The sequence below is a fragment of the Streptomyces sp. NPDC051636 genome (assembly GCF_044453765.1).
Lineage (GTDB): Bacteria > Actinomycetota > Actinomycetes > Streptomycetales > Streptomycetaceae > Streptomyces.
Genome location: NZ_JBITDA010000003.1, coordinates 113,169 through 168,160 on the forward strand (window position 1 = coordinate 113,169; position 54,992 = coordinate 168,160).

At 71.5% G+C, this 54,992-nt stretch carries 54 protein-coding genes and 2 pseudogenes (2 of these 56 cut by a window edge); 24 read left to right on the top strand and 32 right to left on the bottom strand.

Annotated elements, in window-relative coordinates; all coding sequences use genetic code 11:
* A protein-coding gene (locus ACIBBH_RS07500; RefSeq protein ID WP_399402935.1) for an MFS transporter crosses the window boundary here: on the bottom strand, positions 1-299 show its 5' portion. The gene continues 982 nt to the left of window position 1, outside the view; the window shows 299 of its 1,281 coding nt (coding positions 1-299); the start codon lies at positions 297-299; the stop codon falls past the left edge of the window.
* 63 nt (positions 300-362) lie between these two features.
* Between ACIBBH_RS07500 and ACIBBH_RS07505 the strand changes: the two genes are divergently transcribed.
* From ACIBBH_RS07505 to ACIBBH_RS07515, 3 genes and pseudogenes are all read left to right on the top strand, one after another.
* Positions 363-1,316: a LysR substrate-binding domain-containing protein gene (locus tag ACIBBH_RS07505; RefSeq protein ID WP_399402937.1), complete on the top strand. Its 954-nt coding sequence runs from the start codon at positions 363-365 to the stop codon at positions 1,314-1,316.
* Positions 1,317-1,578: 262 nt separating this feature from the next.
* Positions 1,579-2,430, top strand: coding sequence for a putative RNA methyltransferase (locus tag ACIBBH_RS07510; protein ID WP_399402939.1), 852 nt, complete (start codon positions 1,579-1,581; stop codon positions 2,428-2,430).
* A 14-nt stretch (positions 2,431-2,444) separates the two neighbouring features.
* A pseudogene (locus tag ACIBBH_RS07515) lies at positions 2,445-3,037 on the top strand (IS5 family transposase).
* Between the two features lie 27 nt (positions 3,038-3,064).
* Here ACIBBH_RS07515 and ACIBBH_RS07520 read toward each other — a convergent pair.
* Positions 3,065-3,826, bottom strand: coding sequence for an alpha/beta hydrolase (locus tag ACIBBH_RS07520; protein WP_399402941.1), 762 nt, complete (start codon positions 3,824-3,826; stop codon positions 3,065-3,067).
* 113 nt (positions 3,827-3,939) lie between these two features.
* On the opposite strand from ACIBBH_RS07520, the gene ACIBBH_RS07525 reads away from it, so the two are divergent.
* On the top strand, positions 3,940-5,118 hold the full coding sequence (locus ACIBBH_RS07525) for an adenosine deaminase (protein WP_399402943.1): 1,179 nt from the start codon (positions 3,940-3,942) through the stop codon (positions 5,116-5,118).
* A gap of 43 nt (positions 5,119-5,161) precedes the next feature.
* Here ACIBBH_RS07525 and ACIBBH_RS07530 read toward each other — a convergent pair whose 3' ends face one another.
* From ACIBBH_RS07530 to afsQ1, 5 genes are all read right to left on the bottom strand, one after another.
* Positions 5,162-5,362, bottom strand: coding sequence for a PspC domain-containing protein (locus tag ACIBBH_RS07530; RefSeq protein WP_399402945.1), 201 nt, complete (start codon positions 5,360-5,362; stop codon positions 5,162-5,164).
* Positions 5,363-5,455: 93 nt separating this feature from the next.
* Positions 5,456-6,007, bottom strand: coding sequence for a VanZ family protein (locus ACIBBH_RS07535; protein ID WP_399402947.1), 552 nt, complete (start codon positions 6,005-6,007; stop codon positions 5,456-5,458).
* 93 nt (positions 6,008-6,100) lie between these two features.
* Positions 6,101-6,703, bottom strand: a complete 603-nt coding sequence (locus ACIBBH_RS07540) for a hypothetical protein (protein ID WP_399402949.1) — start codon at positions 6,701-6,703, stop codon at positions 6,101-6,103.
* Positions 6,700-8,277, bottom strand: a complete 1,578-nt coding sequence (locus tag ACIBBH_RS07545; protein WP_399402951.1) for an ATP-binding protein — start codon at positions 8,275-8,277, stop codon at positions 6,700-6,702. Before ACIBBH_RS07545 ends, ACIBBH_RS07540 begins: the two co-directional genes overlap by 4 nt.
* Positions 8,274-8,951: a two-component system response regulator AfsQ1 gene (afsQ1, locus tag ACIBBH_RS07550; RefSeq protein ID WP_263211969.1), complete on the bottom strand. Its 678-nt coding sequence runs from the start codon at positions 8,949-8,951 to the stop codon at positions 8,274-8,276. The genes ACIBBH_RS07545 and afsQ1 overlap by 4 nt, the downstream gene beginning before the upstream one ends.
* A 241-nt stretch (positions 8,952-9,192) precedes the next feature.
* Between afsQ1 and ACIBBH_RS07555 the strand changes: the two genes are divergently transcribed.
* Positions 9,193-9,969 carry a SigE family RNA polymerase sigma factor gene (locus ACIBBH_RS07555; protein ID WP_399402953.1) on the top strand — a complete coding sequence of 259 codons (777 nt, stop codon included), beginning with the start codon at positions 9,193-9,195 and terminating at the stop codon, positions 9,967-9,969.
* A gap of 145 nt (positions 9,970-10,114) precedes the next feature.
* Here ACIBBH_RS07555 and ACIBBH_RS07560 read toward each other — a convergent pair whose 3' ends face one another.
* The 4 genes from ACIBBH_RS07560 to deoC all read right to left on the bottom strand — a co-directional run bounded on the left by ACIBBH_RS07560 (position 10,115) and on the right by deoC (position 14,235).
* Complete coding sequence (locus tag ACIBBH_RS07560; protein WP_399403635.1) at positions 10,115-10,717, bottom strand: uridine kinase; 603 nt, start codon at positions 10,715-10,717, stop codon at positions 10,115-10,117.
* Between the two features lie 215 nt (positions 10,718-10,932).
* Complete coding sequence (locus ACIBBH_RS07565) at positions 10,933-11,838, bottom strand: aldehyde dehydrogenase family protein (RefSeq protein WP_399402955.1); 906 nt, start codon at positions 11,836-11,838, stop codon at positions 10,933-10,935.
* On the bottom strand, positions 11,828-13,267 hold the full coding sequence (locus ACIBBH_RS07570; RefSeq protein WP_399402957.1) for an aldehyde dehydrogenase family protein: 1,440 nt from the start codon (positions 13,265-13,267) through the stop codon (positions 11,828-11,830). Before ACIBBH_RS07570 ends, ACIBBH_RS07565 begins: the two co-directional genes overlap by 11 nt.
* Before the next feature lie 5 nt (positions 13,268-13,272).
* The gene (gene deoC / locus ACIBBH_RS07575) at positions 13,273-14,235 is read right to left on the bottom strand and encodes a deoxyribose-phosphate aldolase (protein WP_399402959.1); all 963 of its coding nucleotides are present in this window, start codon (positions 14,233-14,235) and stop codon (positions 13,273-13,275) included.
* A gap of 201 nt (positions 14,236-14,436) precedes the next feature.
* On the opposite strand from deoC, the gene ACIBBH_RS07580 reads away from it, so the two are divergent.
* A complete protein-coding gene (locus tag ACIBBH_RS07580; protein WP_399402961.1) occupies positions 14,437-15,132 on the top strand; it encodes a PH domain-containing protein in 696 nt (231 codons plus the stop codon).
* A 248-nt stretch (positions 15,133-15,380) separates the two neighbouring features.
* Here the strand turns inward: ACIBBH_RS07580 and ACIBBH_RS07585 are convergent, their stop codons facing one another.
* The 3 genes from ACIBBH_RS07585 to ACIBBH_RS07595 all read right to left on the bottom strand — a co-directional run bounded on the left by ACIBBH_RS07585 (position 15,381) and on the right by ACIBBH_RS07595 (position 18,736).
* Positions 15,381-17,012, bottom strand: a complete 1,632-nt coding sequence (locus tag ACIBBH_RS07585; RefSeq protein ID WP_399402963.1) for a phospho-sugar mutase — start codon at positions 17,010-17,012, stop codon at positions 15,381-15,383.
* Positions 17,013-17,378: 366 nt separating this feature from the next.
* Positions 17,379-18,203 (bottom strand): purine-nucleoside phosphorylase, encoded by an 825-nt coding sequence (locus ACIBBH_RS07590; protein ID WP_399402965.1) that lies wholly within the window; start codon positions 18,201-18,203, stop codon positions 17,379-17,381.
* A 92-nt stretch (positions 18,204-18,295) separates the two neighbouring features.
* Positions 18,296-18,736, bottom strand: coding sequence for a gamma-glutamylcyclotransferase (locus tag ACIBBH_RS07595; protein ID WP_399402967.1), 441 nt, complete (start codon positions 18,734-18,736; stop codon positions 18,296-18,298).
* Between the two features lie 105 nt (positions 18,737-18,841).
* Between ACIBBH_RS07595 and ACIBBH_RS07600 the strand changes: the two genes are divergently transcribed.
* Together ACIBBH_RS07600 and ACIBBH_RS07605 are read left to right on the top strand one after the other, a co-directional pair.
* Positions 18,842-20,290 (top strand): NAD(P)H-quinone dehydrogenase, encoded by a 1,449-nt coding sequence (locus tag ACIBBH_RS07600; RefSeq protein WP_399402968.1) that lies wholly within the window; start codon positions 18,842-18,844, stop codon positions 20,288-20,290.
* A 202-nt stretch (positions 20,291-20,492) separates the two neighbouring features.
* A complete protein-coding gene (locus ACIBBH_RS07605; protein ID WP_399403637.1) occupies positions 20,493-21,413 on the top strand; it encodes a DeoR/GlpR family DNA-binding transcription regulator in 921 nt (306 codons plus the stop codon).
* A gap of 497 nt (positions 21,414-21,910) precedes the next feature.
* Here the strand turns inward: ACIBBH_RS07605 and ACIBBH_RS07610 are convergent, their stop codons facing one another.
* Both ACIBBH_RS07610 and ACIBBH_RS07615 read right to left on the bottom strand, forming a co-directional pair.
* Positions 21,911-22,456 (bottom strand): TetR/AcrR family transcriptional regulator, encoded by a 546-nt coding sequence (locus ACIBBH_RS07610; RefSeq protein WP_399403639.1) that lies wholly within the window; start codon positions 22,454-22,456, stop codon positions 21,911-21,913.
* A gap of 218 nt (positions 22,457-22,674) precedes the next feature.
* Positions 22,675-24,447: an acetyl/propionyl/methylcrotonyl-CoA carboxylase subunit alpha gene (locus tag ACIBBH_RS07615; protein WP_399402970.1), complete on the bottom strand. Its 1,773-nt coding sequence runs from the start codon at positions 24,445-24,447 to the stop codon at positions 22,675-22,677.
* Between the two features lie 366 nt (positions 24,448-24,813).
* Between ACIBBH_RS07615 and ACIBBH_RS07620 the strand changes: the two genes are divergently transcribed.
* Positions 24,814-25,368 (top strand): hypothetical protein, encoded by a 555-nt coding sequence (locus ACIBBH_RS07620; RefSeq protein ID WP_399402972.1) that lies wholly within the window; start codon positions 24,814-24,816, stop codon positions 25,366-25,368.
* Here ACIBBH_RS07620 and ACIBBH_RS07625 read toward each other — a convergent pair.
* The 4 genes from ACIBBH_RS07625 to ACIBBH_RS07640 form a co-directional block, all read right to left on the bottom strand.
* On the bottom strand, positions 25,340-25,957 hold the full coding sequence (locus ACIBBH_RS07625) for a Maf family protein (protein WP_399402974.1): 618 nt from the start codon (positions 25,955-25,957) through the stop codon (positions 25,340-25,342). The genes ACIBBH_RS07620 and ACIBBH_RS07625 overlap by 29 nt on opposite strands.
* A 32-nt stretch (positions 25,958-25,989) precedes the next feature.
* Positions 25,990-26,118 (bottom strand): morphogenic membrane protein MmpB, encoded by a 129-nt coding sequence (gene mmpB, locus ACIBBH_RS07630; protein WP_399402976.1) that lies wholly within the window; start codon positions 26,116-26,118, stop codon positions 25,990-25,992.
* A 102-nt stretch (positions 26,119-26,220) separates the two neighbouring features.
* Entirely contained in the window at positions 26,221-26,430 is a 210-nt protein-coding gene (locus ACIBBH_RS07635) for an acyl-CoA carboxylase epsilon subunit (protein ID WP_399402978.1), read from the bottom strand.
* Positions 26,431-26,454: 24 nt separating this feature from the next.
* Complete coding sequence (locus tag ACIBBH_RS07640; protein WP_399402980.1) at positions 26,455-28,047, bottom strand: acyl-CoA carboxylase subunit beta; 1,593 nt, start codon at positions 28,045-28,047, stop codon at positions 26,455-26,457.
* A 110-nt stretch (positions 28,048-28,157) separates the two neighbouring features.
* On the opposite strand from ACIBBH_RS07640, the gene ACIBBH_RS07645 reads away from it, so the two are divergent.
* Both ACIBBH_RS07645 and ACIBBH_RS07650 read left to right on the top strand, forming a co-directional pair.
* Positions 28,158-29,018 (top strand): biotin--[acetyl-CoA-carboxylase] ligase, encoded by an 861-nt coding sequence (locus ACIBBH_RS07645; protein WP_399402982.1) that lies wholly within the window; start codon positions 28,158-28,160, stop codon positions 29,016-29,018.
* Positions 29,019-29,391: 373 nt separating this feature from the next.
* Entirely contained in the window at positions 29,392-30,519 is a 1,128-nt protein-coding gene (locus ACIBBH_RS07650; RefSeq protein ID WP_399402984.1) for an adenylate/guanylate cyclase domain-containing protein, read from the top strand.
* Here the strand turns inward: ACIBBH_RS07650 and ACIBBH_RS07655 are convergent.
* The gene (locus ACIBBH_RS07655) at positions 30,516-31,100 is read right to left on the bottom strand and encodes a hypothetical protein (protein ID WP_399402986.1); all 585 of its coding nucleotides are present in this window, start codon (positions 31,098-31,100) and stop codon (positions 30,516-30,518) included. The genes ACIBBH_RS07650 and ACIBBH_RS07655 overlap by 4 nt on opposite strands.
* A gap of 188 nt (positions 31,101-31,288) precedes the next feature.
* Between ACIBBH_RS07655 and ACIBBH_RS07660 the strand changes: the two genes are divergently transcribed.
* The 3 genes from ACIBBH_RS07660 (at position 31,289) to hutH (ending at position 34,942) form a co-directional block, all read left to right on the top strand.
* Positions 31,289-32,083, top strand: coding sequence for an enoyl-CoA hydratase/isomerase family protein (locus ACIBBH_RS07660; RefSeq protein ID WP_399402988.1), 795 nt, complete (start codon positions 31,289-31,291; stop codon positions 32,081-32,083).
* An 89-nt stretch (positions 32,084-32,172) separates the two neighbouring features.
* Positions 32,173-33,315, top strand: a complete 1,143-nt coding sequence (locus ACIBBH_RS07665) for a diguanylate cyclase domain-containing protein (protein WP_399402990.1) — start codon at positions 32,173-32,175, stop codon at positions 33,313-33,315.
* Between the two features lie 88 nt (positions 33,316-33,403).
* Complete coding sequence (hutH, locus tag ACIBBH_RS07670; protein WP_399403641.1) at positions 33,404-34,942, top strand: histidine ammonia-lyase; 1,539 nt, start codon at positions 33,404-33,406, stop codon at positions 34,940-34,942.
* Positions 34,943-34,995: 53 nt separating this feature from the next.
* Here the strand turns inward: hutH and ACIBBH_RS07675 are convergent, their stop codons facing one another.
* Together ACIBBH_RS07675 and ACIBBH_RS07680 are read right to left on the bottom strand one after the other, a co-directional pair.
* Positions 34,996-35,787, bottom strand: a complete 792-nt coding sequence (locus tag ACIBBH_RS07675; protein ID WP_399402992.1) for a hypothetical protein — start codon at positions 35,785-35,787, stop codon at positions 34,996-34,998.
* 41 nt (positions 35,788-35,828) lie between these two features.
* Positions 35,829-36,146, bottom strand: coding sequence for a hypothetical protein (locus tag ACIBBH_RS07680; protein WP_399402994.1), 318 nt, complete (start codon positions 36,144-36,146; stop codon positions 35,829-35,831).
* Between the two features lie 109 nt (positions 36,147-36,255).
* Here ACIBBH_RS07680 and ACIBBH_RS07685 point away from each other — a divergent pair, with 109 nt between their 5' ends.
* From ACIBBH_RS07685 to ACIBBH_RS07705, 5 genes and pseudogenes are all read left to right on the top strand, one after another.
* Positions 36,256-36,618 carry a hypothetical protein gene (locus ACIBBH_RS07685; RefSeq protein ID WP_399402996.1) on the top strand — a complete coding sequence of 121 codons (363 nt, stop codon included), beginning with the start codon at positions 36,256-36,258 and terminating at the stop codon, positions 36,616-36,618.
* Positions 36,619-36,826: 208 nt separating this feature from the next.
* On the top strand, positions 36,827-38,086 hold the full coding sequence (locus tag ACIBBH_RS07690) for an Ig-like domain-containing protein (RefSeq protein WP_399402998.1): 1,260 nt from the start codon (positions 36,827-36,829) through the stop codon (positions 38,084-38,086).
* A 79-nt stretch (positions 38,087-38,165) separates the two neighbouring features.
* Positions 38,166-38,309 (top strand): annotated as a pseudogene (locus tag ACIBBH_RS07695) (ATP-binding cassette domain-containing protein); the annotation flags it as partial.
* A gap of 305 nt (positions 38,310-38,614) precedes the next feature.
* The gene (locus ACIBBH_RS07700) at positions 38,615-41,860 is read left to right on the top strand and encodes a S8 family peptidase (RefSeq protein ID WP_399403643.1); all 3,246 of its coding nucleotides are present in this window, start codon (positions 38,615-38,617) and stop codon (positions 41,858-41,860) included.
* Between the two features lie 228 nt (positions 41,861-42,088).
* Positions 42,089-42,859 (top strand): group II truncated hemoglobin, encoded by a 771-nt coding sequence (locus tag ACIBBH_RS07705; RefSeq protein ID WP_399403000.1) that lies wholly within the window; start codon positions 42,089-42,091, stop codon positions 42,857-42,859.
* Positions 42,860-42,879: 20 nt separating this feature from the next.
* Here the strand turns inward: ACIBBH_RS07705 and ACIBBH_RS07710 are convergent, their stop codons facing one another.
* Entirely contained in the window at positions 42,880-43,773 is an 894-nt protein-coding gene (locus ACIBBH_RS07710) for a helix-turn-helix domain-containing protein (RefSeq protein ID WP_399403002.1), read from the bottom strand.
* A gap of 171 nt (positions 43,774-43,944) precedes the next feature.
* On the opposite strand from ACIBBH_RS07710, the gene ACIBBH_RS07715 reads away from it, so the two are divergent.
* Positions 43,945-44,985, top strand: coding sequence for an NAD(P)-dependent alcohol dehydrogenase (locus ACIBBH_RS07715; protein WP_399403004.1), 1,041 nt, complete (start codon positions 43,945-43,947; stop codon positions 44,983-44,985).
* 102 nt (positions 44,986-45,087) lie between these two features.
* Here the strand turns inward: ACIBBH_RS07715 and ACIBBH_RS07720 are convergent, their stop codons facing one another.
* Positions 45,088-45,822 (bottom strand): hypothetical protein, encoded by a 735-nt coding sequence (locus tag ACIBBH_RS07720; protein ID WP_399403006.1) that lies wholly within the window; start codon positions 45,820-45,822, stop codon positions 45,088-45,090.
* 120 nt (positions 45,823-45,942) lie between these two features.
* On the bottom strand, positions 45,943-46,728 hold the full coding sequence (locus tag ACIBBH_RS07725) for an amidohydrolase family protein (protein WP_399403008.1): 786 nt from the start codon (positions 46,726-46,728) through the stop codon (positions 45,943-45,945).
* 96 nt (positions 46,729-46,824) lie between these two features.
* Here ACIBBH_RS07725 and ACIBBH_RS07730 point away from each other — a divergent pair, with 96 nt between their 5' ends.
* Positions 46,825-47,214 carry a MerR family transcriptional regulator gene (locus tag ACIBBH_RS07730; RefSeq protein WP_399403010.1) on the top strand — a complete coding sequence of 130 codons (390 nt, stop codon included), beginning with the start codon at positions 46,825-46,827 and terminating at the stop codon, positions 47,212-47,214.
* A 74-nt stretch (positions 47,215-47,288) separates the two neighbouring features.
* Positions 47,289-47,711, top strand: coding sequence for a hypothetical protein (locus ACIBBH_RS07735; protein WP_399403012.1), 423 nt, complete (start codon positions 47,289-47,291; stop codon positions 47,709-47,711).
* Between the two features lie 11 nt (positions 47,712-47,722).
* Here ACIBBH_RS07735 and ACIBBH_RS07740 read toward each other — a convergent pair whose 3' ends face one another.
* The 3 genes from ACIBBH_RS07740 to ACIBBH_RS07750 form a co-directional block, all read right to left on the bottom strand.
* Positions 47,723-49,585, bottom strand: a complete 1,863-nt coding sequence (locus tag ACIBBH_RS07740; RefSeq protein WP_399403014.1) for an NACHT domain-containing protein — start codon at positions 49,583-49,585, stop codon at positions 47,723-47,725.
* 73 nt (positions 49,586-49,658) lie between these two features.
* On the bottom strand, positions 49,659-50,324 hold the full coding sequence (gene msrA / locus ACIBBH_RS07745) for a peptide-methionine (S)-S-oxide reductase MsrA (RefSeq protein WP_399403016.1): 666 nt from the start codon (positions 50,322-50,324) through the stop codon (positions 49,659-49,661).
* A gap of 160 nt (positions 50,325-50,484) precedes the next feature.
* Positions 50,485-51,603, bottom strand: coding sequence for a hypothetical protein (locus tag ACIBBH_RS07750; protein ID WP_399403018.1), 1,119 nt, complete (start codon positions 51,601-51,603; stop codon positions 50,485-50,487).
* Between the two features lie 152 nt (positions 51,604-51,755).
* Between ACIBBH_RS07750 and ACIBBH_RS07755 the strand changes: the two genes are divergently transcribed.
* Positions 51,756-52,910, top strand: coding sequence for a cystathionine gamma-synthase (locus ACIBBH_RS07755; protein ID WP_399403019.1), 1,155 nt, complete (start codon positions 51,756-51,758; stop codon positions 52,908-52,910).
* Between the two features lie 69 nt (positions 52,911-52,979).
* On the opposite strand, the gene ACIBBH_RS07760 is transcribed toward ACIBBH_RS07755, so the two are convergent.
* From ACIBBH_RS07760 to ACIBBH_RS07770, 3 genes are all read right to left on the bottom strand, one after another.
* Positions 52,980-53,183, bottom strand: a complete 204-nt coding sequence (locus ACIBBH_RS07760; RefSeq protein WP_399403021.1) for a hypothetical protein — start codon at positions 53,181-53,183, stop codon at positions 52,980-52,982.
* 34 nt (positions 53,184-53,217) lie between these two features.
* Positions 53,218-53,721: a sigma factor-like helix-turn-helix DNA-binding protein gene (locus tag ACIBBH_RS07765; protein ID WP_399403023.1), complete on the bottom strand. Its 504-nt coding sequence runs from the start codon at positions 53,719-53,721 to the stop codon at positions 53,218-53,220.
* A gap of 162 nt (positions 53,722-53,883) precedes the next feature.
* The gene (locus tag ACIBBH_RS07770; RefSeq protein ID WP_399403025.1) at positions 53,884-54,390 is read right to left on the bottom strand and encodes a MarR family winged helix-turn-helix transcriptional regulator; all 507 of its coding nucleotides are present in this window, start codon (positions 54,388-54,390) and stop codon (positions 53,884-53,886) included.
* Positions 54,391-54,554: 164 nt separating this feature from the next.
* On the opposite strand from ACIBBH_RS07770, the gene ilvA reads away from it, so the two are divergent.
* Positions 54,555-54,992 carry the 5' end (the start) of a threonine ammonia-lyase gene (gene ilvA, locus ACIBBH_RS07775; RefSeq protein ID WP_399403027.1) on the top strand. It continues 792 nt past the right edge of the window, so only the first 438 of its 1,230 coding nucleotides appear in the window; the start codon lies at positions 54,555-54,557; its stop codon lies off the right edge, out of view.

Below are 54,992 nucleotides of genomic sequence, written 5' to 3' on the forward strand. Positions count from 1 at the left end.
CGGCGGCCGAAGCGCTCCGAGAGCGCGCTCATCGGCAGCACGAACAGCGCGAGACCGCCGGTCGCCGCCGCCACCGTCCAGCTCGCCTCGCTCGCCGCCACCCCGAACTCGCCCGAGATCAGCGGCAGCAGGGCCTGCGTGGAGTACAGCAGCGCGAAGGTCGCGACACCGGCGAGGAAAAGGGCGAGGCTCATCCGGCGGTAGCCGGGCCCGCCCGGGGACATACGGGAGTCGGCGGAAGGGGGAGGGGACGTTGCGGCGCCCACGACGGTGGACGCCCCGGTATCGGCGGGAGACATGCTTCGAACCTACGGACGAGCCCGCTCATCCGTCCAATGCATGGAATCGCCATAATCGTTCCCATGGTGCATCAGCCGAGGTCACAAGAGCGTCTGTCACAGCACAGTGACTCAGAAGACATCGTCACAGTGCTCGCCCCACGCCTGGCGTACTTCGCCGGCGTGGCCCGCACCGAGCACGTCACACGGGCCGCCCAGGAGATGAACGTCCCGCAGTCCACACTCTCCCGCGCCATGGTCCGCCTGGAGCAGGACCTCGGCGTCGACCTCTTCGCCCGCCGGGGCCGCACCGTCGCCCTCACTCCCGCCGGGCGCACCTTCCTCACCTCCGTCGAACGCGCCCTCGCCGAGATCGGGCGGGCCGCCGACGAGGTGCGCGCCGACGCCGACCCGACGACCGGCAAGGTCGCCTTCGGCTTCCTGCACACCATGGGCGCCGAGACCGTCCCCGGCCTGATCCAGGCGTTCCGCGCCGACCACCCCCGGGTCCGCTTCAGCCTCGTCCAGAACTACGGCGAGGCGATGCTGGAGCGTCTGCGCGCCGGCGAACTGGACCTCTGCCTGACCTCCCCGGTCCCCGACGCCCCCGACCTGGTCGCCCGCCGCCTCGACGAACAGAAGCTCCGCCTCGTCGTCCCCGCCGACCACCCCCTGGCCACCCGCAGGCGCATCCGCCTGGCCGAGGCCGCCGACGAGGCCTTCGTCACCCTGGAGCCCGGCTACGGCCTCCGCCGCATCACCGACGACCTCTGCAAGGAGGCGGGCTTCAAACCGCGCGTCGCCTTCGAGGGCGAGGAGGCCGAAACCCTGCGGGGCCTGGTGGCGGCGGGCCTGGGCGTGGCCCTCCTGCCCCCGCCGGTCTTTCCCCGCCCGGGAGTCGTGGAACTGACGGTCACCGCCCCGCGGGCGGCCCGGGAAATCGGCGTGGCCTGGCTGGACGGCCACCCGGACACACCGCCGGTGGCAGCATTCAAGAGGTTCCTGCTGTCGAGGCGCGGCAGCCTGCTCCCCTCCTAGAGGCCGTGTCTCCCAACTTCGGCGCGCATGAAGGGCTTCGCCGATGCTCGTAGACTCATGGTGTGACATTCATGAGCACCCCGCACTGCTGCTTCCTGTGACCGGAAGACGTTGAGGGCGATGCCGGACGGCATCGCCCTCCTTGGTGTGCCTGTTGCGTGAACCACGTTTCCACACGCTGCCCGTTCCTTCCTGAGGCAGTGACGTTCTGAGCGCGCATGCAGGCACGGTTTCTTCCCGTCACCCTTGCCAGGAGTGTCTCGTGCCTGTGTCGCTTCCCCCTGCCCTCGAACTGTTCCTCGACCTGCTGCGCTGTCCAACGTGCCACACGCGCCGCCTGCACCCCGACCGCGGCGCACTGCACTGCCCGGCGGGCCACACCTTCGACATCGCCCGCCACGGCTATGCCAGCCTGCTGACGGGCACCCGCGCCACCAGCGGCGATGACGCGGCCATGGCCCAGGCTCGGGCCCGGTTCCTGTCGACCGACACGTACGCGCCCATCCGCAAAGTCGTGGCCAGCCTGGCGGCCGACGCCGTGTCTGAGCAGACCACGGTTGTGGACGTGGGGTGCGGCACGGGCGACTACCTGGCCAGCGTGCTGGACCAGTTGCCCTGCGCCCGTGGTCTGGGGCTGGACACATCGGTGCGCGCGCTGCGCTCAGCGGCCCGGGCCCATGAACGAGCCGCCGCGGCGGCCTGGGACGTTTTCCGCCCCTTTCCGCTGGCCAGCGGAGTGGCCGATGTCGTGCTGGACGTGTTCGCCCCGCGCAACCCGGCCGAGTTCCACCGGGTGCTGCGCCCGACCGGCCGGTTGATCGTCGTCCGTCCCACCGGGCGGCACCTGGCCGAGCTGCGCGGCCGGGTGCCTGCGATGGTCACGATCGACCCGGCCAAGGAACAGCGACTGCACCGAGTGCTGGATCCCTACTTCGAGGCTGCCGTTACCGAACAGGTCGAGTACACCATGTCTGCGACCAGGCAGGAGGTGCTCGACCTGGTTGGAATGACGCCGAGCGCACGTCACTTAAGTCCTGCAGACCTGACCGATGACGCCCTCCTGCCCGACCGAATCACCGTCTCCGTGCTGGCCACCGCTTACCAGCCTCGGTGACCACGAGCGGGCGCATGCGCCTGCTGACCGACGAGCAGTGGGCGCGCCTGGCGCCCTGCCTTCCCTGCAATACGGGTAAGGCTGGGCGTCCGTTCGCCGACCACCGTCGCATCATCGAAGGGATCATCTACCGGTACCGCACCGGAATCCCGTGGAGAGAGATCTGCCCCGTGAGGCGTTCGGGCCCTGGCAGACGGTATGGAAGCGCCATCGCAGGTGGGCGGCTGACGGTACCCGGGACACCGTTCTGGCGCAGTTGACCGCTCAGGCGGACTCGATCGGCGGGATCGATTGGACTGTCTCGGTCGACTCGACGATCAACCGGACTCACCGGCACGCGCAGATCCGCGCAGACCTCGCGGCCCGCGGCATCCGCACCGTGATCCCCGAACGCGCCGATCAGCAGGCCAACCGCACGAGAAAGGGCCGCGGCGGTGGACGACCCCGCACTCTGGACACCGAGACTTACAAGCGTGGGAACGTCGTGGAACGGTCTTTCAACCTGTTCAAGCAGTGGCGGGGCCTGGCCACCCGCTACGACAAACTTGCGATCGTCTATCGCTCTGCAGCCGTGCTGGCGGCGGTCATTACCTGGCTACGAAGTTGAGAGACACGGCCTGGCCCAGGAGAGTTCCTAGGAGCGCAGTGACCGCCCGAACCCCACAGCCAGCGGCATCCGCAACCCGATGGGCGGCGGCGCCGCCAACGCGTCCTCCAGCGGGCGCGGGCACGCATGGCCGAACAACGCCCCCATCGCGAAGTCCGCGACCAGCGCCTGCACTTCCCCCCGGTACTGGTGCAGCCCGTGCCCGTCCGAATGGACTTCGAAGCGGCACACCTCCCGGTTGACCTTCTTCGCCCGGACCGCCAGCCGGAAGGACAACTCCGGATCGCTCCGCTCGTCGTTCGTGCCGTGCACGATCAGGACCCGCCGTCCCACGAGCTGCTTCACCGGCTCTGCGGGAGCGGCCACGTCGTCCTCGGGCAGCCAGGGGGCGACAGCGACCACGGAGTTGACGGCCTCGTGCCCGCCCGCCCGCAGTGCCGCCCGCCCGCCCATCCCGAGGCCCACCAGGCATACGGGGACGTCACCGTAGCGCCGTACGATCTCGTCCGCCGCCCAGGACGCGTCGCCCGCCAGATGCGCCTCGCTGCCGTTCCAGCCGCGATAGCGGTAGTGGACGACGTGCGTGGCGAGCCCCTCGTCGCGGCCCGCGCGCGCGAGCCGGCGTCCGAGGGCGCGGACGAAGGCCGTCGCCCAGACGGGGGACGGCCTGCGGGCGGATACCTCCTCGCCGCCGGGCAGGAGCAGGACCGCGCCGCTCACCGCCGACGGTTCCGGGCCGACTGCCCTGCCCAGCCGGGCCGTTCGGGCCGGCGTCGCTTCCTGTGCCATGACAGAACAGTGTCAGAAGTACCGGTGTACGCCACCCGTCGGTGGGGTCACCATTACGTATCGACGGATTCGTACAGCGGGTGATCTACGCGCGTAGGAGTTAGAGTGCGGAAATGACGAGCCAGACTGCACCGAGCCAGACGGCATCGACTGGGAGCGTCCCGACGCCGGACCAGATCCGCCGGGCACCCAAGGTTCTGCTGCACGACCACCTCGACGGCGGCCTCCGCCCCGGGACCGTCGTCGACCTCGCCCGCGCAACGGGCTACGACCAGCTCCCGGAGACCGACCCGGACAAACTCGGCACCTGGTTCGCCGAGGCCGCCGACTCCGGGTCCCTGGAGCGGTACCTGGAGACCTTCTCGCACACCGTCGGCGTGATGCAGACCCGCGACGCGCTGGTCCGGGTGGCCCGCGAGTGCGCCGAGGACCTGGCCGAGGACGGCGTCGTGTACGCCGAGGTGCGGTACGCGCCCGAGCAGCACCTGGAGGGCGGGCTCAGCCTGGAGCAGGTCGTCGAGGCCGTCAACGAGGGCTTCCGGCAAGGGGAGCGGCTCGCCCGGCAGAACGGCCACCGCATCCGGGTCGGCGCCCTGCTGACCGCCATGCGGCACGCCGCCCGCGCCCTGGAGATCGCCGAACTCGCCAACCGCTACCGGGACCTCGGCGTCGTCGGCTTCGACATCGCCGGAGCCGAGGCGGGCTACCCGCCCACCCGGCACCTGGACGCCTTCGAGTACCTCAAGCGCGAGAACAACCACTTCACCATCCACGCCGGCGAGGCCTTCGGGCTGCCGTCCATCTGGCAGGCCCTCCAGTGGTGCGGCGCCGACCGGCTCGGGCACGGTGTGCGGATCATCGACGACATCCAGGTCCACGAGGACGGCTCGGTGAAACTCGGACGGCTGGCGTCGTACGTCCGGGACAAGCGCATCCCGCTCGAGCTGTGCCCCAGCTCCAATCTCCAGACCGGGGCGGCCGCCTCCTACGCCGAGCACCCGATCGGGCTGCTGCGGCGCCTGCACTTCCGGGCCACGGTCAACACGGACAATCGTCTGATGTCGCACACCAGCATGAGCGGGGAGTTCGAGCATCTCGTCGAGGCGTTCGGTTACACGCTCGACGACATGCAGTGGTTCTCCGTCAATGCGATGAAATCGGCGTTCATTCCCTTCGACGAACGACTGGCCATGATCAATGACGTCATCAAGCCCGGATACGCCGAGCTGAAATCCGAATGGCTGTTCCGGCAGACCGCGTCCACCAAGAGTTCTGTGCATCCGGAGAGCTGATCCGGACAGCTGATCCAGGGCCGGCGGGCGGCGGCCACGGAACTCACCAGGCCGTGCGTGCCTTCTCCTCCGAGGGCAGCAGGATCCACAGCGCTATGTACAGCAGGAACTGCGGACCCGGCAGCAGGCAGGAGAGCACAAAGATCACCCGCATCGTCGTCGCGGACGTGCCGAAGCGCCGCGCCAGCGCTGCGCACACTCCGCCGATCATGCGGCCGTTGGCGGGACGGGCGAGGGCGGTCATGTCCGGCTCCTTCGTGAGCGTCTTCCGAGGCCTCCCGGCCGGCTGCCTCATCTGACATCCACGGTACGGAGACGAAGGGGACGAAGCGTCGCTCTACGGTGCGATCCCGACCCTGGGAATCGTCGGGGTCCGACCCTGAGAGGCCTCCTCCTGCGGAGGCGCCGCACGGCGGACGCGCTCGCCCCTGCGGCGGAGCCAGGACCGGCCCGCCGGGACGACGGCGAGGTGGGCCAGCGCCACGCCGGCCGTGTTCAGCAGCAGGGAGTCCACGTCCACGACCCGGCCGGGCACACCCGTCTGCAGCAGCGCGATGCCCAGCGAGATCAGGGCGCCCGTCGTCGCCGTACGAACGAGGGAGGCGAGCGGGGAGACGGCGAGCCGGCCGTGCGCCATCGGCAGCAGCACACCCAGCGGCGCCAGCAGCGCGAGGCCCTCACCGATCCGCCGGGCCGCCTGAGGCCAGCCGAGCGCCAGGTCGGCCCGGATCCCGGCCAGCGGGCGCAGGTTGGCGGGCATCACCCAGGGGACGTCCAGGGGCCGCAGCATGAGCCAGGCGACGAGCGCGAGGTGTGCGACCAGGAGGGCACCCCCTGTCGCACGGATGCGGATCTCGGCGCTGCCGCCGATGGAGCCTTGACGCTGCACGCCCCCCTAGACGCGCCCGCGTGCACGATCGGTTCCGGATCCGTCACACGCGCGTGGGTGAGGCCCGCGGCACACCCGGCGTTGGCCGGCGTGTCAGCCGGCCGTCACCTCACTGGACGGCGGCTCGCTGCTGCCCGGCCGGGACCGTACGTCGTCGGTGCACTCGTACCGGCGCAGCGGCGCGCTCCCCGGCCCGCCCAGGATCACCGAACCGTCCCCCTCGGCCGCCGCCGAGTCGGAGAACGTGCACACGATCTGGGCGAGGGCGTACGAGGTGAGCCGGTCCGGCGCGGTGCTCAGCCGGAGGGTGTCCTCGGGGTCCTTCGGGCGCGGCCCGCTCACGCTCATCCCGCCGCGCACGTACGTCGTGTAGCCCGCCTCCTTCTCGCTGGCCGACGGGGTCTCGGCGAGCTGGTCCAGCAGCCCCTGGGCCACGATCACCCGCCGCTTGGCGTCCGCCGTGCCGTCCGGGACGCGCACCGACCGGTCGACGGTGACCAGCGACGAGCCGCACAGCAGGAACACCTGCACGGGCACCCCGTGCGAGGACTGCGTCGTCAGGTCCTGCTCGGTCAGCGAGCACGGCACCCGGGAGGGCGCCGCGCCGAAGTCCGTCGGCACCTCCGTGGCCCGGATCCCGCAGCCGGTGAGCAGCGCGGCGAGGGCGGGTATCACCAGCAGGCGTCGTGCGTTCATGACGCCTCTTCCTTGGAGCCGTCGGTCTTGCCGCCCTTGCCGTCGTTCTCCTCCGTCAGCGCCGAGGCGTCGCGCGGCAGCCGCAGGGTGAAGACGGCGCCGCCCTCGGGCGAGTTGGCGGCGGTGATCCCGCCGCCGTGGATGTGGGCGTTCTCCATCGCGATGGACAGGCCGAGGCCGCTGCCCTCCGAGCGCGGCCGCGACGCACTTGCCTTGTAGAAGCGGTCGAAGACGTGCGGCAGGACGTCCTCGGGGATGCCGGGCCCGTGGTCGCGCACCGCGATGACCAGGTCGTCGCCGTCTATGCGCACCGACACCCGCACCGGCGACCCGCCGTGCTTGAGCGCGTTGCCGATCAGGTTGGCGAGTATGACGTCCAGGCGGCGCGGGTCGAGGCGGGCGTGGATGCCGCGCTCGGCGTCCAGCTCGACGGCGTCCAGCCACGCGCGGGCGTCGATGCAGGCGGTGATCTGGTCGGCGAGGTCGACGTCGTCCAGGACCAGCCGGGCGGTGCCCGCGTCGAAGCGGGTGACCTCCATCAGGTTCTCGACGAGGTCGTTCAGCCGCCGGGTCTCGCTGACGACGAGCCGTACGGCGGGCTCGATCATCGGGTCGATGCCCCCGGCCTCCGACTCCAGCTCCTCCTCCAGTACCTCCGTCACGGCGGTGATGGCGGTCAGCGGCGTGCGCAGCTCGTGGGACATGTCGGCCACGAACCGCCGGGACGCGTCGTCCCGCGCGGCCATGTCCGCGACCCGCTTCTCCAGCGCCTCGGCCGCGTTGTTGAACGTCCGCGACAGGTCGGCGAGTTCATCGGTGCCGGAGACCCTCAGCCGGGTGTCCAGCTTGCCCTCGCCGAGCCGCCGGGCGGCCACGCCGAGGCGGTGCACCGGCTTCAGCACCGTCGTCGCGGCGGCCTGTGCGAGCAGCGCCGAGCCGATCAGCGCCAGCCCGGTGGCGATACCCAGCGACCAGGCAAGCGAGTTGAGGTCCTTGGCCTCCGGCTCCAGCGACTTGACCATGTACCCGGCCGGGCCGCCGCCGATCATCTTCGTACCGGCCACCAGATACGGGGTGCCGTGGTCGACGACCCGCTGCCAGTACAGGTGGTACGCCGACTTGTTGCCGTCGGTCACCTTCTGCCGCTTGTTCACCGCGGTCCGCAGCGACCCCGGCACGTCCTCCAGCGCGAATCCGTTCAGGCCGCCGGAGTTGCCGTACACCGTCTTGCCGCTCGCGTCCGTGGCGACCAGCAGCACGCTGAAACGCTGGCTGCTGTTGGCCATCTGACCGGCGGCGCGCTGCAGTTCGTCCTGGGTGGGATGCACGGGCAGCGCGCCGGCCCGGTTCTGCATCTCCTGCTGGAAGTCGCGCAGCACCGCGTCCTGGGCGCGGGTGAGCACCGCCTCCCGGTTGAGCCAGTACGCGATGCCCGACGCCGATACGGCGGCGGTCAGGGCGACCAGCGCGAAGACCAGGACCAGTCGCAGCCGCAGACTGGTGAAACGCAGCCGGGAAACGGCCCCCTTGCGACCCGCGGACCAGCCACGGAACCCCCCTCGCACGTCGGTCACTGAGGAGTGTCCAGCCGGTAGCCGACACCGCGCACGGTACGGATCAGCGTCGGGGACGACGGCACGTCCTCGACCTTGGCGCGCAGCCGCTGCACACAGGCGTCCACCAGACGCGAGTCACCCAGGTAGTCGTGCTCCCACACCAGCCGCAGCAACTGCTGCCGGGACAGCGCCTGCCCCGGCCGCCGGCTCAGCTCCAGCAGCAGCCTGAGCTCGGTCGGTGTCAGCTGCAGGTCCTCGCCGTTCTTCGTCACGGTCATCGCCGAACGGTCGATGACGAGGCTGCCGAAGGTCGCCGAGTCGCTGGACTCCCGCTCCCCGCGCCGCAGCACCGCCCGGATCCGGGCGTCGAGCACCCGCCCCTGCACGGGCTTGACGACGTAGTCGTCCGCCCCCGACTCCAGCCCGACGACCACGTCGATGTCGTCGCTGCGCGCGGTCAGCAGGATGATCGGCAGCTGGTCCGTGCGCCGGATGCGCCGGCACACCTCGAACCCGTCGATGCCGGGCAGCATCACATCCAGCACGATCAGGTCCGGCCGCTGCTCGCGCAGCAGCTTCAGACCGTCCTCACCGGTGGCAGCGGTGGCAACCCGGTGTCCCTGGCGCGTAAGAGACAGCTCCAGGGCCGTACGGATGGCGTCGTCGTCCTCGATCAGCAACAGGGAAGGCACGGGCCTCATTCTGGCCCATGGAGGGGGTGTCGTACGACCTGTGGGCGCGGGCGGTCTGCGGGCGACCCGCACCGCGATCACCTGTGCGCGTTCTGTGACGACCGTGTGGCCGACCCCTGTGACAGCTCTGTGACAGTCGGCGGACACGGCCATGAAGTCCCCCCGGCAAGCTTTTCGGCACAGGCAAGGAAGAGCGGCCTGAGCGAGACGAACACCGGAAGTCCACGACGGGGGGCGCGAGATGAACACGCTGCACGGCACCAGCACCAGCGCAGTGGTCACGCGCCTGCACGACGTGCACCGGGGTTCCGAGAAGTCCGGTGCCGTGAGCGGGCGGGGGTGCGCTCGCGGCACCGGACGTCAGCACACCGGTTCCGCACCGCAGGAGCGTCAGCCCTGCATAACGGTGGTCGACACCTTCACGGGGGAGACGCACGGGGGAGCCGCGTACGGGGAGGCCCCGGGGGAGCGGCGCCCGCTGACGGAGACCGTGGATGCCGAAGCGGCGTTCACCGCCTACGTCCAGGAGCGCCGCGCCTCCCTGTACGCCACCGCCTACCACCTCACCGGCGACCGCTTCGAGGCCGAGGACCTGCTGCAGAGCGCGCTGTTCTCGACGTACAAGGCCTGGGACCGGATCAGTGACAAGGCGGCGGTCGGCGGATACCTCCGCCGCACGATGACCAACCTGCACATCAGCGCCTGGCGGCGCCGCAAGCTCAACGAGTACCCGACCGAGGAACTGCCGGAGACGCCCGGCGACACGGACGCCATGCGCGGCACCGAGCTGCGCGCGGTCCTGTGGCAGGCGCTGGCCCGGCTGCCCGAACTCCAGCGCACCATGCTGGTCCTGCGCTACTACGAGGGCCGCACGGACCCGGAGATCGCGGAGATCCTCGACATCAGTGTCGGCACGGTCAAGTCCAGCATCTGGCGGTCGCTCCGCCGGCTGCGCGAGGACGAGGTCCTCAGCTTCGGCCGTGACGAGGAGTACGCCTTCGGGGAGCTTGTCGCCTGAGGGTTGGGGGGACGGGGGAGTACCACCCGGGGGGGAGCACGGGGGAATCGGGGGGGGAGCTCCGTCACGGGGGACGTGGACGGAGTGCGGGACTGGAGGACCGGGGGGTCCGTCCAGTCCCGCTTTTTTGCGTGTACGTCCTTCGTCAGGCCGCCGTACGGGCCCGGGGCCGCCGCCCCGCCGCCGCTGCCGCCAGCCGGCTCAGCGCCTCGTCCCGGTCGCAGGGATGGGCGCCCAGCGAGACCTGTCGCGCGACGATCGACCGCTCCGCGCGCATCAGCCGCCAGCCGCGCCGCAGCAGGAACGGCACGGACTTGCGGCCCTCCTTCAGGTCCCGCAGGAAGCGCCGCCGGAAGGTGGTGACCGGGCCGCGGGTCAGGCACAGCGCGTCCGCGAGCACCCCGAGTTCACGGCAGCGCTCGACGATCTCGGCGGCGAAGATGCCCTCCGCGATGAACAGCGGAGTGCGGCCGATGCGCAGCGTCTCGTCGCCGGTACGGGCACTCAGCGCGATGTCGTACACCGGCACGGGCGTCGACCCCGTGGCGCACAGCCGGGTGATGGCCTCGACCGCGACGTCCGCGTCCCACGACAGCGGATGGTCCCAGTCGATGTCCGAACTCCCGTCCACCAGTGGCAGCGTCGGGTCGTCGCCCTCCTTGTAGAAGTCGTCGAGGCGCAGGACGGGCAGCCCGGAACGGGCGGCGACGAGTGACTTGCCCGAGCCCGAGGGGCCGCACAGCAGCACGACACGGGCGGGGGGCGGGGGATGAATGCTCACGGAACACCAGTTTGACGCATGGCGCGCCCCCTGCCGACCCCGCGGACCGGCTTTGGAGCGCGCATCACACCTCGACGACCCTTCGTGACGATCGAATGACCCCGTGCATGGCAAGGCCCGGACGAGGAGAGCCGCGCCTCCCCCGGACGGAGGGGAAGCGCGGCTCCCGTCTTCGGCGGCCGTCAGTACGACGAGCCGGACGCGCCCAGCGACCCCGTCGGGTGCCAGACCGTCTTGGTCTCCAGGAACGCCGTCATGCGGTCGGTCCCCGGAGTCGCCGACCAGTTGTCCACAGGCTGTGGGCGAAGAACGCGCTTGAGGTTGTCCGCCGCCGCGATCTCCAGTTCCTTCGCCAGCGCCTCGTCGGCGCCCGCGAGGTCGATCGCGTTGACGTCCTGGTGTGCGGCGAGCGGCGCCGTGATCTCCGCCGTGCGGCCGGAGAGGACGTTGACCACGCCGCCGGGCAGATCGGAGGTGGCCAGCACCTCGCCCAGGGACAGGGCGGGCAGCGGGGCCTTCTCGGAGGCGATCACGACCGCCGTGTTGCCGGTGGCGATCACCGGGGCGATGACGGAGACCAGGCCCAGGAAGGACGACTCCTGGGGCGCCAGTACGGCGACCACGCCCGTCGGTTCGGGCGAGGAAAGGTTGAAGAACGGGCCCGCGACCGGGTTCCCGCCACCGACCACCTGGGCGATCTTGTCGGTCCAGCCCGCGTACCAGACCCAGCGGTCGATCGCCGCGTCCACCTGGGCGGCGGCCTTCGACTTCGACAGGCCCTCGGCGTCGGCGACCTCGCGCACGAACTGCTCCCGGCGGCCCTCCAGCATCTCGGCGACGCGGTAGAGGATCTGGCCGCGGTTGTACGCCGTCGCGCCGGACCATCCGCCGAACGCTTTGCGTGCGGCGACCACGGCGTCACGGGCGTCCTTGCGGGAGGAGAGGGGCGCGTTCGCCAGCCACTTGCCCTTCGAGTCGCTCACCTCGTACACCCGGCCGCTCTCGGAACGCGGGAACTTCCCGCCGACGTACAGCTTGTAGGTCTTGAAGACCGACAGACGGTCGATCGTTTCGGACTTATCGGACATCAAGGTACGCCTCCAGGCCGTGGCGGCCGCCCTCGCGGCCGAAGCCCGACTCCTTGTAACCGCCGAACGGCGAGGCCGGGTCGAACTTGTTGAACGTGTTGGACCAGACGACGCCGGCGCGGAGTTTGTTCGCGACGGCCAGGATGCGGGAGCCCTTCTCCGTCCAGATGCCCGCCGACAGGCCGTACGGCGTGTTGTTGGCCTTGGCGACGGCCTCCTCCGGCGTGCGGAAGGTCAGCACCGACAGCACCGGGCCGAAGATCTCGTCGCGGGCGATGGTGTGCGCCTGAGTGACGTTGGTGAAGAGCGTCGGCGCGAACCAGTAGCCGGACGCCGGCAGCTCGCAGGCGGGCGACCAGCGCTCGGCGCCCTCCGCCTCACCCCGCTCGGCGAGCGCGGTGATCCGGGCCAGCTGCTCGGCGGAGTTGATCGCGCCGATGTCGGTGTTCTTGTCGAGCGGGTCGCCCAGGCGGAGGGTGGAGAGCCTGCGCTTGAGGGAGTCGAGGAGCTCGTCGTGGACCGACTCCTGCACCAGCAGGCGCGAGCCCGCGCAGCAGACCTGGCCCTGGTTGAAGAAGATGCCGTTCACGATGCCCTCGACGGCCTGGTCGATGGGCGCGTCGTCGAAGACGATGTTGGCGCCCTTGCCGCCGAGTTCGAGGGTGAGCTTCTTGCGGGTGCCGGCGACCGTGCGGGCGATCTCCTTGCCGACGGCGGTGGAGCCGGTGAAGGCCACCTTGTCGACGTCCGGGTGCGCGACGAGTGCGGCGCCCGCGTCGCCGTATCCCGGAAGGATGTTGACGACACCCTTGGGCAGGCCCGCCTGGCGGCAGATGTCCGCGAAGAACAGCGCCGAGAGGGGCGTGGTCTCCGCGGGCTTCAGGACGACCGTGTTGCCGGTCGCCAGCGCCGGGGCGATCTTCCAGGCCAGCATCAGCAGCGGGAAGTTCCAGGGGATGACCTGGCCCGCGACGCCCAGCGGCCGGGGGTTCGCGCCGAAACCGGCGTGCTCCAGCTTGTCGGCCCAGCCCGCGTAGTAGAAGAAGTGCGCGGCGACCAGGGGCAGGTCGGCGTCCCGGGTCTCCTTGATGGGCTTGCCGTTGTCCAGCGTCTCCAGGACGGCCAGCTCGCGGCTGCGCTCCTGGATGATGCGGGCGATGCGGAACAGGTACTTGGCCCGCTCCGAGCCGGGCAGTACCGACCACTTCCCGAAGGCCTTGCGGGCGGCCCGGACGGCGCGGTCGACGTCGTCGGAACCGGCCTGCGCGACCTCGGAGAGGACCTCCTCGGTGGCCGGGGACACCGTCTTGAAGACCTTGCCGTCGGCCGCCTCGGTGAACTCGCCGTCGATGAACAGGCCGTACGAGGGCGCGATGTCGACGATCGCGCGGGACTCGGGCGCGGGTGCGTATGCGAATGCGGAAGCCATGGTGATCAGTCCACCGTCACGTAGTCGGGGCCGGAGTAGCGGCCGGTGGCCAGCTTCTGACGCTGCATCAGCAAGTCGTTCAGCAGCGAGGAGGCGCCGAAGCGGAACCAGTGGTTGTCCAGCCAGTCCCCGCCGACCGTCTCGTTGACGAGGACGAGGAACTTGACGGCGTCCTTGGTGGTGCGGATGCCGCCGGCCGGCTTCACGCCGACCTGTACCCCGGTCTGGGCGCGGAAGTCGCGCACGGCCTCCAGCATCAGCAGGGTGTTCGCGGGGGTGGCGTTGACGGCGACCTTGCCGGTGGACGTCTTGATGAAGTCGGCCCCGGCCAGCATGCCGAGCCAGCTCGCGCGCCGGATGTTGTCGTACGTCGACAGCTCACCGGTCTCGAAGATGACCTTCAGGCGGGCGGAGGTCCCGCAGGCCTCCTTCACGGCGACGATCTCGTCGTACACCTTCAGGTACTTGCCCGCGAGGAACGCCCCGCGGTCGATGACCATGTCGATCTCGTCGGCGCCCGCGGCCACGGCCTCGCGGACGTCGGCCAGCTTCACGTCGAGGGCCGCGCGGCCCGCCGGGAAGGCGGTGGCGACCGAGGCGACCTTCACGCCCGAGCCGGCGACGGCCTCCTTGGCGGTGGCCACCATGTCGGGGTACACGCAGACGGCCGCGGTCGCGGGGGCCGTACGGTCGGTCGGGTCGGGGTGGACCGCCTTGGCGCCGAGCGCCCGGACCTTGCCCGGGGTGTCCGCGCCTTCCAGCGTCGTCAGGTCGACCATCGAGATGGCGAGGTCGATGGCGTACGCCTTCGCGGTGGTCTTGATGGAACGGGTGCCGAGCGAGGCGGCGCGCGCCTCCAGGCCGACCGCGTCGACGCCGGGCAGTCCGTGGAGGAAGCGGCGCAGCGTGCTGTCGGACGCGGTGACGTCAGCGAGAGCAGCGGGTGCAGCGGGTGCAGTACTGGGCATGGTCACCAGCCGAGCATATCTACGCGCGTAGCGGCTGTACACCCCTGGGTGCTCGTCCCGCGCTCCGGCGCTCCGACGAGCGCGTACGGCACCACGCAGGAGCACCGCGCACGAACCCCTGGTAACGAACCCCGGGTAACGAACACCTCGTACGAACACCTCGCACGAGTGCTGTCGGTGGCGTCGGGCACAATCGGGACCATGACGACCCCCGACCACCAGTCACCCGCGCCGCAGCCCCCGGTGCGCGCCGCCCAGGACCGGATCTACCGCTCGCCGGCCGCGCTCGCGGGCGGTGTCCTGCTGCTCGGCATCGTCGGGTGGCTCGGCATCGACGCGCTGGTCAAGGGGCACGGCCGCACCCCGTGGCTGGCGCTGGCCGGGCTCCTCCTGATCGTGCCGCTGGTGGTCGCCTTCACCCTGCGCCCGGCCGTCTTCGCCAACGACGACCGACTGCGCGTGCGCAACCCCTTCCGCGTGATCACCCTGCCCTGGGGTGAGATCGTCTCGCTGCGCTCCGGCTACTCGAACGAGGCCGTCGCCAAGTCCGGCACCAAGTACCAGCTGTGGGCCATCCCCGTCTCGCTGCGCGCCCGCAAGAAGGCCACCCGGAGACAGGCCCGCGCCGAGGCGGAGGCGCGCACGGGCGGCAGACCGAGCCGGCTGGGCGGGGGGCTCGGCGGCGGACTCGGCGGCGGCCTGCGGAGTTCCGCCGCGTCGGACGGCCCGACCCGCGCGGAGACCGACCAGATCATGGACGACCTGCGCGAGCTGCTGGGCAGCCGGGAGCAGGCGGAGCCGGCACAGGGCGAGGTCACGGTCCGCTGGGCGTACGAGATCGTGGCACCCGCGGTGGCCGGGGCGGTGCTGCTGGCGATCCTGCTCGCCGTGGGCTGACGGACCGCCGACGGCCCGCCGGCGAGAAGCGCGCGGCCGAGCGCGGGGCGGCGTACCAGGAGCTCCGCCTGAGCGCCCACGAGGCCGTGGCACGGGGTACCGCCTGTTCTGGGCGAGTCCGGCCCCTGGCCCCACGTCCTCGGCACGACGGCGCCCGCCCTGCTGCCGCAGCCGAATCACCGAAGGGGGCGCCCCTGGTGACGGGGGCGCCCCCTCGGCGCGACTTCAGTACGTCTCAGACATACGGCTCAGATGCCGGCGGCCGCCGAGAGGTCGCGCTTGACGGCCGTGAGCAGTTCGGCAGCGCGGGCGCGGGCGGCCGGCAGCTCGGTGTGCGCGGTGACCGGCACGACGACCTCCAGGTAGCACTTCAGCTTCGGCTCGGTGCCGCTGGGCCGGACGATGACCCGGGCACCGTCGAGGGTGTACCGCAGGCCGTCGGTGGGCGGCAGCTTGCCGGTGCCCCGCGTGAGGTCCTCGGACCGGATGACGGCCAGCCCGGCGAGCTCGGTCGGCGGCTGCTCGCGGAGCCGCCGCATGGCGCCGGAGATGAGCGTCAGGTCCTGCACCCGGACCGAGAGCTGGTCGGTGGCGTGCAGGCCGTGCTCCACGGCGAGGTCGTCGAGCAGGTCGAGGAGGGTGCGCCCCTGCTCCTTCAGCTCGGAGGCCAGCTCGGTGACGAGGAGGGCGGCGGTGATGCCGTCCTTGTCCCGTACGCCGTCCGGGTCGACGCAGTAGCCCAGGGCCTCCTCGTACCCGTACCGCAGCCCCTCCACCCGGGCGATCCACTTGAAGCCGGTGAGGGTCTCCTCGTACGGCAGCGCCGCCTTCTCGGCGATCCGCCCGAGGAGCGAGGAGGACACGATGGACTCGGCGAAGGTACCGGTGGCCCCCCGCCGGACCAGGTGGGCGGCGAGCAGGGCGCCCACCTCGTCACCGCGCAGCATGCGCCACTCGCCGCCGTCCTTGACGGCCACGGCGCACCGGTCGGCGTCCGGGTCGTTGGCGATGACCAGATCGGGGTCGGTCTCCCGGGCCTTCGCGAAGGCCAGGTCCATCGCGCCCGGCTCCTCCGGGTTGGGGAAGGCCACGGTCGGGAAGTCCGGGTCGGGCTCGGCCTGCTCGGCGACCAGCACGGGCTCCGGGAACCCGGCCCGGGCGAACGCGGCCAGCAGCACGTCCTTGCCGACGCCGTGCATCGCCGTGTAGACGGCACGGGCGGTACGCGGGGAGTCCTCGGCGAGAACGGCGTCGGTACGGGCGAGGTAGGCGTCGAGGACGGAGTCGTCCAGGGTCTCCCAGCCGGAGTCGGGCCGCGGAACGTCATTGAGGGAGGCGATCGCGTCGATCTCGGCGGCGATCTCCGCGTCGGCGGGCGGCACGATCTGGGAACCGTCACCCAGGTACACCTTGTAGCCGTTGTCCCGGGGCGGGTTGTGGCTGGCGGTGACCTCCACGCCGGCGACCGCGCCCAGGTGCCTTATGGCGAAGGCCAGGACGGGCGTCGGCAGCGGGCGGGGCAGTACGGCCGCGCGCAGCCCCGCGCCCGTCATCACGGCGGCCGTGTCCCGGGCGAAGTCCTCGGACTTGTGCCGGGCGTCGTAGCCGATGACGACGACCCCGTCGCTCTGCCCCTTCTTCCTCAGATACGCCGCGAGCCCGGCGGCGGCCCGGATGACCACGGCCCGGTTCATCCGCATCGGCCCCGCCCCCAGCTCGCCCCGCAGCCCCGCGGTACCGAACTGGAGCGTCCCGCCGAACCGCGCGGCGAGCTCTGTGACGTCCCCGGCGTCGATCAGCTCGGCGAGTTCCTCACGGGTCTCCACGTCGGGGTCCTCGGCCAGCCACGCCTTGGCCCGTGCGATGAGATCGTCGTGCACGTCGGGTCAACCTCTCGTTCGTGTTTCTGGGTGCCGGGTGGTGCTGTGCCCGCACCGGGGCTGCCGCCCCCAGCCTCCCGCTTCAGCCTGAACGGCCTCGTCCTCAAGCGCCGGCCGGGCCGGATCGGGCCGACTGGGGCTGAGAGGCGGGGCGCAGGCGCGGAGCCCCGCCGGTTGCAGGGACCAAACCCCCGGGGTGCAGGGGCGGAGCTCCGCGAGGGGTGCAGGGGACGCAGTTCCCGCCGGGTCCGGGGCGGAGCCCCAGGGGGCCACCTCTTGGCCTACCGAGTCGGGTGGGGGTGGGCGAACGGGGTCCAGGGGCGGAGCCCCTGGCCAAGTCCGGGCCGGTTCCCCGGCCCGGGGGGACTACAGCCGGCCCAGCACGCGCGCGAGCAGCGTTCCCATCCGCGCCGCGGAATCCCGCCCCGCCTGCAGGACCTCCTCATGGTTCAGCGGCTCCCCGGTCATCCCCGCGGCGAGATTCGTCACCAGCGAGATCCCGAGCACCTCCGCCCCGGCCTCCCGCGCCGCGATGGCCTCCAGCACGGTCGACATGCCCACGAGGTCCGCCCCGATCACCCGGGCCATCCGGATCTCGGCCGGCGTCTCGTAGTGCGGCCCGGGGAACTGCGCGTAGACGCCCTCCTCCAGCGAGGGGTCGATCTCCTTGCACAGCGTCCGCAGCCGAGGCGAGTACAGATCGGTCAGGTCCACGAAGTTCGCCCCGACGATCGGCGAGGTCGCCGTCAGGTTGATGTGGTCGCTGATCAGCACCGGCTGCCCGGGCCGCATGCCCTGCCGCAGCCCACCGCACCCGTTGGTCAGCACCACGGTCTTGCAGCCCGCGGCCACCGCCGTACGTACGCCGTGCGCCACGGCGGCGACACCACGGCCCTCGTAGTAGTGCGTACGCCCCAGGAAGACCAGCGCGCGCTTGTCGCCGATGACGTACGAGCGGACCTTGCCCCCGTGCCCCTCGACGGCCGGCGCCGGGAACCCGGGCAGCTCGGTGACCCGGAACTCCGCGTCGGGAGCGCCCAGAGCGTCGACGGCCGGCGCCCAGCCGGAGCCCATCACGAGGGCGACGTCGTGGGTCTCGGCGCCCGTGAGCTCGCGCAGGCGCGCGGCGGCCGTGTCGGCGGCGGCGTAGGGGTCGCCCTGGATGTCGTCCGGAAGAAGAGATGCGTTCACGCCGACGAGGGTAGCCGCTCCGGGCCTACGCGCGTAGATGACGGAGCTCACGGGAAGGCGATCGTTGTCTTGTCGTTTCCGGCAAGCCGCGCTCAGCAGGGCCGCTTCCGCAGCTCCATCACATAGTCGTGCGGTGCCCCCGCCGACTCCGCCGCGTCCGCGATCTCGCCCAGGTAGCGCGCCGACGGCAACCCGCCCTCGTACCCGTTCAGCACGTACGCCCACGCAGGTTCCGACCCGTCCAGCGTGTGCACCCGCAGCCGCATCCGCCGGTAGATGCCGAGGCCGACGCCCTCCCAGCGGTCCATGGACTCCTCGTCCATCGGCGCGATGTCGTACAGCGCGACGAAGACCTGCGAGAGGGGGTCCTCGACGAGCGTCGCCAGCGCGCCCTCCCAGCCCAGCTGCTCACCGCCGAAGGTCAGCCGCCACCCGTTCAGCCAGCCGGTGGCGCGCAGCGGCGAGTGCGGGGCGCGGCGGGACATCAGGCGCGCGTCGAGATTGCCGGCGTACGCGGCATAGAGCGACGACATGGGTCGAGGGTACGGCAGTGGAAACTCCCGCCCCTGCCACCCCGGAAGTAACCTCGGAAGCAAGGCAGCGCCCCCGGGCGGAAGCACTTTGAAGCGTGCGGGACAATGGAGTACGTGACTCGGATCGTGATCATCGGTGGCGGACCCGGCGGATACGAGGCGGCCCTGGTGGCCGCCCAGCTCGGCGCGGAGGTGACCGTCGTCGACTGCGACGGTCTGGGCGGAGCGTCGGTGCTGACCGACTGTGTGCCGTCGAAGACCCTTATCGCCACGGCCGAGGTGATGACCACCTTCGACTCGTCGTACGAGGAACTGGGCATCATCGTCGCCGACGACACGCCGCCCCTGGAGCAGGCGGCCCGCGTCGTCGGGGTCGACCTCGACAAGGTCAACCGGCGCGTCAAGCGGCTCGCCCTCGCCCAGTCCCACGACATCACCGCGGCCGTGACGCGCGCCGGCGCCCGGGTCATGCGCGGCCGCGGCCGGCTGGAGGGCATGCAGGCCCTCGACGGCTCCCGCAAGGTCGTCGTCCGCGCCGCCGACGGCACCGAGGAGACCCTCGTCGCCGACGCGGTCCTCATCGCCACCGGCGGTCACCCGCGCGAGCTGCCCGACGCCCAGCCCGACGGCGAGCGCATCCTCAACTGGACCCAGGTCTACGACCTCACCGAGCTCCCCGACGAGCTCATCGTGGTCGGCTCCGGTGTCACGGGCGCCGAGTTCGCCGGCGCCTACCAGGCGCTCGGCTCCAAGGTCACCCTCGTCTCCTCCCGCGACCGCGTGCTGCCCGGCGAGGACCCGGACGCCGCCGCCGTCCTGGAGGACGTCTTCCGCCGCCGCGGCATGAACGTGATGGCCCGCTCCCGCGCCCAGTCCGCAAAGCGCGTCGGCGACCGGGTCGAGGTCACCCTCGCCGACGGCCGCGTCATCACCGGTTCGCACTGCCTCATGGCCGTCGGCGCCGTCCCGAACAGCGCGGGGCTCGGTCTGGAGGAGGCGGGCGTGCGGCTGCGTGACTCCGGACACATCTGGACCGACCGGGTCTCCCGGACCAGCGCGCCCGGCGTGTACGCGGCCGGCGACGTCACCGGCATCTTCGCGCTCGCGTCCGTCGCCGCGATGCAGGGACGTATCGCCATGTACCACTTCCTCGGCGACGCGGTGACCCCGCTGAACCTCAAGACGGTCTCGTCGAACGTCTTCACCGACCCCGAGATCGCCACCGTCGGCTACACCCAGGCCGACGTCGACGCCGGCAAGATCGACGCCCGGGTCGTCAAGCTCCCCCTGCTGCGCAACCCGCGGGCGAAGATGCAGGGCATCCGCGACGGCTTCGTGAAGATCTTCTGCCGGCCGGGCACCGGAATCGTGGTCGGCGGTGTGGTCGTGGCGCCGCGCGCCTCGGAACTCATCCACCCGATCTCGATCGCCGTCGACAACAATCTGACGGTCGAGCAGATCGCGAACGCCTTCACCGTGTACCCGTCCCTTTCGGGCTCGATCGCCGAAGTGGCACGGCAGTTGCACACCCGGAAGGCGACCGGGGAGGCGTGACGGCCGGATCGGACTCCCCGCTGGTCACGGGGAGTTGCCGCCCATGCGTGCGGCATAGGCGGGACGGATAGGCCCTATACCACTTCCCGCCCTGCCGTGCGAACAACTTCTGTTATTCGGCGCAAACTGCTGAAAGCAGACGGTCGCCCGCGTTACTGTCAGTTTCGTGTTCGCTGCAGAACGTCGCCAATTGATCCTCGAAATGGTGCGAGCCAACGGGGCCGTGTCGCTCCGTGAGCTCGCCCGCGTCGTCCAGACCTCCGAAGTGACCGTACGGCGGGACGTGCGGGCACTGGAGGCAGAAGGACTCCTCGACCGCCGGCACGGCGGTGCGGTACTGCCGGGCGGGTTCACGCGGGAGTCCGGCTTTCCGCAGAAGTCCCATCTCGCGACCGCCGAGAAGACGGCCATCGCCGATCTCGCCGCGGGACTCGTCGAAGAGGGCGAGGCCATCGTGGTGGGGGCGGGGACCACCACGCAGGAGCTGGCCCGCCGGCTCGCCAGGGTCCCCGGCCTGACCGTCGTCACCAACTCCCTCCTCGTCGCCCAGGCGTTGGCGCATGCCAACCGCGTGGAGGTGGTGATGACCGGCGGCACCCTGCGCGGCTCCAACTACGCCCTGGTCGGCTCCGGCGCCGAGCAGTCCCTGCAAGGGCTGAGAGTGTCGAAGGCGTTCCTCTCGGGGAGCGGTCTGACCGCCGAGCGGGGCCTGTCCACGTCCAACATGCTCTCGGCGTCCGTCGACCGCGCCCTGGTCCAGGCGGCCGCGGAGGTCGTGGTCCTCGCCGACCACACCAAGCTGGGCACGGACACGATGTTCCAGACGGTCCCCACGGACCTCATCACCCGTCTGGTCACCGACGAGCCTCCTGGCCACGACGACCGTGCCGCCACCGAACTCCAGGCCCTCGCCGACCAAGGGGTGCAGATCGCGGTGGCCGGGGCGTCGGGAAGCCCGGGGGGTGACCAGGGTCCGGCGCGCCAGCAGCGCCGGGACGTGCCCCTCCCCGGCCCCCGCCGCGGCCAGGTCCCCGGCACCGGCCTGCGCTCGGCCACCGTCCTGGGGACCGAACAGCCGACGGCCCCGGACCGCCCTCGCGTGGCAGACCTGCGCCGCCGCTGACCGCCCCGCGGGGAGGGGCGAGTCTGCGTGTCGCCGGTATGGGCCGGATGCCGGTGCCGCCGCGCGGGCCGCGCCCTTGCGTCGCCGGTGGTGGACGCCGGACACGGGTTGCCGTGCGACGACCCGCCACTGCGGGAGGGCCGGGTGTCTGCGTCCCCTGGGGGCTCCGTCTCCGCCGCCGCGTCAGGCCCGGGCTCCCTGTGTCACCGCATGAGGGACGCCTCTGAGGGCCTGCCGTGTGATGGCTGTGCCTCGGTGCCGCTGCCTGCGGCCCACGCGCCGGTGCCGCCGTGGGTCTGCTTGCCCGCCGCTCGGTGAGGGGCGTACCTCCGCCGCCCTGGAGGCCGCGCCTCTGGCGTGCCGTGCGACCGTGGCGTCTCCCTGCCGCCGAAGAGGCCCGCGTCCCCGCCGTCGCGCATGCCCGTGCTCCTGCCGACGCCTGACGCCCGCGTGCCCGAGCTCGCGCGTGGCGGCTGCCCCCTGACCCCCGGACACCCCTAACCCTTCAGCCCCCGGAGGGTCAGCCGCAGCAAGCGGTCCGCCAGGTCCGGGTCGTCCGGGGACTCCTCCGCCGCCAGGGCGATCGCGTGGGTCAGTTGGAGGAGGTCGCCGATCGAGACGTCCGCCCGCACGGCGCCCGACTCCTGGGCGCGGGCGAGCAGCGTGCCGCCCGCCTCGCGGATCGGGGCGCTGCACCGGGCCAGTGCCGAACCGGACTCGGCGGAGACCGACATCAGCGCCCGCGCCAGGCCGCGGTACTCGCCGGCGTGCGTGACCATCTCGCGCAGCCAGGTCACCAGGGCGGAGCACGGCTCGGGGGCCTGCCGGAGTTCCCGGGCGCGCTCGAGGAGTTCGCTGACCGCGTCCTCGAAGACCGCGCTCATCAGCGCCTGCCGGTTCGGGAAGTGCCGGTAGAGCGTGCCGATGCCGACGCCCGCCCGACGGGCCACGTCCTCCAGCGAGGCGTCCGTACCGTGCGCGGCGAACGCGGCGCGGGCCTCGGCGAGCAGCCGCTCGTGGTTGCGCCGCGCGTCGGCGCGCATGGCACGCGGGACGACGGGCGACGCCGCCGTGCCCCCGGCCCGGGCAGCCCGGGCAGTCTCCTGTGCGGTCGTGCCCGCCATGGCCTCCACCCGCCCTCCACCCGCTCTCTCTCACCCCGGACTCGCCTCCAGGATGCCATCGGGCCGCAAAGGCGAGGCGCCCGGCGGACGAGTGCTTCGTCCGCCGGGCGCCCGGAGTCCCGTATCCCTGCTGGGAATCAGTCCTTGATCTCGCAGATCGCGGAACCGGAGCTGATGGACGCGCCGATCTCCGCGCTGAGGCCCTTGACCGTGCCCGCCTTGTGCGCGTTCAGCGGCTGCTCCATCTTCATGGCCTCGAGTACGACGATCAGGTCGCCCTCCTTGACCTCCTGGCCCTCCTCGACCGCGACCTTCACGATCGTGCCCTGCATCGGGGAGGCCAGGGTGTCGCCCGAGGCGACCGGGCCGGACTTCTTCGCCGCCCGGCGCTTGGGCTTCGCGCCCGCGGCCAGACCGGTGCGGGCCAGCGTCATGCCCAGCGAGGCCGGCAGGGAGACCTCCAGCCGCTTGCCGCCGACCTCCACGACGACGGTCTCACGACCGGCGTCCTCCTCCGCCTCGGCGTCGGCCGGCGCGGTGAAGGGCTTGATCTCGTTGACGAACTCGGTCTCGATCCACCGGGTGTGGACCGTGAACGGCTCGGGGGAACCGGTCAGTTCGGGGGCGAACGCCGGGTCCTTGACGACCGCGCGGTGGAAGGGGATGGCGGTGGCCATGCCCTCGACCTGGAACTCCTCCAGGGCACGGGCGGCCCGCTCCAGCGCCTCCTTGCGGGTGCGGCCGGTGACGATCAGCTTCGCCAGCAGCGAGTCCCACGCCGGGCCGATGACCGAGCCGGACTCCACGCCCGCGTCCAGGCGCACGCCCGGACCCGACGGCGGGTCGAAGCGGGTCACCGTGCCGGGAGCGGGCAGGAAGTTGCGGCCCGGGTCCTCGCCGTTGATCCGGAACTCGAACGAGTGACCGCGCAGCACCGGGTCGTCGTACCCCAGCTCCTCGCCGTCGGCGATACGGAACATCTCCCGGACCAGGTCGATGCCGGCGACCTCCTCGGTGACCGGGTGCTCGACCTGCAGACGGGTGTTGACCTCCAGGAAGGAGATCGTGCCGTCCGTCCCGACCAGGAACTCGACGGTGCCCGCACCGACGTACCCGGCCTCCTTCAGGATGGCCTTCGACGCCCGGTACAGCTCCGCGACCTGCGCCTCGTTCAGGAACGGCGCGGGGGCCTCCTCCACCAGCTTCTGGTGGCGCCGCTGGAGGGAGCAGTCACGGGTGGAGACCACGACCACGTTGCCGTGCTGGTCGGCCAGGCACTGCGTCTCGACGTGGCGGGGCTTGTCGAGGTAGCGCTCGACGAAGCACTCACCCCGGCCGAAGGCCGCCACGGCCTCGCGCACCGCCGACTCGTACAGCTCCGGGACCTCTTCCAGCGTCCGGGCCACCTTCAGACCGCGCCCGCCGCCACCGAACGCGGCCTTGATGGCGATCGGCAGCCCGTGCTCCTGCGCGAAGGCGACGACCTCCTCCGCACCGCTCACCGGGTCGGGGGTGCCGGCCACCAGGGGGGCACCGGCGCGCTGGGCGATGTGACGGGCCGCCACCTTGTCGCCGAGGTCGCGGATGGCCTGCGGGGGCGGGCCGATCCAGATCAGCCCCGCATCGAGGACGGCCTGGGCGAAGTCGGCGTTCTCCGACAAGAAGCCGTAGCCCGGATGGATGGCGTCGGCGCCGGACTCACGGGCGGCACCGAGGACCTTCTCGATATCGAGGTAGCTGGTGGCCGGGGTGTCACCGCCCAGAGCGAACGCCTCATCCGCGGCGCGGACATGCAGAGCGTCCCGGTCCGGGTCGGCGTATACGGCCACGCTCGCGATCCCGGCGTCCCGGCAGGCCCGGGCCACGCGGACAGCGATTTCGCCACGGTTGGCGATGAGCACCTTGCGCACGATTGAGGCTCCCTCCTTGAAACAAGCCGAGTTTAGGGACTGCCGACACGGCACTTCGACCCGTCCCCAATGGTGAGCTTGCCCACACGGAGCGTGATTCGAGGCTCGCTCGACCCGCGAAAGCCCATGTCGCACCTCGGTACGACAGGACTTCACCGGCAAACCCTAGTCCCGTCGTGTGGTCAAGGTCTCTGTGAGAGCGTGCCGCGCCCCACTCGGTTTCTTTGTCGAGTCCCTACGAATGGCCCAATGATTCTTTGCTTCCGGCCGGACCCTTGTCCCAGGGTTTACCCGTTAGTAGCGTTCGCGATGTCTTGAACGTACTTCAGGTAACGGCAGCTCCGCTCGGGCTGAGGTCGAAAGTGGGTGGGACCGGTGGTGCGCAGACCGGTGGCGTGGGTCGTGACGGTCATCCTCCTCGCCGAGGCACTCGGCATCGCCGCGCTGAACTGGTTCCTCGGAGTGGTCGTCGACCGCCAGGACATGTCCCTGGCCGGTCTCGACCCGGACAGGATGGCGCTGTCCTCGAAGGTCGGCGGCGTGGTCTTCGGCCTCTACTTCGCGCTGTGCGCCCTGGTCACGCTGCTGGTCGCCGTCCGTGACCGGGCCCCGGCCGGCCTCGGCCGCGTCCTGCTGATCAGCGTGGCGGTGGTGCACGGGCTGCTGGGCGCGTTCGCCTGGGGGCTGGTGGGCTGGACGGCGTTCCTGTTCATGGTGGTGGTCCTCGGGCTGGTCGTACTGCTCCTGATGACGTACGACCGTCAGGAGGGCCAGGTCCAAGCGGCGGCCGGGAGCACGCCCGGCGACGGCGGCGGCCCCGGCGGCGACCCGCAGCCGCAGGACGACGTCCCTCCCGCCCACGAGCCGCAGGACGACGTGCCCCCCGCCCCGGTCACTCCGCCGGCGCCCACAACTCCGTGATGCCGACGCCCAGTTCACCCAGCAGCCGCCGCACCAGCGGCAGGCTGATGCCGATGACGTTGCCGTGGTCGCCGTCGATGCCCTCGATGAAGGGTGCCGAACGGCCGTCGAGGGTGAAGGCCCCGGCGACGTAGAGCGGCTCGCCCGAGGCGACGTACGCGGCGATCTCCTCGTCGGTCGGATCGCCGAAGCGGACCACGGTGGAGGCGGTGGCGGACACGTACCGCTTGCTCGCCGTGTCCCACACGCAGTGCCCGGTCTGGAGCGTCCCGGTCCGCCCGCGCATCGCCTTCCAGCGGGCGGTGGCCTCCTCGGCGTCCGCGGGCTTGCCCAGCGCCTGCCCGTCCAGCTCCAGCACCGAGTCACAGCCGATCACCAGGGCGCCCTGCACCTCCGGCCTGGCGGCCACCACCGAGGCCTTCGCCTCGGCCAGGGCCAGCGCCAGCTCGGCGGGGGTGGGCGCGGTGACGGCGTCCTCGTCGACCCCGCTCACGATCACCTCGGGATCCAGCCCGGCCTGCCGGAGCAGGCCGAGCCGGGCGGGGGACTGGGAGGCGAGCACGAGGCGGCGGCGCGGCTTGGCAGTCATGCGGTCAGATTAGCCACGCCGGTGCGCGGTCCTCACCTCAGGCCGATCACGATCATCGCCAGGAACATGGCCAGGGCCATGAGGAGGCCGAGCCGCCGCAGCATCTCCTGCGTGTCGCGCAGTTCTTCTGGCGGCTCGTTCTCCGGGTCGGACCACAGCATCTCTCCATGGTCCGGCGGGGCGCCGGGGAGGCGCCTGAGTACGCGTACTCAAGTTGAGCGGTGCGCTGTGCCGCACTCCGCGGTGCCCTGCGTGGGTGACCCTCAGCCCGGCCAGAAGGTGCGGGTCCATGCCGCCGGCCCCGGCTGGGGGAGCCGGTGGGCGGCGATGCGGGCGGGGTCGGCCCAGGAGTCCCGCGGGCCTTCCGCGCCGGACGGCGTGCCTGCCGCCGCCGCGGCGCGGGCCCGCACCACCGCCAGTGCGGCGGCCAGCTCCTCCGGAGTCGGATTGCCCCGTACGACCTTGATCGTCATGTCTGCTCCCAAGGGGTCCGCGGCCTACAGGGGGATGTTGCCGTGCTTCTTCGGAGGCAGGGATTCCCGCTTCGTCCGCAGCTGACGCAGGCCGCGTACCACGTGGCCGCGCGTGTCGGACGGCATGATCACCGCGTCGATGTAGCCGCGCTCGGCCGCGACGTAGGGGTTGAGCAGGGCGTCCTCGTACTCCTGGATCAGCCGCGCCCGGGTGGCCTCGGCGTCCCCGGCGGCCTCCGCCTCGGCGATGGTGCGGCGGTGCAGGATGTTGACCGCGCCCTGGGCGCCCATCACGGCGATCTGGGCGGTGGGCCAGGCCAGGTTGAGGTCGGCGCCCAGGTGCTTGGAGCCCATGACGTCGTAGGCCCCGCCGAAGGCCTTGCGGGTGATGACGGTGATCAGCGGGACGGTGGCTTCCGCGTACGCGTAGATCAGCTTGGCGCCGCGCCGGATGATGCCGGTGTGCTCCTGGTCGACGCCCGGCAGGAAGCCCGGCACGTCGACGAAGGTGATGACCGGGAGGTTGAAGGCGTCGCAGGTCCGCACGAACCGCGCGGCCTTCTCGCTGGCGTCGATGTCCAGGCAGCCCGCGAACTGCATCGGCTGGTTGGCGACGATGCCCACCGGGTGGCCCTCCACCCGGCCGAAGCCGGTGAGGATGTTCGGCGCGAACAGCGGCTGCGTCTCGAAGAACTCGGCGTCGTCGAGGATGTGCTCGATCACCGTGTGCATGTCGTACGGCTGGTTCGCGCTGTCCGGGACGATGGTGTCCAGCTCGCGGTCCTCGTCGGTGACGGTGAGGTCCGCCTCCTCCGGGAACACCGGAGCCTCGCTGAGGTTGTTGGACGGCAGGTACGACAGCAGCTGCTTGACGTACTCGATGGCGTCCTTCTCGTCCCCGGCCATGTGGTGGGCCACGCCGGAGGCGGTGTTGTGGGTCCGCGCCCCGCCGAGCTCCTCGAAGCCGACGTCCTCGCCGGTGACGGTCTTGATGACGTCCGGGCCGGTGATGAACATGTGCGAGGTCTGGTCGACCATGACGGTGAAGTCGGTGATGGCGGGGGAGTAGACCGCGCCGCCGGCGCAGGGGCCAACGATCAGGCTGATCTGCGGGATCACGCCGGAGGCGTGGGTGTTGCGGCGGAAGATCTCGCCGTACGCGCCGAGGGAGGCGACCCCCTCCTGGATGCGGGCCCCACCGGAGTCGTTGATCCCGATGACCGGGCAGCCGGTCTTCAGCGCGAAGTCCATCACCTTGACGATCTTCTGGCCGTAGACCTCGCCGAGGGCCCCGCCGAAGACGGTGAAGTCCTGGGAGAACACGGCGACGGGGCGGCCGTCGACCGTGCCGTACCCGGTGACGACGCCGTCGCCGTAGGGCCGGTTCTTCTCCAGCCCGAAGTTGGTGGACCGGTGCCGGGCGAACTCGTCCAGCTCGACGAAAGAACCCTCGTCCAGCAGCAGCTCGACCCGCTCACGGGCCGTCAACTTGCCCTTGGCGTGCTGCTTTTCGACGGCGCGTTCCGAGCCGGCGTGCGTCGCTTCCTGGATACGGCGCTGGAGATCCGCGAGCTTGCCCGCGGTCGTGTGCGTGTCGATCTCTTCAGGCTCGGACATCGGGATGCGGCTCCCTGCCTGCTCAAAAGGGGGGACGGTTACTCATCCGTAGCGTAGTGGGGTGCCCACCAAACGGCAGTGCGGTGTTTACCACACCTAGGGTGGCTTGCATGACGCCACGAGATGCAGCAGACGACAGCCGTTGGTCCGACCTGGACCGCCCGCCCCTGAACGCCGTGGCGCTGCGGCGGGCTCTGGTGCGGGCGGGTGGCCTGTGGTCCGAGGTGGACGTGGTGCAGCGCACCGGCTCCACCAACTCGGACCTGGTGGCCCGCGCCGCCGAGGGCAAGGCGGCCGAGGGGGCGGTCCTGGTCGCCGAGGAACAGACATCCGGGCGGGGCCGCCTGGAGCGCCAGTGGACGGCTCCCGCCCGCTCCGGCCTGTTCTTCTCCGTCCTCCTGCGTCCCGCCGAGGTGCCCGTGGCCCGCTGGGGCTGGCTGCCGCTGCTGACCGGGGTCGCGGTGGCCGCGGGGCTGTCGCGGGCGGCGGGCGTCGACACGGCACTCAAATGGCCCAACGACCTGCTGGTGACCGTGGGCGGCGAGGAACGCAAGGCCGGCGGCATCCTCGCGGAGCGGGCCGGGGACGACGGGGTGGTCATCGGCGTCGGCATCAACGTCTCACTGCGGGCCGAGGAGCTCCCGGTGCCCCAGGCCGGCTCGCTGGCGCTGGCCGGGGCGGTCAACTCGGACCGGGATCCCCTGCTGCGGGCGGTGCTGCGGTCGCTGGAGGACTGGTACGGGCGGTGGCGGTCGGCCGGGGGTGATGCGGCGGCGAGCGGCCTGCAGGAGACGTACGCGGCGGGCTGCGCGACGCTGGGGCGCCTCGTGCGGGCCGAGTTGCCCGGGGACCGGTCGGTGGTCGGGGAGGCGGTGGCCGTCGACGGGGACGGGCGGCTGGTGCTGGCCACGAAGGAGGGGGTGCGGGAGCCGGTGGGGGCGGGGGACATCGTGCACTTGCGGCCGGCCTGACGGTTCCCTCCGGGGGCAGAGCGGGTGTTGACGGGGTGCCGTGCGCTGCCGCCGGGAGGCGGGTCCGCCCACCCGCGCGGGCGGGGTGCCGCTGCGCCCGCCCGTGCCGCCCCAAGCGGCACGACTGCAACGCAGCCGAGCAGGTACCTCAGCCCAGTCCCACCCGTCCGGCGTTTGAGGACGAGGCCGTTCAGGGCGGAAGCGGGGGTCTGGGGGCGGCAGCGGCCAGCAGCGGGCAGCATCGACCGGGCATCCCCTCACCAGCACCGGAGACCGTACCCCCGCCGAACATAACGGAGTGAGCTGGCGCACACCTGCCGTAGAGTGAAGGCCGGTCGATACCTGACCGTGACAGATCGGAAGGGCAGCAGGCGTGACCGTCGACGACACGGGCTCCGGCGCGGGCGCGGACGGCCGGGTGGACCCCCACGCCGCCGACTCCGGCGAGGACAACCCGCTCGCCCTGCGCCTCGAACAGCTCATCCTGGGCGCCGAGCGGCGCTACACCCCCTTTCAGGCGGCCCGCAGCGCCGGCGTCTCCATGGAGTTGGCCTCACGCTTCTGGCGGGCCATGGGCTTCGCCGACATCGGCCAGGCCAAGGCGCTGACCGAGGCCGACGTACTGGCCCTGCGCCGCCTCGCGGGTCTCGTCGAGGCGGGGCTGCTGAGCGAGGCGATGGCGGTGCAGGTGGCCCGGTCCACCGGGCAGACCACCGCCCGGTTGGCGGAGTGGCAGATCGATTCCTTCCTGGAGGGCCTCACCGAGCCGCCCGAGCCGGGCATGACCCGTACCGAGGTGACGTACCCGATCGTCGAACTGCTCCTGCCCGAGCTGGAGGAGTTCCTGGTCTACGTCTGGCGCCGCCAGCTCGCCGCATCGGCCGGCCGGGTCGTGCAGGCCGCGGACGACGAGGAGATGGTCGACCGCAGGCTCGCCGTCGGCTTCGCCGATCTCGTCGGGTTCACGCGACTGACCCGCCGTATGGAGGAGGAGGAGCTCGGCGAGCTCGTCGAGGCGTTCGAGACGACCGCCGCCGACCTGGTGGCCGCGCGCGGCGGCCGGCTCATCAAGACCCTCGGCGACGAGGTCCTGTACGCCGCCGACGACGCGGGCACGGCCGCCGACATCGCCCTGCGCCTGGTGGAGACCATGGCCAACGACGAGACGATGCCCGAACTGCGCGTCGGCATGGCGTTCGGCACGGTGACCACCCGCATGGGCGATGTCTTCGGTACGACGGTGAACCTGGCCTCCCGGCTGACGTCGATAGCGCCCCGCGACTCGGTCCTCGTGGACAGCGCCTTCGCCGAGGAGCTCATCCGCACCGGCGAGGCCCCCGCGTCGGAGGCGGAGGCCGCCGAGGCCGCGGCCGCCGCGGAGAAGGAGGGCGAGGAGCCGCCGACGTACCGCTTCGCGCTCCAGCCGATGTGGCAGCGCCCGGTACGCGGTCTCGGCGTCGTCGAACCGTGGCTGCTCACCCGCCGGGACAGCGACTCCTAATCCGGATCCCGGTCCACGCACAACCCGATGACCGGCACGCATACGCTTCCCGGCCGACCGGGCTGCGGCGCCGGAGCGGCGGTGCTGGGGCTCGGTGCCGGAGCGGGGGTGCGGGCCGGGTCCGGGGCGGGTGCCGTGGTCGCCGACGGCGCCGGGGGGTCGGTCGCCTGCGGGAGGGTCGCCGGGATCGTCGTGGCCGGGACGGAAGCGGGGACGGCCGTGCCGCCCGGGAGGGCCGTGGGGGACACGGCCGAGGTCTTCGGGATGGCGTTCACCCCGCCCATGGGGGCGGTCGCCGAGGCCACCTCGCTCGGTACGGTGCCGACGGTGGCGGCCGTGTTCGCGGACCGCTGCGTGGCGCCGCCGGAGCCGAGCCGCGGCTCGGTCTTCGCGGCGCCCGGCGCGCCGACTCCGGCCTCGGGTGCCAGTCGTACGAGGCTCAGGGCACCGGCGGCCAGGGCGAGCCCGCCGGCGGTGAGCACGGCCTTGCGGGGACGGGGCTTGCGGTGGCGGCCGCGCCGGACGAGCGGTGCGGCGTTCGGAGCCGGTCCCGTACGCCTGTGTTCTTCCGTGTCTGTCATCGCGTCCCTCCCCGCCGCGCCCCCCCATGCGCCGCGTAGCGCACGCTATGCGCTCCTTGTGGGGGCTGGGCCGGGGTCGGGCGGGATGTCACTCGAACGGGGCAGCGAGGCCGCCTCTTTCCCCGGTGAGGGCCCGGCTGCGATGATCGGGGCGTCAGGGAGTTAACCCGCGTTAACCGGAGGGTGTCATGAGCGAGGAGCGGTTCGGGGAGTTCGTGCTGGTGCGGCGGCACGGGCATGTCGCGGAGCTCGTGCTGGACCGGCCCAAGGCCATGAACGCCGTCTCGACCGACATGGCCCGGTCCATCGCCGGCGCATGCACCGCGCTCGCCGCCGACCGGGACGCGCGCGTGGTCGTGGTGACCTCGTCGCACGAGCGGGCGTTCTGCGTCGGGGCCGACCTGAAGGAGCGCAACTCCTTCAGCGACGCCGACCTGGTACGGCAGCGGCCGGTGACGCGGGGTGCGTACACCGGTGTGCTGGAGCTGCCGGTGCCGACGATCGCCGCCGTGCACGGGTTCGCGCTGGGCGGCGGCTTCGAACTGGCGCTGGCCTGCGACCTGATCGTGGCCGACCGCACGGCCGTGGTGGGGCTGCCGGAGGTGTCCGTGGGCGTGATTCCGGGCGGCGGCGGTACGCAGCTGCTGCCGCGGCGGGTCGGGGCGGCGCGGGCGGCCGAGCTGATCTTCACCGCGCGGCGACTGGAGGCGGCCGAGGCGCGGGAGCTGGGGCTGGTGGACCGGCTGGTGGAGGACGGACGGGACCGGGAGGAGGCCCTGGCACTGGCCTCCCGAATCGCCGGGAACTCGCCCGTCGGGCTGCGGGCGGCGAAGCGGGCGCTGCGGCTGGGGCAGGGGCTGGAGCTGCGGGCCGGGCTGGAGGTCGAGGACGCGGCCTGGCGGTCGGTGGCGTTCTCGGGTGACCGGGCGGAGGGGGTGGCGGCGTTCAACGAGAAGCGGAAGCCGCAGTGGCCGGGGGAGTAGAGCTGCGCAGACCGTGATCGCACACCAGCGGTCCACCTGTTCGGCACACCAATGTCCCCGTTCGTTCCAATCCTCCCTAACCTGGAGTGATGGGTGAGGACAAGCGGCTCGCCGCCGTCGTGGCGCTGGCGCAGGGGATGGCGGCGGCGCACACCCCCCGCGAGTCCTGGCGGGCCGCCGCGCTCGGCGCGTGCCGGGCCCTGGACGGCAGCTTCGCCGCGCTGTCCGTGTGGGAGCGGGACCGCGGACAGCTGCGGGTCCTGGTGAACGCGGGGGAGCGGGCCCCGGACGAGGAGGAGTTCCCGGACCACGAGGCCTATCCGGTGCACCAGTTCCCGGAGATCACCGAGTTCCTGCACGAGCGGTGGGCGGGGGGCCAGGGGCCCAACGCCTGGGTCGAGACCGCCGACGGGGCCGCCGCCGGGCGCCCCGGCTACTTCCACCAGCGTGTCGCCGCCCTGCGCCGCCGCGGGCGCGGCTGCTGCGTGGTCGCGCCGGTCGTGCTGCACGGGAGGGCCTGGGGCGAGCTGTATGTCGCCCGCGCGCTCGGCGTGCCCGTCTTCGACCGGGGCGACGCCGACTTCGCCACCGTGCTGGCCGCGGTCGTCGCCGCGGGGCTCGCGCAGACCGAGCGGCTTCAGGAGGCCCGGCGGCTGGCGTTCACCGACGCGCTGACCGGGCTGGCCAACCGCCGCGCCGTCGACGTACGCCTGGAGGAGGCCGTCGAGCGGCACCGCCGGGAGGGCGTGGTGGTGAGCCTGGCCGTGTGTGACATCAACGGGCTCAAGCGGGTCAACGACACCCAGGGGCACGCCGTGGGGGACCGGCTCCTCGAACGCTTCGGCTCCGTGCTGTCGCTGTGCGGGGCGATGCTGCCGGGGGCTCTCGCGGCGCGGCTTGGCGGGGACGAGTTCTGTCTGCTCGCGGTGGGGCCGCCGGCCGACGAGGTGGTCAAGGCGGCGGACGAACTCTGCCGCCGGGCCAGGGAGTTGGAGCTGGGCGAGGGTGTGGCGTGCGGGGTGGCCTCGACGGCGGACCCGATCGGAGAGGTGCGGTCGGCCCGCCGGCTGTTCCGGCTGGCGGATGCGGCGCAGTACCGTGCGAAGGCCGTCCACGCGGACCGGCCGGTGGTCGCCGGCCGGGAGGGCCCCGAGGACCCGGTCGTCCGTCTCGCCGACGAGCCGTCGCCCGAGCGGGCCGAGCGGCGCCGTTTCCGCGGCCGTCAGCCGTGACCACGTCCCTGTCCGCCGCGGTAAGGGTCGAACCGGACCCCCACTAGTGACATCCCTGCATTCAATGCGTACGCTCCTGAATATGGATATGCACACTGTGGTGGTGGGGACGTCGGGGGTCACCGCGTCCGACGTTCTCGCCGTGGCGCGCGGCGGCGCTCGCATCGAGCTGTCGGGGGAGGCGGTGGCGGCCCTCGCGGCGGCCCGGGAGATCGTGGACGCGCTGGCGGCCAAGCCGGACCCGGTCTACGGCGTGAGCACCGGCTTCGGCGCCCTGGCCACCCGGCACATCGGCCAGGACCTGCGCACCCAGCTGCAGCGCAACATCGTCCGCTCGCACGCCGCCGGCATGGGGCCGAAGGTCGAGCGGGAGGTCGTACGCGCCCTGATGTTCCTGCGGCTGAAGACCGTCTGCTCGGGGCACACCGGCGTCCGTCCCGAGGTCGCCCAGACCATGGCCGACGTCCTGAACGCCCAGATCACCCCGGTCGTGCACGAGTACGGCTCCCTCGGCTGCTCCGGCGACCTCGCCCCGCTGTCCCACTGCGCCCTGACGTTGATGGGCGAGGGCGACGCCGAGGGCCCCGACGGGACCGTCCGCCCCGCCGGCGAACTGCTCGCCGAGCACGGCATCGCCCCGGTCGAGCTGCGCGAGAAGGAGGGCCTCGCCCTCCTCAACGGCACCGACGGCATGCTCGGCATGCTGGTGCTGGCTCTCGCCGACCTCGACCTGCTCTACAAGTCCGCCGACGTCACCGCCGCCCTCAGCCTGGAGGCGCTGCTCGGCACGGACAAGGTCCTCGCGCCCGAGCTGCACGCCATCCGTCCGCACCCGGGGCAGGGGGCGTCCGCCGCCAACATGCTGGCCGTACTGAAGGGCTCCCAGCTCACGGGGCACCACCAGGACGACGCGCCCCGCGTCCAGGACGCCTACTCCGTACGGTGTGCCCCGCAGGTCGCCGGCGCCGGACGGGACACCCTCGCGCACGCCCGGTTGGTCGCCGAGCGCGAGCTCGCCTCGGCCGTGGACAACCCGGTCGTCCTGCCCGACGGCCGCGTGGAGTCCAACGGCAACTTCCACGGCGCTCCCGTGGCCTATGTCCTGGACTTCCTCGCCATCGCCGCCGCCGACCTCGGCTCCATCGCCGAGCGCCGCACCGACCGGCTGCTGGACAAGAACCGCAGCCACGGGCTGCCGCCGTTCCTCGCGGACGACGCCGGCGTCGACTCGGGGCTGATGATCGCCCAGTACACACAGGCCGCCCTGGTCAGCGAGATGAAGCGGCTCGCCGTGCCCGCATCCGCTGACTCCATCCCGTCCTCCGCGATGCAGGAGGACCACGTCTCGATGGGCTGGTCGGCCGCGCGCAAACTGCGTACCGCCGTCGACAACCTCACCCGGATCATCGCCGTCGAGCTGTACGCCGCCACCCGCGCCATCGAACTGCGCGAGGGGCTCGCCCCGGCGCCCGCCTCGCGGGCGGTCATCGACGCCGTACGGGCCGCGGGAGCCCAGGGTCCCGGGCCGGACCGGTTCCTGGCCCCCGACCTGGCCGCCGCTGACGCGTTCGTGCGGAGCGGGGAGCTCGTCGCCGCGGTGGAGACGGTCACCGGGCCGTTGCGGTGAGCCAGAAGAAGGGGCCCCGTCCTCGGACAGGGCCCCTTCTCACGTTCCGTACCTCACTTCAGCTTGGCCGCCTGGGCCTTGATCACCGGGGCTGACACCGTGTAGGCCTTCTTGGTCATCGCCGCGCCGATGTTGATGGTGCTGTACGTCGCGACGGTGTTCCCGTGCCGCACGACCTCGCCGTGGAGCGGAACGGCCCCGTCCGGCGTGTCGTTGGTCGCGGTGAAGGCCAGCGACTCGTCACCCGTGCCCGAGGACTTCTCCTCGGCGACCTTGGTGAACTTCCCCTTCTCGCCGTCCTGGTCGCCGGAGAAGCCGCCCGAGCACGCCTTCACCGCGTCGGAGACCGACTGCAGGGCCTTCTCGGCGCCCTCCCCGTCGTACGAGGACAGCGTGACCACGGTGACGTCCAGGTCCATGGACTCGTTGAGCGCGTCCTCGAACTTGCCGTCGGCCAGATCGTCCAGGGACGTGGCGTCGTCCGTGGGGTCCTTCTTGTCCTCCGTGGCCATGCGGCTGGTGTTCGTCGCGGGGTCGCCGGGCGCGATGCCGGTCAGGACGTCGAGCAGCGGGTCGCACTTGGCGTCGTCCGTCCTGACCTTGCCGTCCTCGGGGATGCCCCCCTCGACGGGCCCGACCTTGAAGCCGGGCACCTCGCCCTTGGCGATGATCAGCTTCTTCAACTCGGCGGCGCTCAGCGCCTTCGCGGCCGGCTTCTCGCTCTTGCCGCCCTTACCGTCCCCGGAGTCGCTCGAACCCCCGTTGGAACACCCCGTGACAAGGGCGAACGACAACGCGCTCACTGCGGCAGCGGCGCACAGTCGCACGCCCGATGATCTCTTCATGAGCGGACTATGAGACGCGAGTCAATGAAACGTCAAGTTCTTCAAAAGCCGAGGCGTTCCCGGCGCACCGAATACACCACGAATCCGGCGCCCACGGCGAGGAAGAGGGTGCCGCCGATGACGTACGGCGTGGTGTCGGGGCTGCCGGTGTCGGCGAGCCGGGTGTCGTCCGCCGAGGCCGACGCGCTCTCGGTGGTCGCCTCGGACACCGCCCTGGCCTGCTGGGTGACCTGCGTCGCCGAGGTCTCCGCTCTCGCCGGGGCGTCCTGCGTCGCGTTAGCGGACGGGACGAACCACAGGGCGCCCAGGAGGGTGCCCGCGGCGGTGGCGGTCAGCAGCGGGCGGCGAACGGATGACACGGAATATCGATCCCCTTGTGACGCTGGCGAATTGGCCGTGTGGGGCGATGTTAGTGAAAGGCGCGGGTCACAGGAAAGTCACGAGAGGTTTCCGCCGTACGCTCCGAGCATGAGCACTCCAGAGACATCACGATTTGTACGCCTTCGGGTGGAGCTGGTCCTCGAGGTCGAGGACGGCGACGCGGTCACCAAGGCCGCGCTGCGCCGGCTCGCCGCGGATCCGGAGCTGCCGGACGAGGAGCGGACCCACGCCGAGGGGGCTGTGACGGAAGACACCGCGGAGGCCCTGGCCTATCTCGTCGATCCGTTCGACCTGGTCAGCGAAGTGCCGGGCGTCGAGCTCCAGCAGGCCTCCTGGTCGAGCGAGCGGATCGACTACGACCCCGATTCGCCGGAGTGGGACCTCGGCGACGATGATGTCGAGGAAGAGGACGACGAGGACGGCGAAGGCCGACCCGGCGGCATCGGCTGAGCTCAGGGGGGAACGCGTGACCCCGGACGGCAACCGCCGACCGGGGTTTCGTCGTCTCAGGGGGCGCACGGCTGACTCTCGCACCACCCGCCCCCCCGGGGGGGACGTGGTGTGGCCCACACCTTCCAGGAAGGTGGAACGGGGCGTACCGGCCGTAGCGTTGAAGGTTCTCAACGGGGGACTCGGGCTTTTTGGGGATTCGGCAACGATGGAGAAGCGTGTGATAACGAACAGTAAGCGGCGCAAGGGCCTGATGGCCGCGTCCGCACTGCTCGGCGGTGTGCTGGTGCTCACGGCCTGTTCCGGCGGCGACGACAAGGCCTCCGGCAGCGGCGACGGCTCGCAGGCTCAGGCCGACGCGGCGGCGGCCAAGAAGTCGTCCGAGGCCCAGATCACGATCACGCCCAAGGACGGCTCGAACAACGCGTCCATCAACAACTCCGCCACCGTGAAGGTCACCAAGGGCACGCTCACCAGCGTGGCCATGACGACCGCCGACGGAAAGGCCGTCCCGGGCCAGCTGGCCGCCGACAAGAAGAGCTGGAAGCCCAGTGTGCAGCTGGAGCGCTCCACCACCTACAAGGTCGCCGCGGCGGCCAAGGACTCCGAGGGCCGCGTCGCCCACGAGAACGCCTCCTTCACCACGGTCTCCCCGGCCAACAGCTTCATAGCCAACTTCACGCCGGAGGACGGCTCCACCGTCGGCGTCGGCATGCCCGTGTCGATCCACTTCGACAAGGCGATCACCAACAAGGCCGCCGTCCAGAAGGGCATCACGGTCAGCTCCAGCAGCGGCCAGGAAGTCGCCTGCCACTGGTTCAGCACCAACCGCATGGACTGCCGCCCGGAGGACTACTGGAAGGAGAACTCCACCGTCACGCTGAAGCTCGCGCTCGACGGTGTCGAGGGCGCCGGCGGTGTCTACGGCGTGCAGCAGAAGACGGTCACCTTCCACATAGGCCGCAACCAGGTCTCCTACGTCGACGCGCAGACCAAGCAGATGAAGGTCACGCAGGACGGCAAGACCATCAAGACCATTCCGATCTCGGCGGGTTCGCCCGAGAACAAGACGTACGAGGGCGTCATGGTGATGTCCGAGAAGTTCAAGGAGACGCGCATGAACGGCGCGACCGTGGGCTTCACCGACGACGACGGCAAGGGCGAGTACGACATCAAGGACGTGCCGCACGCCATCCGCCTCACCGGCTCCGGCACCTTCCTGCACGGCAACTACTGGGGCGCGAAGTCCATCTTCGGCAGCGTCAACACCAGCCACGGCTGCGTGGGCCTGTCGGACACCAAGGGCGCCAACGACCCGGACACGCCGGCCGCGTGGATGTACAACCACTCGATCGTCGGTGACGTGGTCGTCGTGAAGAACACCGGCGACAAGACCGTGGCCCCCGACAACGGCCTCAACGGCTGGAACATGAGCTGGGCGCAGTGGAAGGCCGGTTCGGCGGTCTGACGCTCGCTCAGTCCCCCTGCTTCCGATGCCGCTCCCAGGGGCGGCATCGGGCTCTCCCGGGGGCCGCCACAGCCTTCTCGTGCTTCTCTGTTTCGGCCTTGTCGCCCTCGACGGTGTCGACCTGACCCTCGGCGACGGCGACCGCCTGGTCCTCCAGGGCCCCACCGGCGGCGGCAAGGCGACGCTGCTGCAGATGGCCGTCGGGCTGGACCGGCCCACCTCGCGCCCGGCTTATAACACCGGTCACCGGCTTTCGACTTCGCGGTTCTGTAACGGTGTTCCCCCCGGGGCGTAACAGTTCACGGTAGCGCTTTCTCATCCCCTTCTCATCTATTGAGCCGTCAGATCACCCCCCGGCATACTGCGTCTTCCGGGGGGTTGACGTGCATGCGTACGGGACTGCCCCCGGCCGGGTGAACGGGGAATTCGCCCGGTACTTCACCTCCAGGGGGAGTTTTGCGCAGACAAGTGAAAAGAGCGGCTGCGGCCACCGTGGCCACCGCAGCCGCAGTTGCCCTCGCCGCGGGCATGACCAGCCCGGCGTCGGCGAAACCCGAGCAGCGGTCGTCGTCCGCCGCCTCGTCGCTCACGGCAAAGCACCGCGTCACCCTGATCACCGGCGACCGGGTCGCCCTCGACGCCAAGGGCCGGGTCGTCGGCCTGGAGCGGGCCAAGGGGCGGGAGCACATTCCGTTCCAGATCCGCAAGGCCGACGGGCACACCCTCGTCGTTCCCGCCGACGCGGCCCGCCTGGTCGCCACCGGCAAGCTGGACCAGCGGCTGTTCGACGTCACCGAGCTGAACAAGGCCGTCACCCGCAAGTCCCAGAAGCACGGCCTGAAGGTCATCGTCGGCTACAGCGGCGCGGCCGCGGCGACGAAGGCGGACGTCCGTGACGCGGGCACCCTCCGCCGCAGCCTCAAGGCGCTGAACGCGGACGCGGTGCAGACCCCGGCCAAGGACACACCCGAGCTGTGGGACGCGGTCACCAACGGCGACAAGACCGCCTCCGGTATCGCGCACGTCTGGCTCGACGGCGTGCGCAAGGCCAGCCTCGACAAGTCCGTGCCGCAGATCGGCGCCCCCACGGCGTGGGCGGCCGGCTACACCGGCAAGGGCGTCAAGATCGCCGTCCTGGACACGGGTGTGGACGCCACCCACCCGGACCTGAAGGACCAGGTGATCGAGTCCAAGAACTTCTCGACCGCCGCCGACGCCACCGACCACTTCGGCCACGGCACGCACGTCGCGTCCATCGCGGCGGGCACCGGCGCCAAGTCGGGCGGCAAGTACAAGGGTGTCGCGCCCGACGCAAAGATCCTCAACGGCAAGGTCCTGGACGACAGCGGCTTCGGTGACGACTCCGGCATCCTCGCCGGCATGGAGTGGGCGGCCCAGCAGGGCGCCGACGTCGTCAACCTCAGCCTGGGCGGTTACGACACGCCCGAGGTCGACCCGCTCGAGGCCGAGGTCAACAAGCTCTCCGCCGATAAGGGCATGCTGTTCGCGATCGCCGCGGGCAACGAGGGCCCCCAGTCGATCGGCTCGCCGGGCAGCGCGGACGCCGCGCTCACCGTCGGCGCCGTCGACAAGAGCGACAAGCTGGCGGACTTCTCCTCCACCGGCCCGCGCAACGGCGACGGCGCCATCAAGCCGGACGTCACCGCGCCCGGCGTGGACATCACCGCCGCCGCGGCCAAGGGCAGCGTCATCGACCAGGAGGTCGGCGAGAAGCCCGAGGGCTACCTGACCATCTCCGGTACGTCGATGGCCACCCCGCACGTCGCTGGCGCCGCCGCGATCCTGAAGCAGGAGCACCCGACCTGGGACTACTCCGAGCTCAAGGGCGCCCTGACCGGCTCCGCGAAGGGCGGCACGTACACGCCGTTCCAGCAGGGCTCCGGCCGGATCGCGGTCGACAAGGCCATCAAGCAGTCCGTGATCGCCGACCCGGTCTCGGTCGGCTTCGGCACCCAGCAGTGGCCGCACACCGACGACAAGCCGGTCACCAAGCAGGTCACCTACCGCAACCTGGGCACCAAGGACGTCACGCTCAGCCTTGGCGCCTCCGCCACCGACCCCAAGGGCCAGGCGGCTCCGGCCGGCTTCTTCAAGCTCGGCGCGACCGAGATCACGGTCCCGGCGGGCGGCAAGGCCTCCGTCGACCTGACCGTCAACACCAAGCTGGGTGGCACCCTCGACGGCGCGTACTCCGCGTACGTGACGGCGACCGGCGGCGGGCAGACCGTGCGTACGGCCGCCGCGGTGCAGCGCGAGGTGGAGTCGTACGACCTCACCCTGAAGGTCATCGGACGTGACGGTCAGGCCCCGAAGGAGTACGGCATCGACCTGGCCGGCCTCACCGGCCTGGGCAAGGACACGTGGCTGACGCCGTACGACCCCTCCGGCACGGTGAAGGTGCGCGTGCCCAAGGGCACCTACGTCCTCAACTCCGCGCTCTTCGTGGACCCGGAGGACGCCTCCAAGGGCGCCGACTGGATCGCACAGCCGAAGCTGAGCGTCACCAAGAACAAGACGGTCACGCTGGACGCGCGCAAGGCCAAGCCGGTGGACATCACCGTCCCCGACGCCGCCGCCCAGTCGAAGTTCGCCTCGCCGGAGTTCGACGTCACCGCGGGCAACACCACGTACGGCTTCGGGTTCTGGCTGGACTCGTACGAGAACTTCCACACCGCCGGCCTCGGCTCGCCGGTCACCGACGGTTCGCTCTACCAGCAGTGGGACGGGCACTGGACCAAGGGTGCCACCGAGCAGTACGACATCACCACCGGCGCCAAGGTCAAGCAGCTCGCCACCGGCTACACCAAGCACTACAAGGCCGGCGACCTGTCCACGGTGAAGGCCGGACTGGGTGCCGCCGCCAGCGGCAAGAAGGGCGCGATCAACGCGGTCGGCTGGCTCCCTGGGAGCACCGGCGCCTCCTCCATCGGCATCCCGCAGCCGACCCCGAGCACCCGCACCCTGCACCTGTCCGCGCAGGGCGGCGTGCAGTGGGAGCTTGACTTCGAGCAGCAAAGCGGCGTCGACCAGGACGGTTTCCCGATCACCGACGCGTACTACATGTCCCCCCAGCAGTCCTTCGCGGCCGGCAAGACCTACTCGAAGACCTTCAACACCGCGGTCTTCGGCCCGCACCTCAACGCCCACTTCGGTCTCTACCGTGACGGCAACGAGATGTACGGCTGGCTGCCGCTGTTCGCCGACGGCAGCAAGCACGCCGGTTCGTCGGACTTCACCTCGGTGACCACGACCCTGTACCGCAACGGCACCAAGGTGGGCTCCAACGCGGACCCGCTGTTCGGCGATGAGACCTTCAAGGTCCCGTCCGCCGACGCCGAGTACAAGCTGACCACCTCGGTGAAGCGCACCGTCAAGGTCGCCGCCGCCTCCACGCGGATCGACGCGAGCTGGACCTTCCGCTCCAAGAAGTCCTCCAGCGACCACGTCAAGCTCCCCGCCTCCACCCTCCGCTTCAACGCCAAGACCGGCCTGGACAGCCGCGTCGAGGCCGGCAGGACGGTCACCTTCCCGGTCACCGTCGAGGGCGCGGCCGCGGGCAGCAACCTGAAGTCCCTCGCGGTGTACGTGTCGTACGACTACGGCCAGACCTGGAAGAAGGTCGAGGTCAAGCACGGCAAGATCACCGTGAAGAACCCGGCGAAGGGGAAGGCCGTCTCCTTCCACGCCAAGATCGCCGACAAGAAGGGCAACAAGTCGACGATCTCGATCTACAACGCGTACTACGGCAAGTAAGCGACACGTAGTCCGCAGCTGAGGGGCCTGCCGGGGGGTGACTTCCGGCAGGCCCCTTGGCGCGTTGCCGGGGGACGGGAAGGGGGTGGTTGCCGTGGGCGCCGCTCGCGCGAAGAGCAGACGCCGACCGGTTGGCCGACCGTGACGCCGGTTACGCCCAGCGCTGACATGTACGACAGGGGCGCCGGAAGGGGACCCTCCGGTGGGTCTGTCGTGTTGGCTGGGCCCATGACCGCAGAGACCGTCGAATACATCCGGTACCGCATCCCCGAGCGGCAGTCGGCGGAGTTCCTGGCCGCCTACACCCGCGCCGCGACCCAGCTGGCGGCGGCGCCGCAGTGCGTGGACTATGAGCTGAGCCGGTGCGAGGAGGACTTCGAGCACTACGTCCTCCGGATCACCTGGACGTCGACCGAGGACCACCTCGAGGGCTTCCGTACCTCCGACGTGTTCCCCGCGTTCTTCGCCGAGATCCGTCCGTTCGTCGAGAACATCGAGGAGATGCGCCACTACAAGCCGACCACGGTCCGGGGCGACGGGGCGGCGATCCCCACGCTGTACGACTGGGCGGGCGGCGCCGAGGCCTTCTCGCGGCTGACGGACGTGTTCTACGACAAGGTGCTGAAGGACGACCTGCTCGCCCCGCTCTTCGCCGGCCTGGCCCCCGAGCACGCGGAGCACGTGGCCCTGTGGCTGGCGGAGGTCTTCGGCGGGCCGGCCCGGTACTCGGAAACCCAGGGCGGCCACTCCCACATGGTCGCCAAGCACTTCGGCAAGCACATCGGCGAGCCGCAGCGCCGCCGGTGGGTGAATCTGATCCAGGACGCGGCCGACGAGGCGGGGCTGCCGACGGACGCCGAGTTCCGGTCGGCCTTCCTGGCCTACGTGGAGTGGGGCACCCGGCTCGCCGTGTACTTCTCCGGCCCGGACGCCAAGCCCCCTGCGGAGCAGCCGGTGCCGAAGTGGACCTGGGGAGCAGCGCCGCCGTACCAGGGGTGACGCGGGGACGGACAGCGCGGTCAGCTGCCCGTCCCCGCCCGGGTGGCGTCCGCTCCCCAGCTGGCCAGCAGGCGCAGGGCCTCGGCCGAGGGGGAGGCCGGCTCGGCGTGGTACACCACCAGGGACTGGTCCGCGTCGTCGGTCATCCTGAACGACTCGAAGCTCAGGGACAGCGCGCCGACCAGCGGGTGGTGCAGGCGCTTGACGCCGTGGCTCTTCTCCTTGACGTCGTGGGTGGCCCACAGGCACCGGAAGTCCTCGCTCTTGACGGAGAGCTCGCCGACGAGGGCGGACAGACGCGGATCGTCCGGATAGCAGCCGGCGTCCATGCGCAGGGTGCAGACGATGTCGATCGCCTTCTGCTCCCAGTCGACGAACAGGTCCCGGTACTCGGGCCTCAGGAACACCAGCCGCGCCCAGTTCCGCTCCTCCGCCGGCAGCTGAGCCCAGTCGCCGAAGACGGCCGCCGCCATCCGGTTCCACGCGAGGATCTCCGAGCGCCGCCCGAAGACGTACGCGGGCACCGCGTCCATCGACTCCAGCAGCTGCCCGATCGACGCCCGCACCTGCTGCGGCCGCGCCGACGGCTTCCTCTTGCACTGCTTGCCCTTGGCGAGGTGGGTGAGGTGCGCGTGCTCGGCGTCCGTCAGCCGCAGCGCCCGGGCGATGGAGTCCAGCACCTCCGCCGACACGTTGCGCCCGTTGCCCTGCTCCAGCCGCGTGTAGTACGCCACCGACACCCCGGCCAGCTGAGCCAGCTCCTCGCGGCGCAGCCCCGGCACCCGGCGGTGCCGCCCGAAGTCCGGCAGCCCCACGTCCTCCGGCTTCAGGCGGGCGCGCCGGCTGCGCAGGAACTCACTCAGTTCGGCGCGCCGGTCCAGGGGCGGGCCGGCGGGTGGAGCCTGTTCGTCCATACGTCCAGTATTCATGGTCGTACGCACGGGAACCTGACCCCGCCAGTAGTAGGACCACTGGTCGTAGGCAGAGGCGTGACCTGGGTGGCTGACGGGGTGTCCGGCAGGCTGGAGGACGTGCTCGGACAGAAGGCAGCCGGGCTCGATCAATCGCTTGGGAGAACCCTCGGCATGACCACTGTTGCTGCGTACGCCGCACCCGCCGCCAAGGCACCGCTGGAGCGGACCACCATCGAGCGGCGGACGGTCGGCGAGTTCGACGTCCTGATCGACATCAAGTTCGCCGGCATCTGTCACTCCGACATCCACCAGGCCCGCGAGGGCTGGGGCAAGGCCATCTTCCCGATGGTGCCCGGCCACGAGATCGCGGGCGTCGTCGCCGAGGTCGGCCCCGGCGTCACGAGGTTCGCCGTCGGCGACCGTGTGGGCGTCGGCTGCATGGTCGACTCCTGCCGTGAGTGCGCCAACTGCAAGGCGGGCCTGGAGCAGTACTGCGACCAGCGCCCGGTCTGGACGTACAACGGCGTCGGCAAGGACGGCGAGCCCACCTACGGCGGCTACTCCCAGAAGATCGTCGTCGACGAGAACTTCGTCGTCCGCATCCCCGACGGCCTGTCCCTGGACGTGGCCGCCCCGCTGCTCTGCGCCGGCATCACCACGTACTCCCCGCTCAGGCACTGGAACACCGGCCCCGGCAAGAAGGTCGCCGTCGTGGGCTTCGGTGGTCTCGGCCACATGGGCGTCAAGATCGCGCACGCGCTCGGCGCGGAGGTCACCGTCCTCTCGCAGTCCCTGCGCAAGAAGGACGACGGCCTGAAGCTGGGCGCCGACCACTACTACGCCACCAGCGACCCGGCGACCTTCGAGCAGCTGGCCGGCACCTTCGACCTGATCCTCAACACGGTCTCGGCGCCGATCGACTTCGCCGCCTTCCTGTCCCTGCTGCGCACGGACGGCGCGATGGTGAACGTAGGCGTGCCCGAGGAGCCGGTCGAGATCCTGCTCTCCTCCGTCATGGGCAACCGCCGCACCCTCAGCAGCTCCAGCATCGGCGGCATCCGGGAGACCCAGGAGATGCTGGACTTCTGCGCCGGGCACGGCCTGGGAGCCGAGATCGAGCTGATCCGCGCGGACCAGATCAACGAGGCGTACGAGCGGGTGCTGGCGAGTGACGTCCGGTACCGGTTCGTGATCGACACGTCGACGATCTGAGCGGGCCTGTCCGAGCCGGGGCCGCCGCCTCAGCCCGTGCGGGTGATCGGCCCGACGGCCACCGGCTGGTCCCTACCAGGCCGTACGGCAGCGGGAGCCGAGTCACTCCACGGAGAAGGATCCGTCGGCCGCGTAGGACCGCACGCGAACGTCCCCGTCACCGGCCGGCCGGACGACATGGGCGCGCCCGAGCCCCCGGACCCGGGCGTGCCCGTCCCCGGCCACCTCCACCACGGTGTTCTCGTCGAGGGCGACGCCGAAGGGGACGTACCCCCGTGCGACGGCGGCCACCAGCCGCGCCAACGTCCCCCACTGCGCGGCGTGCACGTCCACCCCGAAGGGCACGAGCCCGAGCCCCGCCCGCACGTCGACCCCCTCCAGATCCTCCGCGCTGTCCTCCGGGCACACCGGAACCCCGTCCACCAGCCACCCGCCCACGACGGCACGCCGCGCGGCGACAGCGGCCCCCGCGGAGAACCCGGCATACGGGAGACCGCGCTCGGCCAGCAGACGGGGAAGGCTGTCGAGGCACTCACCGAACGCCTCCTGATACGCGGGCGTCAGCCCACCGCACACCAGCAGCCCGTCGACCCCTTCGAGCAGCCCGGGCTCGAACCGGCCGCCGACCGGAACCAGCAGCGGTACGGGCGTACAGTCCCCGGCCTTCCGCAACGCGTTCCCGTACCGGGCGAACTGCTCGTCACCGTCCCCTTCGTCGACGATCACACACCCGATACGGGGCACGCCTGTGGCCGCGACCGCCGCCGCTCGCAGAAACGGCTCGTAGACCTCGGCGGCGTCCCATCCGCCGCCTATGAGAAACGTGTGGCTGCTCATCCTGGTTCCCCCTCCTCTTCCTTCTCTGTTCGTCCTGTGTTCCTTCTCCGTGACGAGTGGCGAACGTACGGGGAGGCAGCGGTGGCCGTCGACCGGATTACCCGGGGACCAGGTGTTCCGTCACATGCGGAGGAGCCGGGCCGCGTTGCCGCCGAGCACCCGGTCTCGGACCTCGCCGGACGGGGTGGCCCGCTCGACCATCGTGCGGGCCACGACCGGGTCGCCGTAGGGGGCGTCGGAGCCGAAGAGGGTGCGCTCGGGGAGTTCGCGGACGGCGAGTCGTACGGCGATGACGAGGAAGGCGGTGGACAGCTCCAGATGGACGTTGGGCGTGTCCCTCGCGAGCTCCACCGTCTCCATCCAGTTGAGCCCGCCGAGCTGGCTGATGACGAGCGGAGTGCGCGGATAGCGGCGGGCGAGGCCGACCAGGGTGCGCAGGTCGGCGTCCGTGGTCGGCGCGAACCCGTGCACGACGACGGGGAGCCCGCCGTGATCGGTGGCGGCGCGCAGCACGGGCTCGACGGCCGCCGCTCGCCCCGGCGCGGGCGTCAGCTCCCCGATCCCGCGCAGCCCCCGCCCCACGACCTCCTCCGCGACGGCCCGCTCCACGTCGGCGGCGGGTCCGTCCAGCGGTACGGACCCGAACCCGACGAACCGATCCGGGTGCCGGGCCACGGCCGCGTGCAGCTCGTCGAGCGCGGCCTTGAACCCGCCCTCGCCGTGGACATCCCCGCCGAGGGCCCGCTCCAGCACCGCGAACTCGCGCCGAAGCGCGGCCAGATCGGCGGCGCGTTCGGGGTGGGGCCGGGTCGGGAACAGCACGGTCTTGTCGACGCCGGCGGCGTCCAGGGCGGCGAGGTGGAGGTCGAGCGGGTCGTGGACGTGCGCATGCGCATCGATGATCAACGGGTGCCCCTTTCCTGGAATGGCGGTCTCCGGGGCACCGTTGCAGGTTGACACAGTGACAAGGTCAAACAACCCACGGAAGGTGGCCGCGAACCCTTGCTGATCGGTGAACTGGCCCGCCGCACGGACACCAGCCCCCGCCTCCTGCGCCACTACGAACGCGTCGGCCTCCTCACCCCCACCCGCCGCGCCAACGGATACCGCGAGTTCACGGACGCCGACGTCCCTCGGGTGCTGCGCATCCGGGCCCTCCTCGACGCGGGCCTCCCGGCGCGGGTGATCGACGCGCTGCTGCCGTGCACGACGCACACCGACCCGACCGGCCCGACCCTCACCGCCTGCCCCGGCGTGCACGAGAAACTCCGCACCCGCCTCGCCCAGCTGGACTCCCGTGCGGCCCGGTTGAACGAGGAGCGGGCGGAACTGCGGCGCCTGCTGGCGACGCTGAGCCGTGGCGAAGAGGGGGAGTGGCTCCGGCCAACATGACCGGTTCGCGGTACTGGAATCGGCCGCAGGGTGTCTACTTCTGGGGAGTAGGCACCCACGGGGAAGGAGACGAGATGGATCCGGTGTCGGTGACACTGCTGGCGGCGTTGGCGAGCGGGGCGGCGGGGGAGGCCGGCAGGCAGGCGTGGACCGGGCTCGGAGCGCTCGTACGCCGACCGTTCCGCCGCGGTGATGGCACGGACCGGCTTCCCGCAGTCAGCTCGGGGGAGGCCGAGTTGGCCGCTCTGCAGCATGACCCGGCAGACCCGGTCAGGGCACAGGCGTTGAGCACGGCACTCGCGGTCCGGGCGGCGCTGGACGCGGAATTCCAGGCCGGGCTCCAGCAGTGGCATGAGCAGGCAAAACTGGTGCGCACAGGAGACGGAGAGACGCGCAACGAGATCAGTGGCGGCACGTTCAACAGCCCGGTGCTGCAAGGCCGGGACTTCAACGGGGTGTCGTTCGGCAACCCGACCACACCACCCCACGGAACGTGAGAAAACAACCGCTAGCGCGAGGCGGAGCCGGTCGGCGGCTCGGCATGGGTGGCCAGCCACTTCTGCAGTTCTCCGTGGCGGAACTGGTAGGCGGAGCCGGTCAGTCGCAGCAGTCCGGCCGCGGTGGCCCAGTCGAGGAAGGCCACGACACGCAGCGGGAGTGTCCCGCGGGTGCGTTGGAGAAAGGCCAGATAGCGGAGACCGGCTCCGCCGTAGGTGGTGAGGTAGAGGTACACAGTGGTCGGTCCGGCTATGAGGACGGCGTCCGACACACTGTGGTAATGACTCATCCCGGCGACCAGACCCACTCCGATGATCAGGCCCACGACTCCGGTGGCGACGAATTCATCGCGCAGTACCTGGCGGGGTTTCAGCACCGCGTCGGTCGGTGTGAACCGGTTCAGCAGAGCGACCGGAATGAGGATGCCGACGGCCGCAACCAGCCCCCACCTCGCGTCGAGCAACTGGTCAACCGTCAGTGCGACGGCGGCGGCCAGGGCGATGGCCGCGAGAAAACGCAGCGGCCGGCGCCAGGGCGCCAGATGCCGCAGCGTCCGGGGCCGTACGTCTATCGGGAGCTCCTTGGAAGCGTGCATCAGGCCGAACGGCGCCGCGAGAAGGGCTTGGACGGCCAACGCGCTGGTCTCTTCGTCGAACGGCAGAACGAACGTCAGCCAGGGCAGGAACATGAAGCCGAGGACCGTTGCGATCATGCGTGTCGAACGGATGGCCGCGGCTCCCGGCAGCCGCCACAGCTCGGTCGGTTCCAGAACGGCCCGCGGCGAGCCGTCGTCCGCCGACTCCACATGCCGGGCGAACACATGCAGCCAACGGTGCACGGCCGCCGCTTCGTAGCGGGGCGGTTTCTCCAGCCCGATGGTCGCGGGGATGTATCGCGCCAGGAGCAGCCGGTCCAGCCTCTTGGCGGTGCGTCTGTGGATGAGTTCCGCCGGATCGCCGTCCGTTCGATAGTCGGTAGCGACCAGACAGAGCCGCCAGGGTGTGGAAAGCAACCGGGCGATCGGTGATCCGGGGTGCGCCGCGAGGTGGTCCAGCAGTGGCCGCCACCTTGCGTGATCGACGGCACGCCGGCTGAGGTAGGCGTGGGCCTGGGCGGGAAGCACCGGGTCGACCCTGATGTGTGCCGTGTCGAACAGCCGGCGCTGGTCGTCCGGGCCGGGCCCTTGGGAAAGCGCCCGGTAGGCGTCATCGCGGCAGGTCAGTATGAGCGCGCCGGGTGCACGCCCGGTCTGGTGGCGATTGAGTGCTTCGAGCGCGGCCCGGGCCCGCGCGGCGGCGGGATCAGGCCGCCCGCTCGCCAGCGGCTGATCCATCTCGTCGAGGCCGTCGAGCACGGGCAGCACGAGATTCCGTTCGACCAACCAGCGCCCCTTGCGTCTGGGCCAGTCGTAGGTGTGGTGCAGATGCTCCACGAACCGGTCGGCCAGCGGGACACGAGGATCCCAGTCGGCCAGCTGCATCCGCACCGGGACCGGGTCTTCCTCGCCGCGGTGCTCGATCAGGGCCAGCAGCAGTTCCAGAGCGAGCATCGTCTTTCCCGCGCCCGCCGATCCGGTGATGACCAGCCGGCGCGGGCTCAGCGCCGTGTAGTAGGCATGAACGCCATCGGCGAGCAGCCGTCCGGTGTCGCCGGCGTGGTCCGCCGCGCGGCCGGCCGAAGCCATCCGCGTGTAGGTGAGGTCGATACGCTCGGTGTCGTCGCCGAGAAGGCGACGCCATTCGTTCTGCTCCTGTTGGCGGACCAGGCGGGCGAGATCATCGGTCCATCTGCGCGCCCTGTTGACGCTGAAATGGACGGACCCCGCCTGGACGACGGGTCCGTAGAAGAGGCCGCCCTCGATGACGTTGTGCACGGATGCCGGCCCACCCCGGCGAGCCCTGCGCAGCCACCCCGGCACCATCCGCCTCCCTCCCCCCGCGTGGGGCTCAGCCGTCTGCCTTCGCCACACCGATCGGGCAGGACACCCCGGTCCCGCCCAGCCCGCAGTACCCCGCCGGGTTCTTGTCGAGGTACTGCTGGTGATAGGCCTCGGCCGGGTAGAAGGGCCGCCCCTCGGCCGGGAGGATCTCCGTGGTGATCGTGCCGTAGCCGGAGGAGGTCAGGACCTTCTGGTACGAGGCTCGGGAGGCCTCGGCGACGGCGGCCTGCTCCGGGGTGTGGGTGTAGATCGCCGAACGGTACTGGGTGCCGACGTCGTTGCCCTGGCGGAAGCCCTGCGTGGGGTCGTGGGACTCCCAGAAGGTCTTCAGGAGGCGGTCGTACGAGATCAGCTTCGGGTCGTAGACCACGCGGACCGCCTCCGTGTGGCCGGTCAGGCCCGAGCAGACCTCCTCGTACGTGGGGTTCTCGGTGTAGCCGCCCTGGTAGCCGACCAGGGTCGTCCACACCCCCGCCGGGAGCTGCCAGAACTTGCGCTCGGCGCCCCAGAAGCAGCCCAGACCGAAGTCGGCGACCTCCAGGCCCTCCGGGTAGGGGCCCTGGAGCGGGTTGCCCAGCACGGTGTGGCGGTCGGGGACCTCGAACGCAGGCGCGGGCCGGCCCTTGAGTGCCTGCTCGGGGGTGGGCAGCTGGGGCGTACGGCCGAAGAGCATGAGGTCTCCCTGTCGGTCTGGGTGATCCGTCCGCACGGCGCGCGGGCGGCACCCTGGACAACGTTTCAGGTGCCGACCGAATTCCGGCTCCGTGCGGCGCCCGGGGCCCCTCAGGCCGCCGCCCGCGCCGCCACTGCGGGACCGGTCAGCCGGGCAGCGGTCAGCTGAGCAGCGTCGCCGGGCTGCCGCCGTTCGCCTCGTAGCCCGCCACCGCCAGGGCGCGGTTCAGGGCGAACTCGGCGGCCGGGTCGGCGGACAGGATCCAGGGGAGCGCGCCGACGTGGCCGTCGACGTGTATGAGCTGGTTCATGGCCTCCGCCCAGCGCTCGGCGCGGACCAGGAAGAAGAGCAGCAGGTGGCGGACGTGCGCCTGCATCGGGTCGTCGGCGGGCGCCGCGTGCACCGCGTGGAGCGCGCCGTGCATCGCCTTGGTGACGACCTCACTCTGGTAGAAGCTGCTGACCAGGTTGACCTCGGGGAGGTGCTCGAACACCGCGAACAGCGGCATCGCGGCGAGCAGCGAGCCCTGCGGGGCGCGGGCCGCGGCGGCCTCGGCGAAGGAGTACGCCAGCTCGCGCGAGCCGTGCCACTTCTCGCACCAGTAGTGCAGGGCCGCCAGGTGGGCGCCCATGTGCGCGGGGGCGCGGTCGAGGATCCTCAGCCAGAGCTTCTCGAACTCGGGCTGCGCGTAGGCCAGCCCGCGGGCCACCGACAGTTCGACGATGTGCGGGACCGGGTCGTCGGGGGCCAGCAGCGCCGCCTGGGCACAGGCTTCCCGGGCCTCCTCCATGATGATCCGGAAGTCGTCCGCGCCCGGCGTCGACGTCCGCCACGCCTGCTGCACCAGGAACTCCGCGTGGACCGCCGCGCCGCCCGCGTCCTTGGGCTGCTCGGCCCGCCACACCCGCAGCCACTGTCCGCCGGGCGTCTCGTGCACACCGCCGGGCCGCTGCTGCAGTTCCAGCGCCGCCGCGCCCGCGAAGGCCTGCACGCGCTGCCAGCGCTGCTCGCCCTCCGTCCCGGTGCCGGCGAGCAGCTGCGCCGCCGCGTGGTAGTCCTGCGTGCGCTGCACCAGGTCCAGGACGTCCAGCAGGTCCTCGTCGGGGCCGGGCATGCGGATGTCCAGCTCCTCCTGGCGCACGAAGCCGTAGTCCGCCGGGTCGGCGGCGTCCGGGTGCTCCGGAGGCACCTGCTCGATCATGCCGCGCCTGCGCCGCAGCGTCGGGAGCAGCACGAAGCTCAGCATGAGCAGCGCCATCAGGACCCAAAGAATCGCCATGCACCAAGCGAACCAGACGCCGCCGACAATTGGCCAACCGGTTCGGTGCGCCTGTGGACAACCGGGGCGGCGCCCCTGTGGACAACCGCCGCGGACTCCGCAATGCCCCGCCGTCCGTCATCAACCCCGCGAGCGCACTACGCTCGGTCCCCATGAGCGACAGGCACATCAGTCAGCACTTCGAGACTCTCGCGATCCACGCGGGCAACACCGCCGATCCCCTGACCGGCGCGGTCGTCCCGCCGATCTACCAGGTCTCGACCTACAAGCAGGACGGCGTCGGGGGCCTGCGCGGCGGCTACGAGTACAGCCGCAGCGCCAACCCGACCAGGACGGCCCTGGAGGAGAACCTCGCCGCGCTGGAGGGCGGTCGCCGGGGGCTGGCGTTCGCGTCCGGGCTGGCGGCCGAGGACACCCTGTTGCGTACGCTGCTCAGCCCCGGCGACCACGTCGTCATCCCCAACGACGCGTACGGCGGTACGTTCCGCCTGTTCGCGAAGGTCGTCGCCCGGTGGGGGGTCGAGTGGTCCGTCGCCGACACCAGCGACGCGGCGGCCGTACGGGCCGCCATCACCCCGAAGACCAAGGCCGTCTGGGTGGAGACCCCCTCCAACCCGCTGCTCGGCATCACCGACATCGCCGCCGTCGCTCAGGTCGCCCACGACGCGGGCGCCAAGCTCGTCGTGGACAACACCTTCGCCACGCCGTACCTCCAGCAGCCGCTCTCGCTCGGCGCGGACGTCGTCGTGCACTCCCTGACCAAGTACATGGGCGGCCACTCGGACGTGGTCGGCGGCGCGCTGATCGTGGGGGACCAGGACCTGGGCGAGGAGCTGGCGTACCACCAGAACGCGATGGGCGCGGTCGCCGGCCCCTTCGACTCCTGGCTGGTGCTGCGCGGCACCAAGACGCTGTCGGTGCGCATGGACCGGCACAGCGAGAACGCCACCAGGATCGCCGACATGCTCACCCGGCACGCGCGCGTGACCGGCGTGCTGTACCCGGGCCTGCCCGAGCACCCCGGCCACGAGGTCGCCGCCAAGCAGATGAGGGCGTTCGGCGGCATGGTCTCCTTCCGGGTCGCCGGCGGCGAGGAGGCGGCCGTCGAGGTGTGCAACCGCGCGAAGGTCTTCACCCTCGGCGAGTCCCTTGGCGGCGTCGAGTCGCTGATCGAGCACCCCGGGCGCATGACCCACGCGTCCGCGGCCGGTTCGGCCCTGGAGGTCCCCGGCGACCTCGTCCGCCTCTCCGTGGGCATCGAGAACGTCGAGGACCTCCTGGAGGACCTCCAGCAGGCCCTGGGCTAGGAGCGTTTTCGGTCCGGGACCGGGTCACCAGCCCGTCAGCGGTGGGGTCGTCCGGGACGGCGGCTCCACTCAGGGGCGGGCGGCCAGCGCCCAGACGGTGAAGGCCACGCAGGCGGCGCACAGCAGCAGCCACAGCAGGCGGCGGGCCAGGGTCCTGCGGCGCAGCAGGCGGCCGCCGCGCCGCACGACGTCCGCGTACAGCTCCGGCGGCACCCGCGGCGGCGTCTGCTCCATGATCCGCCGCACGGTCGCCTCACGCTCGGACCGGTTCATACGGAGCTCCGGCCGCCCCGCCGTCCGGTGACCGTCATGACGGCGCCACCTTTGCCCCCACCGCCGCCGGCGACGGCCCCCGGGACGGGTGCAGCACGGTCGCCGTCGCGCGGTCGCAGATGGTCCGGACCCGCTCCAGGGGCAGCCCGAGCAGTGCCGCCACCTGCTCCTCGGCCACTCCCTCGTACAGCCGCAGGACGAGGATCAGGCGTTCCTGGGGGGTGAGGACGGCCAGGGCGCTGTGGGGGTGCGGGCGGGCGCGGCCGAGGCCGCCGTACTCGTGCCAGGCACCGCGGGCGAAGCGCGTGGCCAGGTACTGGCGGGCGCAGTCGTACGGGTCCTCACCGCGCAGCCGGTCCCAGCACGCGTACGTGTGGGCGAGCGCCAGCGTCAGCAGGCGCCGCGCGCGCGGGTTGTCGTGCGGCGCCTCCCCGGTGAGCAGCGTGGCGGCATGCAGCAGCCGCCCGCCCGCGCCCGCGACGAACGCCTCGAACTCCCGGGCCCGGCGGGCATGCTCGGACGCCTGCCGTTCTCGCACCGCGCCTCCCTCCCCCCGCCTGAGGGACCCCTGCCGGCCCACGGAATACGCAACCGTGTACGACGAGGACCCGGTCTCATATGAGGCCGGCGGCGGCCCACGGTCAAGAGCCGTGCGGCACGCGCGTGTGCGGACGTGCCGCCACGGGTGGTGCGGGAGGCCTCAGGAGACCGTCGGCGTCTCCGGCGCCGGCACGCCCTGGACCGCCATGCGCGCGGAGAGCGCGCTGTTGAAGCGCGTCAGGAGCGTGCAGAACGCCTCGCGCTCCTCCGGCGCCCAGTCCTGTGTCAGCTCGGCCATCAACTGGCGCCTGGAGGAGCGCACTTCCTCCAGCCGGGACAGCCCGCGCGGCGACAGCTGGAGCACCACCGCACGCCCGTCCTCGGGGTGCGAGGTGCGCTTGACGAGCCCCGTGTCCACGAGTGGAGCAACCTGCCGGGTGACGGTCGAGGAGTCGATCCCCATGCTCGCGGCGAGCGCCTTGACACCCATCGGGCCTTCCTTGTCGAGGCGGTTGAGCAGCAGGTACGCGGCGCGGTCCATGGAGTTGCGCACCTGCCCGACACCGCCGAGCCGGGTCTGTTCGGCACGGCGGGCGAACACCGCGACCTCGTGCTGCAGCGTGTCGAGGAGACCGGTGTCACCGACGGTCGTCATGTCCATCGACATTTCAGGTGTTGTGGGCATGGCCGGGGGCTCACTTCATGAAAAGGGCTGCTGGGTTGGGGGACAGGGTACGCGGCCGGGGGGCGGGCCGTACCGGCGCTGCGCAAACCGGTCTCGCAGCTTGGTCACACCAGTCGCGCACGACTGTGAACTGCGATGCTGGAGTCATGAGCTACATCCCGGCCGGTCCCTCGCTTCCCGTGACCCTCGACGATGTGCGCGGCGCCCAGAAGATGCTGTCGGGGGTGGCGCGGGTGACCGCGATGGAGGGCAGTCGGCACCTGTCCCAGCTGGTCGCGGCGCCGGTACACCTGAAGTGCGAGAACCTCCAGCGGACGGGCTCGTTCAAGCTGCGCGGCGCTTATGTCCGTATCGCCGGCCTGCTCCCGGAGGAGCGGGCGGCCGGGGTGGTGGCAGCGAGCGCCGGCAACCACGCGCAGGGCGTGGCCCTGGCCTCCGCGCTGCTCGGGGTGCACGCCACCGTGTTCATGCCGCAGGGCGCTCCGCTGCCCAAGATCAGCGCCACCCGGGAGTACGGCGCCGAGGTGCGCCTGCACGGCCAGGTGGTCGACGAGACGCTGGCCGCCGCCCAGGAGTACGCGGCC

Excerpts from the sequence above, each read along its gene's own strand:
- ACIBBH_RS07735 (WP_399403012.1), top strand. The coding sequence starts at position 47,289 with ATGGATCCGGTGTCGGTGACACTGCTGGCGGCGTTGGCGAGCGGGGCG.
- ACIBBH_RS07665 (WP_399402990.1), top strand. The coding sequence starts at position 32,173 with ATGGGTGAGGACAAGCGGCTCGCCGCCGTCGTGGCGCTGGCGCAGGGG.
- ACIBBH_RS07750 (WP_399403018.1), bottom strand. The coding sequence starts at position 51,603 with ATGGCGATTCTTTGGGTCCTGATGGCGCTGCTCATGCTGAGCTTCGTG.
- ACIBBH_RS07580 (WP_399402961.1), top strand. The coding sequence starts at position 14,437 with ATGACGACCCCCGACCACCAGTCACCCGCGCCGCAGCCCCCGGTGCGC.
- ACIBBH_RS07635 (WP_399402978.1), bottom strand. The coding sequence starts at position 26,430 with ATGACGATCAAGGTCGTACGGGGCAATCCGACTCCGGAGGAGCTGGCC.
- deoC (WP_399402959.1), bottom strand. The coding sequence starts at position 14,235 with ATGCCCAGTACTGCACCCGCTGCACCCGCTGCTCTCGCTGACGTCACC.
- ACIBBH_RS07530 (WP_399402945.1), bottom strand. The coding sequence starts at position 5,362 with ATGACCGCCCTCGCCCGTCCCGCCAACGGCCGCATGATCGGCGGAGTG.
- ACIBBH_RS07520 (WP_399402941.1), bottom strand. The coding sequence starts at position 3,826 with ATGGCACAGGAAGCGACGCCGGCCCGAACGGCCCGGCTGGGCAGGGCA.
- ACIBBH_RS07755 (WP_399403019.1), top strand. The coding sequence starts at position 51,756 with ATGAGCGACAGGCACATCAGTCAGCACTTCGAGACTCTCGCGATCCAC.
- ACIBBH_RS07640 (WP_399402980.1), bottom strand. The coding sequence starts at position 28,047 with ATGTCCGAGCCTGAAGAGATCGACACGCACACGACCGCGGGCAAGCTC.
- ACIBBH_RS07690 (WP_399402998.1), top strand. The coding sequence starts at position 36,827 with ATGGAGAAGCGTGTGATAACGAACAGTAAGCGGCGCAAGGGCCTGATG.
- ACIBBH_RS07505 (WP_399402937.1), top strand. The coding sequence starts at position 363 with ATGGTGCATCAGCCGAGGTCACAAGAGCGTCTGTCACAGCACAGTGAC.
- ACIBBH_RS07525 (WP_399402943.1), top strand. The coding sequence starts at position 3,940 with ATGACGAGCCAGACTGCACCGAGCCAGACGGCATCGACTGGGAGCGTC.
- mmpB (WP_399402976.1), bottom strand. The coding sequence starts at position 26,118 with ATGCTGTGGTCCGACCCGGAGAACGAGCCGCCAGAAGAACTGCGCGAC.
- ACIBBH_RS07710 (WP_399403002.1), bottom strand. The coding sequence starts at position 43,773 with ATGGACGAACAGGCTCCACCCGCCGGCCCGCCCCTGGACCGGCGCGCC.
- ACIBBH_RS07565 (WP_399402955.1), bottom strand. The coding sequence starts at position 11,838 with ATGTCCGATAAGTCCGAAACGATCGACCGTCTGTCGGTCTTCAAGACC.
- ACIBBH_RS07705 (WP_399403000.1), top strand. The coding sequence starts at position 42,089 with ATGACCGCAGAGACCGTCGAATACATCCGGTACCGCATCCCCGAGCGG.
- ACIBBH_RS07595 (WP_399402967.1), bottom strand. The coding sequence starts at position 18,736 with ATGTCGTCGCTCTATGCCGCGTACGCCGGCAATCTCGACGCGCGCCTG.
- ACIBBH_RS07570 (WP_399402957.1), bottom strand. The coding sequence starts at position 13,267 with ATGGCTTCCGCATTCGCATACGCACCCGCGCCCGAGTCCCGCGCGATC.
- ACIBBH_RS07625 (WP_399402974.1), bottom strand. The coding sequence starts at position 25,957 with ATGACTGCCAAGCCGCGCCGCCGCCTCGTGCTCGCCTCCCAGTCCCCC.
- ACIBBH_RS07700 (WP_399403643.1), top strand. The coding sequence starts at position 38,615 with ATGACCAGCCCGGCGTCGGCGAAACCCGAGCAGCGGTCGTCGTCCGCC.
- ACIBBH_RS07715 (WP_399403004.1), top strand. The coding sequence starts at position 43,945 with ATGACCACTGTTGCTGCGTACGCCGCACCCGCCGCCAAGGCACCGCTG.
- ACIBBH_RS07675 (WP_399402992.1), bottom strand. The coding sequence starts at position 35,787 with ATGAAGAGATCATCGGGCGTGCGACTGTGCGCCGCTGCCGCAGTGAGC.
- hutH (WP_399403641.1), top strand. The coding sequence starts at position 33,404 with ATGCACACTGTGGTGGTGGGGACGTCGGGGGTCACCGCGTCCGACGTT.
- ACIBBH_RS07645 (WP_399402982.1), top strand. The coding sequence starts at position 28,158 with ATGACGCCACGAGATGCAGCAGACGACAGCCGTTGGTCCGACCTGGAC.
- ACIBBH_RS07720 (WP_399403006.1), bottom strand. The coding sequence starts at position 45,822 with ATGAGCAGCCACACGTTTCTCATAGGCGGCGGATGGGACGCCGCCGAG.
- ACIBBH_RS07770 (WP_399403025.1), bottom strand. The coding sequence starts at position 54,390 with ATGTCGATGGACATGACGACCGTCGGTGACACCGGTCTCCTCGACACG.
- ACIBBH_RS07605 (WP_399403637.1), top strand. The coding sequence starts at position 20,493 with ATGGTGCGAGCCAACGGGGCCGTGTCGCTCCGTGAGCTCGCCCGCGTC.
- ACIBBH_RS07555 (WP_399402953.1), top strand. The coding sequence starts at position 9,193 with ATGAACACGCTGCACGGCACCAGCACCAGCGCAGTGGTCACGCGCCTG.
- ACIBBH_RS07540 (WP_399402949.1), bottom strand. The coding sequence starts at position 6,703 with ATGAACGCACGACGCCTGCTGGTGATACCCGCCCTCGCCGCGCTGCTC.
- ACIBBH_RS07660 (WP_399402988.1), top strand. The coding sequence starts at position 31,289 with ATGAGCGAGGAGCGGTTCGGGGAGTTCGTGCTGGTGCGGCGGCACGGG.
- ACIBBH_RS07610 (WP_399403639.1), bottom strand. The coding sequence starts at position 22,456 with ATGCGCGCCGACGCGCGGCGCAACCACGAGCGGCTGCTCGCCGAGGCC.
- ACIBBH_RS07760 (WP_399403021.1), bottom strand. The coding sequence starts at position 53,183 with ATGAACCGGTCCGAGCGTGAGGCGACCGTGCGGCGGATCATGGAGCAG.
- ACIBBH_RS07655 (WP_399402986.1), bottom strand. The coding sequence starts at position 31,100 with ATGACAGACACGGAAGAACACAGGCGTACGGGACCGGCTCCGAACGCC.
- ACIBBH_RS07600 (WP_399402968.1), top strand. The coding sequence starts at position 18,842 with ATGGAGTACGTGACTCGGATCGTGATCATCGGTGGCGGACCCGGCGGA.
- msrA (WP_399403016.1), bottom strand. The coding sequence starts at position 50,324 with ATGCTCTTCGGCCGTACGCCCCAGCTGCCCACCCCCGAGCAGGCACTC.
- ACIBBH_RS07685 (WP_399402996.1), top strand. The coding sequence starts at position 36,256 with ATGAGCACTCCAGAGACATCACGATTTGTACGCCTTCGGGTGGAGCTG.